The sequence below is a fragment of the Burkholderia cepacia complex sp. TUM26381 genome (assembly GCF_057439935.1).
In genome coordinates this window covers 3012002-3067184 of the sequence record NZ_CM172007.1, presented here as the reverse complement: position 1 = coordinate 3067184, position 55183 = coordinate 3012002, and the positions used below count along the sequence as shown (strand labels likewise).

56 protein-coding genes (1 of these 56 only partly in view) are annotated in these 55183 nt (G+C 66.9%); 32 read left to right on the top strand and 24 right to left on the bottom strand.

What is annotated here, in order from left to right; translation table 11 throughout:
- Positions 1-153, top strand: the 3' portion of a protein-coding gene (locus ACWMMN_RS30545) for a type II toxin-antitoxin system ParD family antitoxin (protein WP_059237817.1). It extends 105 nt beyond the left edge of the window; 153 of the gene's 258 nt are visible here — the last part of the coding sequence; the start codon falls outside the window, past its left edge; its stop codon occupies positions 151-153.
- A 2-nt stretch (positions 154-155) separates the two neighbouring features.
- Positions 156-449, top strand: a complete 294-nt coding sequence (locus ACWMMN_RS30540; RefSeq protein WP_081051958.1) for a type II toxin-antitoxin system RelE/ParE family toxin — start codon at positions 156-158, stop codon at positions 447-449.
- 157 nt (positions 450-606) lie between these two features.
- Here ACWMMN_RS30540 and ACWMMN_RS30535 read toward each other — a convergent pair whose 3' ends face one another.
- The 4 genes from ACWMMN_RS30535 to fae all read right to left on the bottom strand — a co-directional run bounded on the left by ACWMMN_RS30535 (position 607) and on the right by fae (position 5188).
- Positions 607-1941, bottom strand: a complete 1335-nt coding sequence (locus ACWMMN_RS30535) for an MFS transporter (RefSeq protein ID WP_226196186.1) — start codon at positions 1939-1941, stop codon at positions 607-609.
- A gap of 168 nt (positions 1942-2109) precedes the next feature.
- On the bottom strand, positions 2110-3561 hold the full coding sequence (locus ACWMMN_RS30530) for an NAD-dependent succinate-semialdehyde dehydrogenase (protein WP_059240836.1): 1452 nt from the start codon (positions 3559-3561) through the stop codon (positions 2110-2112).
- 38 nt (positions 3562-3599) lie between these two features.
- Positions 3600-4622: an aldo/keto reductase gene (locus tag ACWMMN_RS30525; protein WP_059237815.1), complete on the bottom strand. Its 1023-nt coding sequence runs from the start codon at positions 4620-4622 to the stop codon at positions 3600-3602.
- Between the two features lie 41 nt (positions 4623-4663).
- A complete protein-coding gene (gene fae / locus ACWMMN_RS30520) occupies positions 4664-5188 on the bottom strand; it encodes a formaldehyde-activating enzyme (RefSeq protein WP_031397394.1) in 525 nt (174 codons plus the stop codon).
- Between the two features lie 326 nt (positions 5189-5514).
- Between fae and ACWMMN_RS30515 the strand changes: the two genes are divergently transcribed.
- The 3 genes from ACWMMN_RS30515 to ACWMMN_RS30505 all read left to right on the top strand — a co-directional run bounded on the left by ACWMMN_RS30515 (position 5515) and on the right by ACWMMN_RS30505 (position 7682).
- Complete coding sequence (locus tag ACWMMN_RS30515; protein ID WP_044848054.1) at positions 5515-6432, top strand: LysR family transcriptional regulator; 918 nt, start codon at positions 5515-5517, stop codon at positions 6430-6432.
- Between the two features lie 196 nt (positions 6433-6628).
- Positions 6629-6979, top strand: coding sequence for a hypothetical protein (locus tag ACWMMN_RS30510; RefSeq protein WP_256086862.1), 351 nt, complete (start codon positions 6629-6631; stop codon positions 6977-6979).
- A gap of 142 nt (positions 6980-7121) precedes the next feature.
- Complete coding sequence (locus ACWMMN_RS30505) at positions 7122-7682, top strand: hypothetical protein (RefSeq protein WP_486423573.1); 561 nt, start codon at positions 7122-7124, stop codon at positions 7680-7682.
- Here ACWMMN_RS30505 and ACWMMN_RS30500 read toward each other — a convergent pair whose 3' ends face one another.
- The gene (locus ACWMMN_RS30500) at positions 7683-8558 is read right to left on the bottom strand and encodes a LysR family transcriptional regulator (protein ID WP_059237812.1); all 876 of its coding nucleotides are present in this window, start codon (positions 8556-8558) and stop codon (positions 7683-7685) included.
- 163 nt (positions 8559-8721) lie between these two features.
- Here ACWMMN_RS30500 and ACWMMN_RS30495 point away from each other — a divergent pair, with 163 nt between their 5' ends.
- Both ACWMMN_RS30495 and ACWMMN_RS30490 read left to right on the top strand, forming a co-directional pair.
- Positions 8722-10041 (top strand): DUF3422 family protein, encoded by a 1320-nt coding sequence (locus ACWMMN_RS30495; RefSeq protein ID WP_486423572.1) that lies wholly within the window; start codon positions 8722-8724, stop codon positions 10039-10041.
- 34 nt (positions 10042-10075) lie between these two features.
- Complete coding sequence (locus tag ACWMMN_RS30490; RefSeq protein WP_059237810.1) at positions 10076-10279, top strand: hypothetical protein; 204 nt, start codon at positions 10076-10078, stop codon at positions 10277-10279.
- A gap of 42 nt (positions 10280-10321) precedes the next feature.
- Here ACWMMN_RS30490 and cynR read toward each other — a convergent pair whose 3' ends face one another.
- Positions 10322-11251 (bottom strand): transcriptional regulator CynR, encoded by a 930-nt coding sequence (gene cynR / locus ACWMMN_RS30485; RefSeq protein WP_486423571.1) that lies wholly within the window; start codon positions 11249-11251, stop codon positions 10322-10324.
- Between the two features lie 113 nt (positions 11252-11364).
- Here cynR and ACWMMN_RS30480 point away from each other — a divergent pair, with 113 nt between their 5' ends.
- The 8 genes from ACWMMN_RS30480 (at position 11365) to ACWMMN_RS30445 (ending at position 17130) form a co-directional block, all read left to right on the top strand.
- Positions 11365-12024, top strand: coding sequence for a carbonic anhydrase (locus ACWMMN_RS30480; protein ID WP_059237808.1), 660 nt, complete (start codon positions 11365-11367; stop codon positions 12022-12024).
- A 36-nt stretch (positions 12025-12060) separates the two neighbouring features.
- Positions 12061-12531, top strand: coding sequence for a cyanase (gene cynS, locus ACWMMN_RS30475; RefSeq protein WP_486423570.1), 471 nt, complete (start codon positions 12061-12063; stop codon positions 12529-12531).
- Between the two features lie 106 nt (positions 12532-12637).
- The gene (locus ACWMMN_RS30470; RefSeq protein ID WP_486423569.1) at positions 12638-13105 is read left to right on the top strand and encodes a nucleoside deaminase; all 468 of its coding nucleotides are present in this window, start codon (positions 12638-12640) and stop codon (positions 13103-13105) included.
- Between the two features lie 254 nt (positions 13106-13359).
- Positions 13360-13539, top strand: coding sequence for a hypothetical protein (locus tag ACWMMN_RS30465; protein WP_155627233.1), 180 nt, complete (start codon positions 13360-13362; stop codon positions 13537-13539).
- Between the two features lie 37 nt (positions 13540-13576).
- Complete coding sequence (locus ACWMMN_RS30460) at positions 13577-14731, top strand: polyamine ABC transporter ATP-binding protein (RefSeq protein ID WP_155627232.1); 1155 nt, start codon at positions 13577-13579, stop codon at positions 14729-14731.
- A gap of 10 nt (positions 14732-14741) precedes the next feature.
- The gene (locus ACWMMN_RS30455; RefSeq protein ID WP_059237804.1) at positions 14742-15728 is read left to right on the top strand and encodes an ABC transporter permease subunit; all 987 of its coding nucleotides are present in this window, start codon (positions 14742-14744) and stop codon (positions 15726-15728) included.
- Positions 15725-16564 (top strand): ABC transporter permease subunit, encoded by an 840-nt coding sequence (locus ACWMMN_RS30450; protein WP_059232999.1) that lies wholly within the window; start codon positions 15725-15727, stop codon positions 16562-16564. Before ACWMMN_RS30455 ends, ACWMMN_RS30450 begins: the two co-directional genes overlap by 4 nt.
- A gap of 131 nt (positions 16565-16695) precedes the next feature.
- Positions 16696-17130, top strand: a complete 435-nt coding sequence (locus tag ACWMMN_RS30445) for a GNAT family N-acetyltransferase (protein ID WP_059237803.1) — start codon at positions 16696-16698, stop codon at positions 17128-17130.
- 310 nt (positions 17131-17440) lie between these two features.
- Here ACWMMN_RS30445 and ACWMMN_RS30440 read toward each other — a convergent pair whose 3' ends face one another.
- Complete coding sequence (locus tag ACWMMN_RS30440; protein ID WP_486423568.1) at positions 17441-18724, bottom strand: cystathionine gamma-synthase family protein; 1284 nt, start codon at positions 18722-18724, stop codon at positions 17441-17443.
- A gap of 139 nt (positions 18725-18863) precedes the next feature.
- On the bottom strand, positions 18864-19760 hold the full coding sequence (locus tag ACWMMN_RS30435) for a LysR family transcriptional regulator (protein ID WP_256086854.1): 897 nt from the start codon (positions 19758-19760) through the stop codon (positions 18864-18866).
- Positions 19761-19898: 138 nt separating this feature from the next.
- Between ACWMMN_RS30435 and tam the strand changes: the two genes are divergently transcribed.
- Positions 19899-20684: a trans-aconitate 2-methyltransferase gene (gene tam, locus ACWMMN_RS30430; RefSeq protein WP_486423567.1), complete on the top strand. Its 786-nt coding sequence runs from the start codon at positions 19899-19901 to the stop codon at positions 20682-20684.
- A 33-nt stretch (positions 20685-20717) separates the two neighbouring features.
- Here the strand turns inward: tam and ACWMMN_RS30425 are convergent, their stop codons facing one another.
- Complete coding sequence (locus ACWMMN_RS30425) at positions 20718-21308, bottom strand: GNAT family N-acetyltransferase (RefSeq protein WP_174993308.1); 591 nt, start codon at positions 21306-21308, stop codon at positions 20718-20720.
- An 85-nt stretch (positions 21309-21393) separates the two neighbouring features.
- On the opposite strand from ACWMMN_RS30425, the gene ACWMMN_RS30420 reads away from it, so the two are divergent.
- From ACWMMN_RS30420 to ACWMMN_RS30410, 3 genes are all read left to right on the top strand, one after another.
- The gene (locus ACWMMN_RS30420; RefSeq protein WP_486423566.1) at positions 21394-21657 is read left to right on the top strand and encodes a hypothetical protein; all 264 of its coding nucleotides are present in this window, start codon (positions 21394-21396) and stop codon (positions 21655-21657) included.
- A 406-nt stretch (positions 21658-22063) separates the two neighbouring features.
- Complete coding sequence (locus ACWMMN_RS30415; RefSeq protein ID WP_256086853.1) at positions 22064-23227, top strand: porin; 1164 nt, start codon at positions 22064-22066, stop codon at positions 23225-23227.
- Between the two features lie 160 nt (positions 23228-23387).
- Positions 23388-24047, top strand: coding sequence for a M24 family metallopeptidase (locus ACWMMN_RS30410; RefSeq protein ID WP_486423565.1), 660 nt, complete (start codon positions 23388-23390; stop codon positions 24045-24047).
- A gap of 75 nt (positions 24048-24122) precedes the next feature.
- Here the strand turns inward: ACWMMN_RS30410 and ACWMMN_RS30405 are convergent, their stop codons facing one another.
- The 3 genes from ACWMMN_RS30405 to ACWMMN_RS30395 all read right to left on the bottom strand — a co-directional run bounded on the left by ACWMMN_RS30405 (position 24123) and on the right by ACWMMN_RS30395 (position 28563).
- Entirely contained in the window at positions 24123-26570 is a 2448-nt protein-coding gene (locus tag ACWMMN_RS30405; protein WP_486423564.1) for a phosphocholine-specific phospholipase C, read from the bottom strand.
- 344 nt (positions 26571-26914) lie between these two features.
- Positions 26915-27595: an HAD family hydrolase gene (locus tag ACWMMN_RS30400; RefSeq protein WP_059237795.1), complete on the bottom strand. Its 681-nt coding sequence runs from the start codon at positions 27593-27595 to the stop codon at positions 26915-26917.
- A gap of 23 nt (positions 27596-27618) precedes the next feature.
- Entirely contained in the window at positions 27619-28563 is a 945-nt protein-coding gene (locus tag ACWMMN_RS30395; protein ID WP_059237794.1) for a choline ABC transporter substrate-binding protein, read from the bottom strand.
- Between the two features lie 261 nt (positions 28564-28824).
- On the opposite strand from ACWMMN_RS30395, the gene ACWMMN_RS30390 reads away from it, so the two are divergent.
- The 4 genes from ACWMMN_RS30390 (at position 28825) to ACWMMN_RS30375 (ending at position 31393) form a co-directional block, all read left to right on the top strand.
- Positions 28825-29505, top strand: coding sequence for an MgtC/SapB family protein (locus ACWMMN_RS30390; protein WP_059237793.1), 681 nt, complete (start codon positions 28825-28827; stop codon positions 29503-29505).
- Positions 29506-29549: 44 nt separating this feature from the next.
- Positions 29550-30317, top strand: coding sequence for a DeoR/GlpR family DNA-binding transcription regulator (locus ACWMMN_RS30385; RefSeq protein WP_059237792.1), 768 nt, complete (start codon positions 29550-29552; stop codon positions 30315-30317).
- A gap of 140 nt (positions 30318-30457) precedes the next feature.
- The gene (locus ACWMMN_RS30380) at positions 30458-30949 is read left to right on the top strand and encodes a molybdopterin-dependent oxidoreductase (RefSeq protein WP_059237791.1); all 492 of its coding nucleotides are present in this window, start codon (positions 30458-30460) and stop codon (positions 30947-30949) included.
- Positions 30950-31069: 120 nt separating this feature from the next.
- On the top strand, positions 31070-31393 hold the full coding sequence (locus tag ACWMMN_RS30375; protein WP_047901809.1) for a winged helix-turn-helix domain-containing protein: 324 nt from the start codon (positions 31070-31072) through the stop codon (positions 31391-31393).
- A 29-nt stretch (positions 31394-31422) separates the two neighbouring features.
- Here ACWMMN_RS30375 and ACWMMN_RS30370 read toward each other — a convergent pair whose 3' ends face one another.
- The 4 genes from ACWMMN_RS30370 to motA form a co-directional block, all read right to left on the bottom strand.
- Positions 31423-32769 (bottom strand): DUF2325 domain-containing protein, encoded by a 1347-nt coding sequence (locus ACWMMN_RS30370; protein WP_342705660.1) that lies wholly within the window; start codon positions 32767-32769, stop codon positions 31423-31425.
- Positions 32770-32889: 120 nt separating this feature from the next.
- The gene (locus tag ACWMMN_RS30365) at positions 32890-33429 is read right to left on the bottom strand and encodes a hypothetical protein (protein WP_486423563.1); all 540 of its coding nucleotides are present in this window, start codon (positions 33427-33429) and stop codon (positions 32890-32892) included.
- Positions 33430-33548: 119 nt separating this feature from the next.
- On the bottom strand, positions 33549-34520 hold the full coding sequence (motB, locus tag ACWMMN_RS30360) for a flagellar motor protein MotB (protein WP_059237788.1): 972 nt from the start codon (positions 34518-34520) through the stop codon (positions 33549-33551).
- Positions 34521-34547: 27 nt separating this feature from the next.
- Positions 34548-35417, bottom strand: a complete 870-nt coding sequence (motA, locus tag ACWMMN_RS30355; protein WP_059237787.1) for a flagellar motor stator protein MotA — start codon at positions 35415-35417, stop codon at positions 34548-34550.
- A gap of 482 nt (positions 35418-35899) precedes the next feature.
- Here motA and ACWMMN_RS30350 point away from each other — a divergent pair, with 482 nt between their 5' ends.
- Positions 35900-36826, top strand: coding sequence for a patatin-like phospholipase family protein (locus ACWMMN_RS30350; protein WP_420874394.1), 927 nt, complete (start codon positions 35900-35902; stop codon positions 36824-36826).
- 147 nt (positions 36827-36973) lie between these two features.
- Here ACWMMN_RS30350 and ACWMMN_RS30345 read toward each other — a convergent pair whose 3' ends face one another.
- The 3 genes from ACWMMN_RS30345 to ACWMMN_RS30335 form a co-directional block, all read right to left on the bottom strand.
- Positions 36974-38455 (bottom strand): aldehyde dehydrogenase family protein, encoded by a 1482-nt coding sequence (locus ACWMMN_RS30345; RefSeq protein ID WP_256086847.1) that lies wholly within the window; start codon positions 38453-38455, stop codon positions 36974-36976.
- Between the two features lie 22 nt (positions 38456-38477).
- On the bottom strand, positions 38478-39428 hold the full coding sequence (gene speB, locus ACWMMN_RS30340) for an agmatinase (RefSeq protein WP_256086846.1): 951 nt from the start codon (positions 39426-39428) through the stop codon (positions 38478-38480).
- A 168-nt stretch (positions 39429-39596) separates the two neighbouring features.
- The gene (locus ACWMMN_RS30335) at positions 39597-40481 is read right to left on the bottom strand and encodes a helix-turn-helix transcriptional regulator (RefSeq protein WP_059237784.1); all 885 of its coding nucleotides are present in this window, start codon (positions 40479-40481) and stop codon (positions 39597-39599) included.
- Positions 40482-40677: 196 nt separating this feature from the next.
- Here ACWMMN_RS30335 and ACWMMN_RS30330 point away from each other — a divergent pair, with 196 nt between their 5' ends.
- From ACWMMN_RS30330 to ACWMMN_RS30315, 4 genes are all read left to right on the top strand, one after another.
- Positions 40678-41022, top strand: coding sequence for a cupin domain-containing protein (locus ACWMMN_RS30330; RefSeq protein WP_048249140.1), 345 nt, complete (start codon positions 40678-40680; stop codon positions 41020-41022).
- 84 nt (positions 41023-41106) lie between these two features.
- Positions 41107-42567: an NAD(P)/FAD-dependent oxidoreductase gene (locus ACWMMN_RS30325; RefSeq protein WP_059237783.1), complete on the top strand. Its 1461-nt coding sequence runs from the start codon at positions 41107-41109 to the stop codon at positions 42565-42567.
- A gap of 87 nt (positions 42568-42654) precedes the next feature.
- On the top strand, positions 42655-43845 hold the full coding sequence (locus tag ACWMMN_RS30320) for an MFS transporter (RefSeq protein ID WP_059237782.1): 1191 nt from the start codon (positions 42655-42657) through the stop codon (positions 43843-43845).
- Positions 43846-43976: 131 nt separating this feature from the next.
- Positions 43977-44897, top strand: a complete 921-nt coding sequence (locus ACWMMN_RS30315) for a LysR family transcriptional regulator (protein ID WP_059237781.1) — start codon at positions 43977-43979, stop codon at positions 44895-44897.
- 17 nt (positions 44898-44914) lie between these two features.
- Here ACWMMN_RS30315 and ACWMMN_RS30310 read toward each other — a convergent pair whose 3' ends face one another.
- Positions 44915-45745 carry a helix-turn-helix transcriptional regulator gene (locus ACWMMN_RS30310; RefSeq protein WP_059237780.1) on the bottom strand — a complete coding sequence of 277 codons (831 nt, stop codon included), beginning with the start codon at positions 45743-45745 and terminating at the stop codon, positions 44915-44917.
- 238 nt (positions 45746-45983) lie between these two features.
- Between ACWMMN_RS30310 and ACWMMN_RS30305 the strand changes: the two genes are divergently transcribed.
- From ACWMMN_RS30305 to ACWMMN_RS30290, 4 genes are all read left to right on the top strand, one after another.
- The gene (locus ACWMMN_RS30305) at positions 45984-47708 is read left to right on the top strand and encodes an amidohydrolase (protein ID WP_486423562.1); all 1725 of its coding nucleotides are present in this window, start codon (positions 45984-45986) and stop codon (positions 47706-47708) included.
- A 212-nt stretch (positions 47709-47920) separates the two neighbouring features.
- Entirely contained in the window at positions 47921-49036 is a 1116-nt protein-coding gene (locus ACWMMN_RS30300) for a polyamine ABC transporter substrate-binding protein (protein ID WP_059237778.1), read from the top strand.
- Positions 49037-49133: 97 nt separating this feature from the next.
- Positions 49134-50714, top strand: a complete 1581-nt coding sequence (locus ACWMMN_RS30295; RefSeq protein ID WP_486423561.1) for a DUF3138 family protein — start codon at positions 49134-49136, stop codon at positions 50712-50714.
- A gap of 85 nt (positions 50715-50799) precedes the next feature.
- A complete protein-coding gene (locus tag ACWMMN_RS30290) occupies positions 50800-51876 on the top strand; it encodes a C45 family autoproteolytic acyltransferase/hydrolase (RefSeq protein ID WP_486423560.1) in 1077 nt (358 codons plus the stop codon).
- A gap of 57 nt (positions 51877-51933) precedes the next feature.
- Here ACWMMN_RS30290 and ACWMMN_RS30285 read toward each other — a convergent pair whose 3' ends face one another.
- The 4 genes from ACWMMN_RS30285 to ACWMMN_RS30270 form a co-directional block, all read right to left on the bottom strand.
- The gene (locus tag ACWMMN_RS30285) at positions 51934-53313 is read right to left on the bottom strand and encodes an MFS transporter (protein ID WP_256086844.1); all 1380 of its coding nucleotides are present in this window, start codon (positions 53311-53313) and stop codon (positions 51934-51936) included.
- Positions 53314-53494: 181 nt separating this feature from the next.
- Positions 53495-54358 (bottom strand): XAC2610-related protein, encoded by an 864-nt coding sequence (locus ACWMMN_RS30280; RefSeq protein WP_256086843.1) that lies wholly within the window; start codon positions 54356-54358, stop codon positions 53495-53497.
- A gap of 14 nt (positions 54359-54372) precedes the next feature.
- The gene (locus tag ACWMMN_RS30275; RefSeq protein ID WP_059237774.1) at positions 54373-54741 is read right to left on the bottom strand and encodes a hypothetical protein; all 369 of its coding nucleotides are present in this window, start codon (positions 54739-54741) and stop codon (positions 54373-54375) included.
- 23 nt (positions 54742-54764) lie between these two features.
- Complete coding sequence (locus tag ACWMMN_RS30270; protein ID WP_059237773.1) at positions 54765-55160, bottom strand: winged helix-turn-helix transcriptional regulator; 396 nt, start codon at positions 55158-55160, stop codon at positions 54765-54767.
- Positions 55161-55183 lie beyond the last annotated feature (23 nt).

Sequence of the window (55183 nt, the reverse complement as noted above, 5' to 3'; positions counted from 1 at the left end):
CTGATCCAGGATCGCGAGGCGCAACTGAATGCGCTGGACGCGGTGATCGCGCGCAGCGTGGCCGATGCGGAAGCAGGGCGCAGCGCCGAGGCGGCGGAAGTCTTCGATCGTCTCGAGGCGAAGTATCGGGATCAGGCGGATCGTCAGGCCTGACCGTGCGCCTGTCCGATTTTGCGATTGCCGAACTCGAAGCAATCGCCGATGACATCGCACGCGACAACCCGCAACGCGCCGTGACGTTCGTGCGGGAAATCCGCGACAAGTGTCTGGGCCTAGCCGCGATGCCGCTGGCGTTTCCGCTGGTGCCGCGCCTCGAGCGTGACGGCGTGCGGCACCGAGTGTACGGCAACTACCAGATCTTCTACCGGGTCGTCGGCGATCCGCCGACGCGGATCGACATTCTTCACGTCCTGCACGGCGCGCGGGACTACGCGTCGATTCTGTTCTGAGCGGACGCGCGCATCTCATCGTGTCCGGAATGAACGAACCCGGCCACGACCGGGTTCGACCGCATCGCGTTCGGCATCGCCGCGGCACATCAGCGGCGTGCCGATGCGAAAGCCTCAGGCGCGATGAAGCAGGCGGGCACGCAACCCGCCTCCATCGTCAATGCCCCGACGCCTCCTCCAGTGTGAGATGCTTCGTCTCCGGCGCCCACGCGATCGACACGATCATCCCCGCCAGCAACACGCCCGCGAGCGCGAACATCGTCGCGTGAAAGCCGAGCGTCGCGATGCCGGCCGGCAGCAGGAACGTGCCGATCGCCGATCCGAGCCGGCTGCACGCGATCGCGAGGCCCACGCCGCTCGCGCGCACTTCGGTCGGGAAGCACTCGGGCGGGAACACGCCGACGAGGTTGCTGAACGCCGACATCGTCAGCGTGAAGATTGCGAACGCGACGATCATCGCGAGGGCCGCCGACGACGGCAGCACCGCGAGCGCGACGAGCGACGCGCACGTCACCGCGAACGAGCCGATCAGGAAGCCGCGTCGCGACAGCCGGATCGTCAGCCAGATGCCGATCAGCGCGCCCAGCACGAGAAACGCGTTCAGCAGCAGGTCCGCACCGAACCCTTCGGCGAGGCCGATCGTCTTCAGGATCGTCGGCAGGAACGTGTAGATCGCGAAATACGGAATCACGAGGCACACGAAGAACGCGCAGTTGAAAAGCGTGCGGCGGACCAGGTCACGCTGGAACAGTCGCGCGAAACCGGCATTCGCATGCGGTTCGGCCGAACCGTCGAGCATCACGTGCGGCCCGAAATGCTTCGCGACGATCGCGCGCGCTTCCTGCACGCGGCCCTTGCCGAGCAGCCAGCGCGGCGATTCGGGCGTGCCGATCCGCAGCACCAGCACGATCAGCGCAGGCAGCGCAGCTGACGCGAGCAGCCAGCGCCATGCGTCGGGCGCGGCGTCGCCGTACGCGAGGCCGAGCACGTTCGCGGCGACATAGCCGATCGTCCAGATCACGCTGAACGAGCCGAGCAGCGCGCCGCGATGCTTGCGCGGCGAGAATTCGGCGAGGATCGCATGGCCGACGGTGAAGTCGCCGCCCATCCCGAAGCCGATCAGCACGCGCAGCGCGCACAGTTCGAGCGGCGACGTGACGAAGCACTGCGCGAACGCGGCCGCCGTGATGATCACGAAGCTCGTCAGGAAGATCTTCTGCCGGCCCATCCGGTCCGACAGCCAGCCGAACACGAGGCTGCCGAAGAAGATGCCGATCAGCGCCGAGCTGCCGATCATCCCCATCCAGAACGCGTCGATCGGCATCTGCCTGCCGAGCGCGGCCAGCGCGTAGCCGATCGTACCGAGCGTGTAGCCTTCGGTGAAATGCGCGCCGAACGTGAGGCCGGCGATCTTCACGTGGAAACGGTTGAGCGGCACGTCGTCGAGCGCGACGGGGCGGTGCGGCGCATCGGCGCCGCGCGACAGCGGCAACGCGCGCGCGGTGCCGGATTGAACGTTGGCTTGGGTCAAGCTGCCTCCTGGATTGTTATCTGGCGCGCAATGGCGCGCGCAGGCGGCGCGCCGCCGCGAGCGTCGTGCAAGGCGTGGTGCGGCCGCGCGCCCGGGCGGCACGCGGCGCGGGTCGACCGCGGGGAGCGGTCAGCGGCCGAGGCCGGCCATCAGCGTGTACTTGAGTTCCACGTATTCGTCGAGGCCGTACTTCGAGCCTTCTCGGCCGAGCCCCGATTGCTTGACGCCGCCGAACGGTGCGACCTCGGTCGAGATGATCCCGTCGTTGACGCCGACCATGCCGCTCTCCAGCGCACCCGACACGCGCCACGCGCGGCCGAGGTCGCGCGTGTAGAAGTACGCGGACAGCCCGAATGGCGTGTCGTTGGCCGCGGCGACGGCCTCTTCCTCGGTCGTGAAGCGGAAGCAGCCGGCGACGGGGCCGAAGGTTTCCTCTTCGGCGATCAGCATGTCGGCCGTCATGCCGGTCAGCACGGTCGGCTCGTAGAACGTGCCGCCGAGCCCATGACGCTTGCCGCCGGTGAGCGCGTGCGCGCCCTTCGCGGTCGCATCGGCCACGTGCCGCTCGACCTTGCCGAGCGCCGCCTCGTTGATCAGCGGCCCCTGGTCGACTTCGTCGACGAGCGCATTGCCGACGCGCAGCGTGCGCACGGCGTCCGCCAGCTTGCGCGTGAACGCGTCGTACACGCCGTCCTGCACGAGAAAGCGGTTCACGCACACGCAGGTCTGGCCCGTGTTGCGAAACTTCGACGCGATCGCGCCCGTGACCGCCGCATCGAGATCGGCATCGTCGAACACGATGAACGGCGCGTTGCCGCCGAGTTCGAGCGACAGCTTCTTCAGCGTGTCGGCCGACTGCTTCGCGAGCAGCTTGCCGACGCGCGTCGAGCCCGTGAACGACAGCTTGCGCACGACGGAAGAACTCGTCAGCGTCTCGCCGATCGCGACCGCGTCGCCCGACACCACGTTGAACACGCCGGCCGGCACGCCCGCACGCTCGGCGAGCACCGCGAGCGCGAACGCCGACAGCGGCGTTTCCTCGGACGGCTTCAGCACCATCGTGCAGCCGGCCGCGAGTGCGGGGCCGGCCTTGCGCGTGATCATCGCGAGCGGGAAATTCCACGGCGTGATCGCGGCGACGACACCGACCGGCTCGCGCGTGACGACGATCTGCGCATCCGGCTTCGGGCTCGGGATCACGTCGCCGTACATGCGCTTCGCTTCTTCCGCGAACCATTCGAGAAAGCTCGCCGCGTACGCGACTTCGCCGCGCGCTTCCGCGAGCGGCTTGCCTTGCTCGCGCGTCAGCAGTTCGGCGAGCGCGTCGCGGTGTTCGAGCATCAGCTCGCCCCAGCGCTTCACACGCGCGCCGCGCGCCTTCGCGGTCAGTGCGCGCCACGCGGGAAACGCGTGCGCGGCCGCGTCGATGGCGCGCTGTGTGTCGTCGGCGCCGCCTTTCGCGACTTTCGCGATCGTCTCGCCGGTCGCGGGGTTCAGCACCGGATAGGTCGCATCGCTCGCGCCATGCGATTCGTGCCATTCGCCGCCGATGTAATGGCCGGTCCTCAGAAATTCGTTCATTGTGTGTTGTTCCTTCAGTGCCTCGGAGCCTCGGCCCATCAGTCCGTCGCGAAACTGCCCTGCGCCGGACGCGACGCGCGCGCGATGCGCTTGCCGGCCGTGTAGTCGTTGATCAGGTCGCACGGCGTGTAGTTGCGTTCCAGCTCGTGCAGTTCTTCTTCGGCGAGTTGCGTTTCGAGCGCGCCGAGCGCGCTGTCGAACTGCGCGACGGAATCCGCGCCGACCAGCATGCTCGCGATGCCGGGGCGGCTCAGCACCCACGCCTGCGCGATCTGCGCGGGCGGTACGCCGCGGCGCTTCGCGACCTTCGCGACCGATTCCGCGATCGCAAGCGATGAAGCATCGCCGTACATCTGCGCGGTGAAGAAGTCGGTCTGGTTACGCGTCGATTGCGGCTCGCAGGTCAGCAGGCCGCGCGCGAGCGGGCTGAACACCGACACGCCGACGCCCTGGTCGATGCAGTACGGCACCATCTCGCGCTCTTCCTCGCGATACGCGAGGTTCAACTGCAGCTGCATGTTGATCGGCTTGTCCCAGCCGTTTCGTTCGCAGGCCTGCATGATCTTCGCGAACTGCCACGTATACATCGTCGATACGCCGATATAGCGCGCCTTGCCCGCGCGCACGATGTCGTGCAGCGCGCTCATCGTTTCCTCGACGGGCGTGTTCACGTCGAAGAAGTGCAGCATGAAGATGTCGACGTAATCCATCCCGAGCCGCTTCAGCGAAGCGTCGATTCCGTCGAGCACGTGCTTGCGCGAATGGCCGCCCGCGTTCGGATAGCTGCCCATGTCGTAGCCGACCTTGGTCGTCACGACGAGCTCCTCGCGGCGCGCGTTGCGCTTCAGGATGCGGCCGACCACTTCCTCGCCGACGCCCGTCGAATAGAAATCCGCGAGATCGATGAAGTTGACGCCGGCGTCGAGCGCACGGCGCACGATCGGCTCGCTCTGCGCTTCGTCGAAGATCCAGGGCTTCCATTCGGGGGTGCCCATGTTCATCGTGCCGAGACACAGGCGGGACACCTTCAGGCCGGACTGGCCGAGGCGGACGTATTCCATGTTTCCTCCAGGTGCGGCCTTGTGTCGGCCGCTTGTCGTCGTCAGTTTTTCTTCGGGGTATAGAACGGGTTCGACACGTCGCGCGCGGCGGCGAATACCGCGTCGCGATGCGGCAGCCCTTCCATCGCGGCGACGATCGCGTTGCGGCACGCACGATAGTTGTTCTCGAACACGGCATCGAGATCGTCGGTCTGCGGGTTCACCCAGTTCGCCGACACGACGACCCAGTCGTTCTCCGCTTCGGGCGGCAGCGTGCCGTTCTCGAGCGCTTCGGCCACGGCCTTCGCGATGCCGGCCTGCGACGCGCCCCACGTGGCGTTGCCGTGGAAATCGCCGGCGATCTGCGCCTTGTTGACGTACAGCGTGAGCGGCTTGGTCGGCACGCCCGGCTGCGCGATCACGACGAACGGCGCATGGCCGGCCGACGGCGTCGCGAGGGCCGTGGCGAACGCCTGGCCCGCCGGGCCGTTGCGCGGGCCGACCAGCACGTTGATGTGCGCGAGGTTGACGCCGGGGCCTTCGAAGCCTTCGCCGATGTAAAGCTGCCTGGGTTGAGATGCGGTCATTGCGGTGTCTCGTCGATGAGGTTGGGTGTGAGGCGATTGTGGTGGGCCGCGGCGCGGCCGGTGAATCGATGTTTTCTGATCGGGCTATGAGTTTTCGTCGTCTCCGGGAATGCCCTGAGGCCGGCACGCGGACGCCCGCCGGGCGGGCCTCGGCCGGTGTCGTGACGGCGGGCGGGGCGGGCTCGGCGGGCAGGCATTCGCGAACCGGCTCCGGGTTTGTCATACCCGGGCAGGGGTTGGAGGGCCGGGCGCATCCGGACAACAATCGGCGTACTCCGAGCCCTATCTTTCGTCTTCCCTTCTTTTTTCGAAAGCGAGTAATTCCGATGGCTGCCATTCAAAGGCCCGATTGGTCGAAGCTCAGTTCGCTCGATCCGGAACTGATCCGCGCATTCGTCGCCGTGGTCGAGAGCGGCGGCTTCACCGCGGCGGCCCGGCAACTGCATCGCACGCAATCGACGATCAGCCTGCGCATCCGCACGCTCGAGGAGCGGCTCGACACGCACCTGTTCATGCGCAACAGCCGGCGGCTCGAACTGTCACGCGACGGCGAGAATTTCCTGATCCATGCGCGCCGCATCATCCAGGTGCAGAACGACGCGATCCTCGCGCTGAAGCAGGCGAGCAGCGATCGCGGCGTCGTGCGCTTCGGGCTGCCCGAGGACTATGCGGAGCTGTGGCTGCCCGATCTGTTGAAGTCGTTCTATGCGATGCGGCCGGGCGCGCGCTTTCACGTGCATTGCCGCACGTCGCTCGAACTGCTCGAACGGCTGCAGGCCGGCGAGCTCGACGTCGCGCTCGTCGTGCGCCACGGGCCGAACGCGGGCGGACGGCTGCTCGGCCGTCACGAGGTCGTGTGGGCCGCGCACCGGGATTTCGCGCTCGGCCCGCAGGCGTCGGTGCCGCTCGCGCTGTTTCCGGAGACGTGCTGCTACCGGCAGCGCGGGCTGCAGGCGCTCGCGACGGCCGAGCGGCCGTATCACGTCGTCTATACGAGCCAGAGCCCGACCGGCATCAAGATCGCGGTGAACCACGGCGCGGCCGTGACGATGATCGACCGCTGCACGCTGCCCGAGAACTGGCGCGTGCTCGACGAGACGGACGGGCTGCCGCCGCTGCCGGCGGCCGATCTCGAACTGCATCGCTCGCCGGGCATCTGCGATCCGCTGACCGACGATCTGGTGTCGCTGATCGAATCGATGGTCGACGAGCGGCGGCGCGCGTCGCTCGAAGCGTTCGCGTAGTGCGGCGACCGACGCGCAGGCAAGGCTGACGCGAACCGTGGCGCGCGGCTGCGGCGCGCACATGACGGCCGCACGGTGACGTGTCGCGTCTCCGTGCCGTTTTTTGCGCCGGCGCCCCGTTTTTTTGCACGACGTTTATGCGGTCTCTTCTAAGCTGGGGATGTGTCGAACAGCCGAGACGGCCTCCGTCCGCTCCATGACCTTCATTCATCCCGTTCCCGCCTACGACGTCGCCGGCCGCCAGTTGCGCGCCGGCGCACGCAACAACGTCATTCCGTTCCCGCCGCCGCGCCCGCGCCTGCAGTTGCCCGTCACCTTGACGGCCGATTCCGGCGAACACGCGCACGCGCGGCTCGCGGCGCTGCTGCATTCCCCGCTCGGCGTGTATGTCGTCAGCGCGCGTGCCGTGCGCGACGTGATCCACGTGCACTTCGACATCGCGCCTGAAGACCTGGATTTCACGCTGCACATGCTGATCGCGCAGCAGGCCGATGCGGTGATCGGGCCGGTCGCGCGCTGGTTGCGCGTCGGGCCGAAGGCACGGTGAAGCGGGGAGCGGTTGTTGCCCGTTCCTCGATGGCTTATCCGATCCGCTGCCCGACCGCCGGGTTGCCGCGCTATCCGCCCGCAGGCGGCGGACAGGCGCGCGACACCGCGTGCGCGGCGCCGATCCTGAATACGGAGGGGTCATGGACCTCATGGAAGCAGTGCAGGTCGCGCGGCCGGCAAGCCGTCGCGTACGGACGGCGTCGCTGCCGTCGGGCCAGCAACTCGCGCGTCAGCTCGTGACGACGGTGCGCGTGGCCGAAGTGCTGCTGCATCAGGCGATCGTCGTGCCCGACGGGCATCAGTGGTCGGTCGACACCGAGCGGGTCGACGCGATCGGCGGGCCGCTAGAGGCCTGGGAGACCTGCGTGGCCTGGCGGATCGGCAAGGTGTTCGGGGCGGCGGTCAGCCCGGCCGCACGCGTCAACGATCCCGGCCAGGTGGCGGTCGAGATCCGGCTCTGCCTGCCCGAGCAGGCATATGTGGCCGAGCGGCGCGTGAGCATCTTCGGCCGCCGCCACGGCCACCGGTTCGGCGCGACGCTGTCGGTCGCGTCGGGCGCGCAATCGGGCTGGCAACGTACCGAACACGTGGTGCCGGAATGTCGGCACGTGCGCGCCGATACGCTCGAGGCACTCGTCGATGCGGTTGCCGCGCACGTCAACGCGGCGCTGGGCGCGGCCGGGTTCGGCGCGACGCGCTGACTATGCGTCGCCGGCCTGCCCGGTCTGCCGCTGCAGGTCTTCCATCAGCTGTTCCGCGAGAAAGTCGCACGGCGGCCGCTTCGATTTCGTGCTGCGTGCGAGGATCAGTTCGAGCGGCGGCAGGTCGGGCAACCCGTGCGAGCGGCCCAGCATCGACAGTTGCGCGGGAATCGCGCAGCGCGCGAGCGGCGCGACCGCAAGGCCGGCCTCGACCATGCTCAGCAGCCCGAGCAGGCTCGGGCTTTCATATGAGGTGCGGTATGGCACCTTGGCGCGCTCGAGGCTGCGGATCGCATTCTCGCGCGCGACGCTGCCCGGCATGAACACCGCGATCGGCAGCGGCCGTTCTTCCCAGACGCGCGGCCCGTTCGTCATCGCGGCCCACGCCATCGGCTCGTGGCGGATGAAATCGCCGGTCAGCCCCTTGATGCGCGTGCCGCACACGAGATCGACGGTGCCGTCCTTGATCAACGGCGCGAGCGCGCTACTCGGCAGCCCGATCACCTGGATCTCGACCTTCGGGTAGGTCGCCGAAAACTTCTTCAGGACGGAAGGCAGCAGCGACGACGCATAGTCGTCCGGCACGCCGATCACGACCTTGCCGGTCACTTCCGGCCGTACCACGGCCGCCCATGCCTCGTCGCGCAGCGCCAGCATTCGTCTGGCGAATCCCAGCAGCACCTCGCCCTCGCGCGTCAGCACGATGCTGCGCGGCTTGCGCACGAACAAGGGCCGGCCGATCGCGTCTTCCAGGCTCTTGATCTGCATGCTCACGGCCGACTGCGAGCGGTTCACGGCCTCGGCGGCGCGCGTCATGTTGCCGGTCTCCGCGACGGCGACGACGGTGGTCAGCACGTCGTGATCGAGCATCTTCATCGGTATCAGGAAAACTGAACGTAACGATCAGCATTATGCGTTTTTATTGTTGCTGTGTGTCTGCCATAGTGCGATCACGCTGGCGTTTCCCCCCCGAGGGTGGCGCGGCGAACGGGCCGGCCGAGCCGGCGTGCAGGACTGAACAAGGAAGCGTGGTGTATCGATGATGGACCATCCGTTGCGCGCCGCCCTGGCCGCGGAATTGCATGCCCGGCCGTTCCTGCGGCTCGCCGAAGCCGTGTCGCTCACGCATTACGCGATCTACGCGGACGGCCAGCCCGACATCCACGAAACGCTGCTGCACGCGCTGTGCCGCGATACCGGCATTGCCGCGCCGCACGACGGCGCGACGCACTACGCGGTGCAGTCGCCGAGCGGCTGGCACCTGAAGTGGGAGCGCCACACCGAATTCTCGACCTTCACGTTCGTCGCGCCGCGTTGCGACACCGGCTATTTCGACGATCTCGCGATCGAAGGCATTCCGGCCGCGTGGTTCGCGCGGCTCGCCGGCATCCGTTTCGTCGCGGTGCGCATGGAGCTGCTGACGGGCGACGCCGCGCGGCTCGTCTGCGGCGACCTGCGCCGCTGGATCGACGGGCCCGCGCTCGTCGGCAGCAGCGTGCTCGGCGGCGGCAAGGTGTTCTGCGACTGGCATGTGCGCGACGACGGCTTCATGCGCTTTCTCGTCGTCGACGAGGATTTCCGCGAGGAGCAGGGCGGCCGCCTGCTGCAGCGCCTGTATGAAATCGAAACGTACCGGATGATGGCGCTGCTGGCGTTGCCCGTTGCGCGCCGGATGAGCCGCGAGCTCGACGAGATCCACGCGGCGCTGCACGCATTGATGCAGCGGATGGACGCGAGCGGTGCCGACGGCGACGACACGGCGCTGCTCGTCAAGCTCACGCATCTCGCGGTACGGGTCGAATCGCTGTCGGGATCGGGCGCGCGCTTCAGTGCGTCGCGTGCGTACGAAAAGCTCGTGCTGGCGCGCATCCACGAGTTGCGCGAGGAACGCATCGAAGGGATGCCGACGATCGCCGAATTCATGGAGCGGCGCTTCGCGCCGGCGATGGAAACCTGTCGCAGCGTATGGGCGCGCCACGAACAGATCGCCGCACGGATCGCGCGGGCGGTCGACCTGCTGCGCACGCGCGTGAACCTCGCGCAGGAAAAGGACGTGACACGCCTGCTGGCGGGCATGGAGCGCACCGCGCGTAACCAGCTGCATCTGCAACATGCGGTCGAGGGGCTGTCGGTGGCCGCCATTTCGTACTACGTGCTGTCGCTTGCCACGGCAGCGTTCAAGGCGCTGCACGTGATGAACCTGCCGGTCGACCCCGAACTGGCGGAAGGCCTGTTGATCGCACCAGTCGTGTTCGCGGTGATTCACATCACGCGGCGAACGCGTGCGCAGCTGGCGCGATCGGAGGCGGCGCACGACGGCACGACAGTGCATGCGGCAGCGTTGAAGCAGGTCGGTTAGAACATCTAAAACATGATCAGGTAAAGGAGTGGAGATGACTTTTTCGCAGAATCAAGCAGGGTTTCATAGCGGTTTCGATGCCGCGTTCGACGAACCGGCATCGGACGATGCCGGCGTGCCGGAAGCGGCGCGCGTGACGTCGTATCAGGCCGTGCTGCAGGAACCGATGACGTCGCTCGTCGGGAATACGCTCGATCGGCCGGACGTCGCGGCGGTGGCGATTCTCGGCTACAACTGACGCGGTTTGCCGCGCCGGTTCGATCCGGCGCCGCGGCGTGCATTACCCGGCTGCCTTCCGGCTCGCCGGGCGTGAATCGCCTTCCGGTTTTTCCTTTCCCTTTCCCAGTGCCAGCGCCAGCTCGACGAACGCGCGCGCGGCCGCGCTGCGGTACGCGCCCTTGCGCTGCAGCAGCACGGCCGTGCGCTTCAGGACGGCCGGATCGAGCGCGACGGCGACGAGATCGTCGTGCCCCGTCGCGATCGTCGCGGGCAGCAGCGTCGCGAGGTTCGTGCGGCGCACGATCTCGATCACCGCACCCAGCGAATTCGCTTCCATCAGCACGCGCGGCTGCACGTCGTGCTCGCGGAAATAGTGATCGATCTGCGTGCGTGTCGCGAACTCGGCCGTGAGCAACACGAGCGGCGCATCGTGCAGCGCGCGCAGGCCGGCCTTGCGCTTTCCCGCGAGCGCGTGCCGACGGTTCACGACGAGCGCGAGCGTTTCGACCAGCAACGTCTCCACTTCGATATCCGCCGACTGCACGTCCTCGAATGCGATGCCGACATCGAGCTCGTCGTCGACGAGCAGCGTCTCGATACGCTCCTGCGACATCTCGCGTACCGACAGCGTCACGTCCGGATAACGCCCGTAAAACGCGTCGACGAGCGGCCCGACGAGATAGCTCGTGAAAGTCGGCGTGACCGCGATCCGCAGCGAGCCGCGGCTCAGATCCTGCACGTCGTGAATGGCGCGCCGGCCTTCCGCGAGATCGTGCAGCGCCTGCCGCGCATAGCGGAAATACACGTCGCCGGCGTCCGTCAGCCGCGTGACGCGCCCGGTGCGGTCGAACAGTTGCGCGCCGAGCGTCTCCTCGAGCTGCCGGATCTGCTGCGACAGCGCGGGCTGCGACACATGCAGCGCGGTGGCCGCACGCGTGAAGCTGCGGTGTTCGGCGACGGCCAGGAAGTAGTGGATATGGCGCAGCAGCATGGCGGTTCCTATAAGTCGTGCTTATCGGGTGGATCATAAATCAGTCTTTTACGTTATTGGAAGTCCGGCGTAACCTGCCCTTCATCGATTCCACCCGACCCGGAGAACACGCGATGAAGGACATCATCGAAGGCTTCCTGAAGTTCCAGCGCGACGCCTATCCGGAACGCGCCGCATTGTTCCGCGATCTCGCCCGCAGCCAGCACCCGCGTGCGCTGTTCATCTCGTGCTCGGACAGCCGGCTCGTGCCGGAACTCGTCACGCAGCGCGAACCGGGCGACCTGTTCGTGATCCGCAACGCCGGCAACATCGTGCCGTCGTACGGCCCCGAGCCGGGCGGCGTGTCGGCGTCCGTCGAATATGCGGTCGCCGCGCTACGCGTGACCGATGTCGTGATCTGCGGCCATTCCGACTGCGGCGCGATGACCGCGATCGCGACGTGCCAGTGCATGGACCACATGCCGGCCGTCGGCCACTGGCTGCGCTACGCCGATTCGGCGCGCGTCGTGAACGAGGCGCGCACGCACCGCAGCGAACGCGAGCGGATCGACTCGATGGTGCGCGAGAACGTCGTCGCGCAACTCGCCAACCTGAAGACGCACCCTGCCGTGCGGCTCGCGCTCGAAGAAGGGCGTCTCGCGCTGCACGGCTGGGTCTACGACATCGAATCGGGCTGTATCGACGCCTATGACGGCGCGACCGGCCGGTTCGTGTCCCTCGCGGACCACCCTGGTGTCCGCGCGACTCCCGCGACGCTCGCCGTCGCGGCCTGAATCCGAATTGCTCCCACCCCATCACGAGGAATTGCCATGATCCAGTCCCAGCACAGCCAGACTGCCCGCCACGCGCTTGCGGAAACCGTCGTCCTCGCGAAGGCGCGCAAGAACCTGTCGTTCGCTCAGCTCATCGAAGGCACGGGCCTGAGCGAAGCGTTCGTTACCGCCGCGCTGCTCGGCCAGCATGCGCTGCCGGCCGATGCGGCGCGCGTCGTCGCCGGCAAGCTCGGCCTCGACGACGATGCGGTCCTGCTGCTGCAGACGATCCCGCTGCGCGGCAGCATCGACGATCGCGTGCCAACCGATCCGACGATCTACCGCTTCTACGAAATGCTGCAGGTGTACGGCACGACGCTGAAGGCGCTCGTCCACGAGAAGTTCGGCGACGGCATCATCAGCGCGATCAATTTCCGGCTCGACGTGAAGAAGGTCGACGATCCCGAAGGCGGTTCGCGCGCGGTGATCACGCTCGACGGCAAGTACCTGCCGACCAAGCCGTTCTGACGCCCGCACGGCGCCGCGGCAGCAGCGCCGTACAGGTTCCGCCCGACGTGCGCCGGCTGCCGGCCGGCGCGCGTTCCCGCGATTCCGTTGCAACGAGGCCACCGCCATGGATTTTGTGAAACGCACGATCGATCTCGCGATGAAGAACGTGGAAGAGGGCGGCCGCCCGTTCGCGACGGTGATCGTCCGCGACGGCGAGATCGTCGCGGAGAGCCCGAACCTCGTCGCGCAGACCCGCGACCCGACCGCGCACGCCGAGATCCTCGCGGTGCGCGACGCGTGCCGCAAGCTCGGCACCGAGCACCCGACCGACTGCGAGATCTACATCCTCGCGAGCCCGTGCCCGATGTGCCTCGGCTCGCTGTACTACTGCAGCCCGAAGCGCGTGATCTACATCACGACGCGCGAGGATTACGCGCCGTTCTACCGCGACGACCGCAAGTACTTCGAGCTCGACACGTTCTATGCCGAATATGCGAAGCCGATCGAGGCACGCCGGTTGCCGATGGTGCAGCAAAAGCACAGCGGTGCGATCGACGTGTACCGGCGCTGGCAGGAACTGAACGCGAAGTGACGTCACCCGCGCGGCGCACCGGCCGCGCGTGGCAGCCGCCCCGGCTGCTCGTTTTCCCCACCCTCCGTTTCGCCCGGCGGCGCCCGATCTGCCGGGTGCCCGCGCCGCTGCACGGGCGCCGTGTCGCGCCCCGTTTTCCCGCCTCCCCAAACATCGATCCCGTTCAATGTCCGGAACGGAAATCCGCGATCCAAAAGGTTTTTGACACGTTTAAAAATTCGCCCTGGAGACGACAGAAACGTGCGGAAAGCCCGATGAAAACCAATGAAATGTTCATGACAGCCAGCGCGCCGGCCGATGCCGGCCGACGCGAGTGGCTGCCGATCGCCGTGCCTTTCCCCCAGCCCTGTTTCGTTGCGCCATTCGTTCCGGACGGGGAGTCGTTCTATTCCGCTCCACCGACACCGCGCGCGCGTCCGTCCGGTCGCGCCTGACGCCCGAGATTCGCTTACCTGCCCAACACGGACCATCATGAAACGGGATTCATTCAGTACACCTGATGCAGTGCTTCGCGCGACGATCGATCCGCTCAAGCCGAACGACGCGTTCGTGCGCATCGAAAACGTCGTGAAGAAATTCGGCGACAGCACGGCCGTCGACAACGTGAACCTGACGATCGCGAAGAACGAACTGTTCGCGCTGCTCGGCAGCTCCGGCTGCGGCAAGTCCACGCTGCTGCGCATGCTCGCCGGGCTCGAAACGGCGACCTCCGGCAAGATCTTCGTCGACGGCGAGGACCTCGCGTCGCTGCCGCCGTACCGCCGCCCGGTGAACATGATGTTCCAGTCGTACGCGCTGTTCCCGCACATGACGGTCGAATCGAACGTCGCGTTCGGCCTGAAGCAGGAAGGCACGCCGAAGCACGAAATCAAGGAGCGCGTGGCCGATGCGCTCGCGCTCGTGCAGATGAGCAAGTACGCGCAGCGCAAGCCGCATCAGCTGTCCGGCGGCCAGCAGCAGCGCGTCGCGCTGGCCCGCTCGCTGGTCAAGCGCCCGAAGCTGCTGCTGCTCGACGAGCCGATGTCCGCGCTCGACAAGAAGATCCGCCAGAAGACCCAGCTCGAACTCGTGAACATCATCGAGAAGGTCGACGTGACCTGCGTGATGGTCACGCACGACCAGGAAGAGGCGATGACGATGGCCAGCCGCCTCGCGGTGATGAGCGAAGGCAAGATCGTGCAGATCGGCGCGCCGGGCGAGGTGTACGAGTTTCCGAACAGCCGCTTCTCGGCCGAATTCATCGGCTCGACCAACCTGTTCGAAGGCCGCGTCGTCGAGGACGAGCCCGACCACATCTTCGTCGAGAGCGACGACCTCGAAGCGCGCATGGTCGTGAGCCACGGCGTCACCGGCCCGCTCGGGATGCCGGTCGGCATCTCGGTGCGCCCGGAACGCGTGCACGTATCGCGCGAGAAGCCGGGTTCGAAGCACAACTGGGCGCGCGGCGTCGTGACCGACATCGCGTACATGGGCAGCTACTCGCTGTACCACGTGCGGCTGCCGAGCGGCAAGACGGTCGTGTCGAACCTGTCGAGCTCGCACCTGATGAGCGACAACGCACCGGCGTGGAACGACGACGTGTTCGTGTCGTGGTCGCCGGCCAGCGGCGTCGTGCTGACGCAGTGAGGACGACACGATGAGAACCTCTGCTTCCACGCCTTCCGCGCCGGTGTCGACCGGCGCCGCGAGTACGGGCGCCGGCCGCGCCCGCCCGGGCCGCTTCGCCGCGCTGTCGCGCTTCCTGCCGTCGGGCCGCAGCGTCGCGATCGGCGTGCCGTTCCTGTGGCTTGCCGTGTTCTTCGCGCTGCCGTTCGTGCTGGTGCTGAAGATCAGCTTCGCCGACCAGGTGATGGGCATTCCGCCGTACACGTCGCTCGTCGAGATCAAGGACGGCGTCGTGCACTTCGCGCTGCAGCTGTCGCACTACGCGTTCCTGCTGCAGGACGACCTGTACATCGCGACCTACCTCAGCTCGCTGAAGATGGCCGCCGTGTCGACGGTGCTGTGCCTGCTGATCGGTTACCCGATGGCGTACTACATCGCGCGCTCGGAACCGAACCGACGCAACGTGCTGATGATGGCCGTGATGCTGCCGTTCTGGACCTCATTCCTGATTCGCGTGTACGCATGGATCGGCATCCTGAAGGACGACGGCCTGCTGAACCACACGCTGATCGCGCTCGGCATCATCCACACGCCGCTGCGGCTGTACCACAGCGATGCGGGCGTCTACATCGGGATGGTCTATTCGTACCTGCCGTTCATGGTGATGCCGCTGTACGCGCACCTCGTGAAGATGGACCTGACGCTGCTCGAGGCCGCGTACGACCTGGGCGCGAAGCCGTGGGTCGCGTTCACGCGGATCACGCTGCCGCTGTCGAAGAACGGGATCATCGCCGGCAGCCTGCTGGTGTTCATCCCGGCGGTGGGCGAGTACGTGATTCCGGAGCTGCTCGGCGGCGCCGACACGCTGATGATCGGCCGGGTGATGTGGGATGAATTCTTCAACAACATGGACTGGCCGATGGCGTCCGCGGTGACGGTCGCGATGGTGCTGCTGTTGCTGGTGCCGATGGCGCTGTTCCAGTACTACCAGGTCAAGGAACTGGAGGAAGCGAAATGATCAAGCCGAGCAAACCGCTGTCGACGGGCGTTCTCGCCTTCGGCTTCCTGTTCCTGTACATCCCGATCATCAGCCTGATCGTGTACTCGTTCAACGAGTCGAAGCTGGTGACGGTGTGGTCGGGCTTCTCGCTGAAGTGGTACGCGGCGCTGCTGGAGGACGACGAGCTGCTGACGGCCGCGTGGCTGTCGCTGAAGATCGGCCTGCTGACGGCGACCGCGTCGGTCGTGATCGGCACGTGGGCGGGCTTCGTGCTCGCGCGCTTCGGCCGCTTCAAGGGCTTCACGCTGTACACGGGGATGATCAACGCGCCGCTGGTGATTCCGGAAGTGATCCAGGGCATCTCGCTGCTGCTGCTGTTCGTGGCGCTGGAGCAGATGTTCGGCTGGCCGAAGGGTCGCGGGATGGTGACGATCTGGATCGGTCACGTGATGCTGTGCGTGTCGTACGTGGCGATCATCGTGCAGTCGCGCGTGAAGGAGATGAACAAGTCGCTGGAGGAGGCCGCGCTGGATCTGGGTGCGACACCGTTGAAGGTGTTCTTCGTGGTGACGCTGCCGCTGATCTCGCAGGCGCTGCTGTCGGGGTGGCTGCTGTCGTTCACGCTGTCGATCGACGATCTGGTGCTGTCGGCGTTCCTGTCGGGGCCGGGGTCGACGACGTTGCCGCTGGTTGTGTTCTCGCGCGTGCGGCTGGGGCTGAACCCGGAGATGAACGCGCTGGCGACGCTGTTCATCACGGCCGTGACGATCGGCGTGATCGTCGTGAACCGGATGATGATCGCGCGCGAGCGGCGCCGCATGGCCGACCTGAAGGCGGCGTTCGCGGCGGCGTGAGCGTGTGGCGGGGCGCGATGTCGCACGGCAATGGCGCGGTCGCCACGTCGCGTGGCGACGCGCTATAGTCGTGCGATGCCCGCCGCGGTTGCTGCATGCCCGGCGGCCCCTTTCACGCACGCATTCGCCCGATGACCGCCCATCCCGACGTCACCCTCCGACTGACCGACACCGAGCAGCCGGCCGCCCGAGACTTCATCAGCCGCCGGCTCGGCGAATTCAACCATGCGATGACGGGGCGCTCGGACGCGGCCGCGCTCGACGTTTACGTAACCGATCCCGCGACCGGCGAGGTTCTGGGCGGCCTCACCGGCCGCACATCGCTCGGCCTGTTCTTCATCGACCTGTTCTATTTGCCCGAATCGCTGCGCGGCGGCGGCTTCGGCAGCCGGCTGCTGCGCGAGGCCGAAGCGGAAGCGAAGCGGCGCGGTTGTGCGCGCGCGGTGCTGTACACGATCTCGTTCCAGGCGCCGGACTTCTACCGGAAGCAGGGTTACGAGACGTTCGGCGAAGTGCCGTGCGAGCCGGAAGGGACATCGCGCGTATTCATGGTGAAGGTACTGTGAATCGCTGCCACCGGCTCGCTTCTCGCGGCCGGATTTTCGCGGCGATCGCCTTCCGGACCTAGCCGGGAAGACGGACCGGATCGACGAACCGGCCCCGGAAGATGCGCGATCGTCGTCGTCGCGAACAACGCGTCTTGACGATCCGTGACCCGGTATCGATGCCGCGTGGTGTTCATGGTGCGATGCCTTGTGCCAACGCGACGCTGCCGCTCGAACGCCGGCATGCCGGCGCAGCAGGCGTTGCAGATTGCCTGCCGCACCGACCGGCGCGCCTTCCGTGCGAACCGCTATCGAGCACCGGCCGCCTGCGTCAGCAATGCTCCAGCGCGTACGACAGATCGGCAATCAGGTCATCCGGATGTTCGAGCCCGACCGACACGCGAATCAACCCTTCCGATACGCCCGCCGCGGCACGCGCATCGGCCGGCACGCCCGAATGCGTCGTCGACGCCGGATGGCAGATCAGCGATTCCGTACCGCCGAGACTGACCGCCGACTTGAAGAGCGTCAGGTGGTTGATGAACCGGAACGCCTGCTCGCGGCCGCCGTCGAGGATGAAGGCGAACGTCGAGCCGGGCCCGCTGCACTGGCGCTGATAGACGGCCTGGTAGGCCAGATCGTCGATCAGCTCGGGGTGCAGCACGCGCACCGGCCGATGCGGATTGCCGGCGAGCCAGCGGGCGACGGCGCTGCCGCTGCGTGCGGCCTGCTGCATGCGCAGCACGAGCGTTTCCATCGAGCGCGTGATCATCCACGACGAATGCGGGTCGAGCTGCGAGCCGAGCGTACTGCGGACCGAACGGATTTTCGTGATCAGGTCGCGGGCGCCCGTGACGCCGCCGGCGACGAGGTCGCTATGCCCGCCGATGTATTTCGTCAGCGAGTACACGCTCAGGTCGATGCCTTGCCGCGATGGTTTCTGGTACAGCGGCCCGAGCAGCGTGTTGTCGCAGACCGACAGCGGGCGATAGCCGTGGCGCGCCTCGAACGCGTCGATTTCGCGGTGCAGCCCTTCGAGATCGAACAGCGCGTTGGTCGGGTTGGCGGGCGTCTCGATGTAGCACATCCGCACGTTGCCCTTTTGCGCGGCCGCTTCGAGCGCGGCGCGGATCGCGCTGGTGGACAGCCCGTCGGCGATCGCCTCGGAGCGAATGCCCCACTCGGGCAGGAACTTCGAGATCAATGTCTCGGTACCGCCGTACAGCGGCACGGACTGGACGACACAGTCGCCCGGCCGCAGGAACGTCAGCAGGATCGCGGCGATTGCGGACATGCCGCTCGACGTGACGACGGCGGCTTCGGAATCGTCGAGCAGCGCGAGGCGGTCCTCGACGATCTCCAGGTTCGGGTGATTGAAGCGGCTGTAGACGAGGCCCGCGCCTTCGCCTTCCGGTGACGGCTTGCGCCCGGCCACGACGTCGAAGAACTCGGCGCCATCCTCGGCCGTGCGGAACGCGAACGTGGACGTGAGGAACACGGGCGGCTTCACCGATCCTTCCGACAGGAACGGATCGTAGCCGTAGGACATCATCTGGGTTTCGGGATGGAGTTCCCGGTCTGCAATCTTGCGCTTGTGGTAGTTGCGATAGGCCATGCAGTGCTCCGTGCAGAGGGGTGAGGAACGGCCGTTGCAGCGGCGGCATCACGCGTGCGGCACCGGGTAGGCGCCGTTCGTGGCAGCCGCATGTGCCGATACTAACCCTAAGGCGCTGCTTCGTGACGCGCTACTGACACTATGGACAGGGTGTCGCACGCGCGACGATCATGTCGTAAAGCGCGCACGCCGCGGGCGACAGTTGCGCGTTCTTGCGCGTGACGAGCACGAGCGTGCGCGACACCGACGGCTCGACGAGCTCGATCGTGCGGATCATCGGATACGCATTCTTCTGGATCGCGAGCTTCGGCACGACGGCCGCGCCGAGCCCTTCCGCGACGAGCCCGAGCGCCGTCGAGCTGCGCTGTACCTCGTAGAACGAATGCAACGACACGCCGCTCGTCTTCAGCGCGCCTTCGAGCAGCCCGCGATTGCCGCTCACTTCGCCGGCGAAGATCAGCGGATGCGGCTGCAATGCCGCCCAGCGGATGCGCCGCCGCTTCGCGAGCGGATGATCGTCGCGGCACACGAGCACATAGGGATCGTGCGTGAGCGGCACGCTGACGAGTTCGGGGTGCTGGTCGCCGGCGATGCTGATGCCGAATTCGGCCTCGCGCCGCAGCACGGCCTGCAGCACCGACGCCGACGCGTGATCGAGGATCTTCACGCGATCGTGCGGACGGTGCCCGGAGAACGCGCGCAGGATGCGCGGCAGATACTGCACGCCGACCGTCGGCACGCATGCAATCGTGACGTCGCCGCGCTGGCTCAGGCCCGTCTCGCGGATTTCGGTCAGCGCGTCGGACAGCTCGTTCAGCAGCCGGCGCGCCTGCGGCAGGAAACGCCGGCCGATCTCGGTCAGCGTGGTGCGGCGCGTCGTGCGCTCGACCAGTGCGACGCCGAGATACGATTCGAGCTTGCGCAGCCGCTGCGTGATCGCCGTTTGCGTGACGTGCAGCGTATCGGCTGCCTGCCGGAAGCTGCCGCCGTCGGCGATTGCGACGAAGGCCTGGACACCGAGCGTATCGATCTTCATCAGAATCTTGAATCAATCACGATATTAAATTCATTTTACTGAAGGTTGGCGGCAGTCGCAGAATGCGCTGCATCGGCGGCCCCATGCATCCCGTACCCGGATGCGCCGCGGCCGCCCAAGCCGACCAGGAGAAATAGCGTGACGACCCCACTCGATCAATACGCGAACCAGTATGTACAGTTCGAAGACGAACGCACGCGGCCGGTGCGCGATTTGCTGGCCGCCGTGCCGAAGACGCCGATCCATACCGCGATCGATATCGGCTGCGGGCCCGGCAACTCGACGGAAGCGCTGATTGCCCGTGCGCCCGACGCGACGATCCACGGGATCGATGCGTCGGCGGACATGATCGCGGCCGCACGCAAGCGTCTGCCCGCATTGCGTTTCGATGTCGCCGACGTGGCCACGTGGGACGATCCGGGCGGCTATGACCTGATCCTGTCGAACGCGGTGCTGCAATGGGTGCCCGCGCACGACACGCTGTTCCCGGCGCTCGTCGGCCGGCTTGCGCCGGGCGGCCATCTGGCGGTGCAGATGCCCGACAACCTCGACGAACCGGCGCACCGGCTGATGCGCGAGGTCGCCGCGGTCGGGCCGTGGGCCGACCGGCTGAAAGGTGCGGCGCGTACCGAGCGGTTCGATGCGCGGTACTACTACGCGCTGCTGTCGCCGCTGTGTTCGCGCGTGGACGTGTGGCGCACGACCTATTACCACGCGCTGCGCGGTGGCGCCGATGCGATTGTCGAATGGTTCAAGGGCAGCGCGTTGCGGCCGTATCTCGCGGCGCTCGACGACGCCGGACAGCGCGCATTCCTAGCGCGCTATCGCGACGCGCTCGCCGGGCCGGGCGGTTATCCGGTGCAGGACGACGGCACCGTGCTGCTGCCGTTTCCGCGCCTGTTCATCGTGGCGACGCGGAAGTAACGCGGCAACGACGTGACGGGTGGCGGCGGTGCGTCAACGCACCGGCGGCACCGATGCCGGATCGACCGTGCGGCTCCGTGCCGTCTGCCCGTCGCGCAGGTCCTTGTACCAGAAGAGGGCGACTTCCCCGGCATTCTCGCCATCGGCATACAGGAAGCGGTCGTGGCCGCCGAGCGCGAAGCCGGCACGCGCATACGTCGAGCAGGCCGCGACGTTGTTCGCCTGCGTTTCCAGCCGGATGAAGCCGAACCCGTGATTGCGCGCCCAGGCTTCCGCTGCCGCCAGCAGGAATTGTCCGATACCGAGGCGTCGATGATCCCGGTCGACGGCCAGCTCCGCGATCTCGGCCATCCCGTTCCAGCTCTCCTCGATCGCGACGAACCCGGCGAGCCGCTCGCCGGCCGTCGCGCGAAAGAGCGCCGTTTTGCCCGACGCCTCGTCCGCCCAGCCGGCCGGATCGAAGCCGTAGTCCTTGCGTCGCACCGGCAGCGCGCGAAGATCGAGCAAGTCCTGATACGGCGCGTTCAATTCCCATGCGATGTCGAACGAGAAATCGCATCCGTCCAGTTCGTCTGCGGCAAGCGCGAGCGCCGGTTCGATGCTGATGTGTTCGGCTCGGTCCATATGTCGGTGTCCTGTCTTCGCGGGAGGGTGTGGTTCTGTCCGTGACGCGATCGCCGGCGCCGTGAGGTATGCCGGATCGCATCGATTGTCTTTCTTCGTGTTCTGCACCTGCACAATTCGCCGCGCGCGAAACCGGCACAGACCGGCGGCGTTTCCGGCGGTCGAAGGCACGCGAGCCGTGAACCCGACGACCGCGCACACGTTTGCGGCATACGTGCGCGGGCTGGGGTGCGCGATCAAACGCCTGATTATGCTGGAATTCGGCGCCGGCCCGGTGCGACGCGATGCGATGACGGCCGCCGCGCAGCCCGTCGCCGCTTCCGGTTCGCCCGCGGTCGCCTGTGGATGAAAGACGACAGGAACCCGAATAATTGTTTACCGTTTGGTGACAACTCGATATATTCCGAAAAATATATCGAAGGTCGTGATGCCGTCAGGCGTCACGTCGTCCACCCGCTCCACGAAAGCCGGAAGAGATTCTGACCTGCATCGCCGGAGCAACGCGTCGTCACGGCACGCGCAACCGGTGCGCACGCTTCCCGACGCTGCAACACGAGCGGCCGCCCTTCGGCATGCCGCTTCCGCAAGCCCACACTGGCATCGAATCGGAACATCGTGCGCACGCATGAGGCATGGGCGCGTCCGGCGTTCCGTCGGTGAGCGGGCTTGCGTTCGTCCGTCATACGGTTTTTCGTCAAGACGCCGCGCGTTTCGCTGCGACGCAGGCGCGTGCGTCCACAACAAAAGGAAGCAACATGAAGAAGACCATCGTGGCCGCGGCCGCACTCGGGATGTTCGGCACGGCCGCGCATGCGCAAAGCAGCGTCACGCTCTACGGGTTGATCGATGCGGGTATCACGTATTCGAACAAGGTCGCGACGACGGGCGGGCACGACAAGCTCGTCAAGTACGGCGACGGCGTGGCATCGGGCAGCCGCTGGGGCATCCGCGGCACCGAGGATCTCGGTGGCGGGCTGAAGGCGCTGTTCGTGCTGGAGAACGGCTTCAGCAGCGGCGACGGCACGATCGGCCAGGGCGGCGCACTGTTCGGCCGGCAGGCGTTCGTCGGCCTGTCGAAGAACGGGATCGGGTCGCTGACGTTCGGCCGCCAGTACTCGTTCTCGACCGACTACATCGGTGCGAACTACACGATGGGCAGCCAGACGCCGGCCGGCAACTACGCGTATCACATCAACGATCTCGACCAGCTCACGTCGAGCCGCATCAACAACGCGGTGAAGTTCCAGAGCGCGAACTTCGCGGGCCTCACGTTCGGCGCGATGTACGGTTTCTCGAACTCGACGCAGTTCGCGGGCACGCCGACCACGACCGGCGCGAACGGTTCGCAGGGTTCGTCGAGCGCGTACAGCTTCGGCGCGAACTACGCGCAAGGGCCGTTCGGCATCGGCGCCGCGTACACGAACATCCGCTTTCCGAACGGCGCGACGCCCGCGTTCGGCGTGAGCATCGCGAACATCAACACGCTCGGGCTGCGCGATCTCGAGACGGTCGGTGTCGGCGCGCGCTATGCGATCGCGGCGGCGCTCGTGTGGGCGAACTGGACGCATACGAAGTTCACGCCGCTGTCGGGCGAGTCGTCGAAGCTGAACAATTATGAAATCGGTGGCCGCTATGCGTTCACGCCGGCCCTGAGCGGCGGTCTCGGCTACACGTTCTCGAAGCTCGACGGCCGCTTTGACGGCAAGTGGCACCAGGTCAACGCCGCGGTCGACTACGCGCTGTCGAAGCGCACGGACGTGTACGTGAGCGCGGCCTACCAGAAGGCGTCGGGCAGCAACACGATCAACGGCCGCGCGGTGCCGGTCCAGGCAGAGATCGGCTCGTCGGGGTCGTTCATCGGCAACGCGGGTGCGAACACGCAGTTCGTCACGCGCATCGGCCTGCGTCACAAGTTCTGATCGACGCATGACCCACGGGCGGGCGCTCTCTCGGGAGCGCCCGTATTGCTGTAGCGCGCGACGAAACGCGACACGGCACCGGTTCGAAAATCGATATATTCTCCTGTGCATATCGAGGCGACACTCGATCCGCCCACATTCATTGCCCGGGAGCACGCTCTTGAATTCGACGCAACGCGAAGCCGTCGGCGAAGCCTTTTCGCTCGACGCGATGCAGCATGCAAGAACCATGACATGGCAGGCCGTCGATGCGATCGCCAAGGGCGTCCGGCCCGGCATGCGCGAATCGGAGGCCAACGCGCTGGGGCTGAGCGTGCTGAAGGAACTCGGCATGGACCGGATCTGGCATCCGGTCCTCGTCCGCTTCGGCGAGAACACGTTGCGCACGTTCAAGGAGCGCTCGGTGGCGGACCCCGTCCTTGCCACGGACGACATCTTCTTCATCGACCTCGGCGCCGTCTGGGCGAAGCACGAGGGCGATGCGGGCGCGACGTTCGTGTGTGGCGACGATCCGGACATGCATGCCTGTGCGCGTGCGGCAGGCGTGATCTACGGTGAAGTCGAGCATCACTGGCGAACCACCGGCTGCGCGGGCATCGCGCTGTACGAGTTCGCGGCGCAACGCGCCGACGCGCACGGCTTCCGGTTGAACGTCGACATCAAGGGCCATCGCGTCAGCGATTTCCCGCACGCGATCTACAAGGCCGGCAACCTCGGCGATTTCGACGCCGCGCCGGCCGCCGGGCTGTGGATCCTCGAAATCCAGATCGCCCACCCGACGCGTGCGTTCGGCGCATTCTACGAAGACCTGCTCGTCTAGGCGCGGCGCCCGGCCGGCGCGCGTCACGGGTGCGCATCGGCCGGGTCCTGAAACGACGACGGAGCCGCCGCGACCTCAGATGCTGATCGCGATCGGGCCTGCAAGCGGCGTGTAGCCGTCGTCGAACAGCAGCCACGCATCGTACTGGCCCGATGCAAGCGTGCTGTTCGCGGTCGACGAGAACAGCAGCGAGCCGGTGCTCTTGGGCAGGTACGCCCACGACTTGTAGCCGCCCTTGGCCGGCTGCGCGCCGCGCGGATAGATGCCGACCCAGTTCTTCGGGCTGTGGCGCCACGGCGGCACGACGTAGTCGAACCGCAGCGTGCCGTACGACGACCCCTGCGACGCCAGCGTGGGGACGAACTTCCCGCTCGTGTTACCGATTGCCGAATCCGTCAGCAACGTGCCCGATTGCGTCTGGACACAGCCGGCGATACGGCGCAGGAAGTTCGGGTCGTTCGCGTCGCGGATGCTCGCGTCGTACCAGCCGGCGTCGCCGTACCACGTGACGGCCTGCGTCGCGCCGGCCGGCACACTGACCGATTGCGCGCTATTCATCCCGTACGCGTTGTCGACGAGCTGGAACGTCGTCGCGCTCGAGCCGGCCGAGTTGTCGAGCGTGATCTGCACGTTGCCGTTCTGCACGTCGTAGCAGAGGCTGACTTCGGCGGTCGAACCCGCGTTTCCCGATGCGCCGATGTTGCCGCGCAGCGTCTGCAGGAACCCGTTCGGTCCGTAGATCGAATAGTCGTAACCGCCCCCCGAATTCAGCGCGAGCGAATCCGTGAGACACGTCCCCGTGCCGGCACCGATCGTGTACTGCCGCGGTGTCGTGCTCGTGCCGTCGACCCAGGCCTGCAGATGCACGCCGGCTGCGCCGGTGTTGGTTATCGTCAACCCGAGCGTCTTGCCGGACCGGTTGACCCGGCCCTGGACGAAGAACTCGTACGGCAGCCGGCACGCCGTGTTGCGGCCAGCCGTTTGCGCGGGGACCGCCGTGGTGGTCGCCGCGGGAATCGGGACCGTCGAGCCGTTCGGATTCATGTTGCTGGCCGCTGCCGGAATCGCCGGAATCGTCTGGTCGGGATTCGCGAAGTCGAACGCCGACGTCAGGTCGCCGCAGACTGCGCGACGCCACGGGGTGATGTTGGTCTCCTGCAACCCGAAGCGCGCTTCCAGAAAGCGGATCACCGACGTGTGATCGAAGACCTGCGAGTTGACCTTGCCCCCCTTCGACCACGGCGAAATCACGAACATCGGCACGCGCGGGCCGAGCCCGATCGGCACGTCGCCGCTTGCCGAGCCGTCCGATGCGGCACCGCTGCCGGCGACGAATTCGGCGGCCGTCGAGATCGTCGACCGGCCGGTGCCGGCGGCGGCACTCGCCGGAACGGCCGGCGGCATGTGGTCGAACAGGCCGTCGTTTTCGTCGTACATCACGAGCAGCACCGTGCTGGCCCATACCGCCGGATTCGACGTCAGCGCATTGAGCACGTTGCTCACATACCATTCGCCGCCGCTCGCGGCCCACGACGGATGCTCGCAATACGCATAAGGCGCGGCGATCCACGACACCTGCGGCAGCGTGCCGTTCGCGACGTCGGCCCGCAGCTGGCTGAACAGATTCGTGTCGTATTCGGTGCCGCCGCCGGTCGGGTCGACCTGCGTGCCGTTGAGCGCCGGTGCGAGCGGATCATTGGCGCCGAGATTCTGGTACTGCTTGAAGTTCAGGATGACGTTGTCGCCGTAGTTGCCGTTCCACCAGAGATCGCTGCTGGAGCCGTTGTATTCGCCATAGCCATGCCCGGCGTCCAGCCCGTTGCCCTTGTCCTGGTAAAACTTCCACGTGACGCCGGCCGTGTTCAGGCGTTCCGGCATCGTGGTCCAGCCGGTGCCGGTCATCGTGTTGGTCGTATACGGCGAATAGCCGGCGACGTTGCCGCAGCAGCCGGTCCACAGATACAGGCGGTTCGGGTCCGTCGGGCCGAGCATCGAGCAGTGGTAGTCGTCGCACACGGTGAATGCGCTCGCCAGCGCGTAGTAGAACGGGATGTCGTTCTGCGTGAAGTAGTACATCGTGCCGCTGGTCTTCGCCGCGACCCAGTTGTCGTAGCGGCCGTTGTTCCACGCGCTGTGCGTGCCGCTCCAGGTGTGATCCAGGTCGTTGTAGTACGTGTCGCCGTTCGCGACGCCGGAAACGGGCGGCGACGGGTTGAACGGAAACACGTAGGACAGCGCCGACGGCTGGCGCCAGACCGGATAGCCGCTGGAGATCACGACCGGCCGGGGATCGCCGAAGCCGCGTGCGCCGCGCAGCGTGCCGAGATAATGGTCGAACGACCGGTTCTCCTGCATCAGGATGACGACGTGCTGCACATCCTGGAGGGTGCCGGTGACGGTCGCCGCCGGGATCGACTGTGCGCGCAGGATGCTTTCGGGAAGCATGCCGGTGACAGCGGTGGCGCCTGCGAGCTTCAGCGCATCGGTGAGGAACTGACGTCGTGTCGTGGGTTTGTTTTGCATGATCGCTTTTCCTGGGTGGCGGGTTGGGCTTGCGCCGGTCAGTGACACTCGCTGGCGCAGTGAATGACCGGCGCGGATGCCGGCCCCGATGCCGGCGCGCGCGCGGCGGCGACGGTGCCCGCGGCGCCCGGGTCGCCGTCGCCGCAAGCGGCCAGCGTGCACAGGAGCGCGATCATGAAAACGCCGCGCCAGGGCGGCATATGGCTTGCCGCACGGCGAGGCGGGACGACATGCTTCCGATTCGATTCGAATCGGATTCCTGATTGATCGGGGTGAATACTGCGTGCTCCGTCTTTCATTTCTCCTCCAGACATGAAAATGGACAGCAGAGAGTAGCGCCCGAATCAGAACAACTTCATGACAGGCCAGCCGCGTTTGCCGGCCACCTGAGAGAGCCTCGAGTCGGGATTGGTCGCGACCGGATGCGTGACGTAGTCGAGCAGCGGCACGTCGTTGATCGAATCGCTGTAGAAGTAGGTTCGTTCGAAATCGGAGGGTATGTAACCCAGCGATCTCAGCCATGCAGCCGTGCGCACGATCTTGCCTTCGCGGAAGCTCGGCACGCCGACACTGCGCCCGGTGAACTGCCCGGCCGGCGTGCCGTCGTCGGTATCGAGCTCGATGCCGAGCAGATGCTCGATCCCGAACTCGGCCGCGATCGGCCGCGTGACGAACACGTTGGTCGCCGTCACGATGCAGCACAGGTCGCCGCTCTCGCGATGCCGGTCGACCAGCGCGCGTGCTTCCGCCGTAATCGCCGGCCGGATCACCTCGTCCATGAACTGCGCATGCCAGCGTTCGAGTTGCTCGCGCGAGTAGCGCGTGAGCGGCGCGAGCGTCACGGCGAGATACGCGTCCATGTCGAGCGTGCCGGCCGCATAGTGGCCGTAGTGCTCGTCGATCAGTGCCGTATGCGCGTCGTCCTCCTGCCAGCCGACCCGCGTGATGAAGCGGCTCCAGGCCTGGTCGCTGTCGAGTGGCAGCAGCGTGTGATCGAGATCGAACAGCGCGAGATTCTTGTGCATGGGTTATTCCTTGTATTGCGGATTTACGCGCCGATGAGCTTTTCGATCGCGTCCTTCGCGTTCTTCCCGTCGATGGTCGTGACGCCGTCGAGCCACTTCGACAGCACGCCGGGGTTCTTCTTCACCCACTCCTTCGCGACCGCGACTGGATCTGCATGATTCATGATCGGCACCATCAGCTGGTTCTCTTCGTTGGTCGTGAATTTCAGGTTGGTCAGCAGGTGGCCGACGTTCGGGCAGCGTTCGAGATAGCCGGGCGTGACGAGCGTGTAGACCTTTGCCGAGCCGTAATTCGGGCCGAACACGGTGTCGCCGCCGTCGAGATACGCGATCTTGAAGTTGATGTTCATCGGATGCGGCTCCCACGCCAGGAACACGATCATCCGGTGTTCCTGCACCGCGCGCGTGACCTGCACGAGCATCCCGGCTTCGCTCGATTCGACCAGCTTGAAGCCGCCGAGCCCGAATTCGTTCTTGTCGATCATTCGCTGGACCAGCGCATTGCCGTTGTTGCCGGCGCCGATCCCGTAGATCTTGCCGTCGAGCTGGTCGCGGAATCGGGCGATGTCGGCAAAGCTCTTGAGGCCCTGGTCGGCCGCGTATTGCGGCACGGCCAGCGTGTAGCGCGCGCCGACCAGGTTCGGCTGCGGCAACTGGTGAACGGCGCCGGCATCGACGAACGGCTTCACCGTCGGCGTCATGCTCGGATCCCAGTAGCCGAGGAATGCATCGATCTGGGCCTTCTTCACGCCGGCCAGCACGATCGGCGGCGACGCGATCGTCTTGGTCGCCTCGTAGCCGAGACCGTCCAGCAGCATCATCGCGACGCCGGTGGTCGCCGCGATGTCGCTCCAGCCGACATCGCCGAGCGTCACCTTCTTGCAGACGTCGCTTTCCGACGCGTGAACGGGGGCCGTTGCCAATGCCGCCAGCAGGGTTGCAGCGAGCATCCATACCTTCTTGATCATGTTGGTCTCCTAAGCAAGTGTTTCGGATCGTGTTGCCTGATTGGTCTGACGATTGATCGTGTGGATCAGATGAAACAAACGAACTTGGGTCTGGCTTTGTCGTTTTGCGTACCGTATATTAGAACGCACAAAATCGCAAGATCGCACAAAAATACAACTCGCCGCTCGCCGGATGCGACGGCGGCGGGATGAAGTCCGGACAAGCCGGGGCGGCCGGGACGGGCGCCTCATCAAGCAGATCGACAGAAAGAGGAGACCTCGATGATCAGTCAAATGGAAATCATTTCCCGCCTGTTGCTGGCGGCCTTGCTCGGCAGCATCGTCGGCATCGAGCGCGAGCGGTTGTCGTGGGCGGCCGGGTTGCGCACGCACATGCTGGTCGCCGTGGGCGCCGCGCTCGTGATGATCGTGTCGGCGTTCGGCTTCGCGGATATCCAGGATGCGAAGAACGTGTCGCTGGACCCGTCGCGCGTCGCTGCGCAGGTCGTGTCGGGCATCGGCTTTCTCGGTGCAGGGTCGATCATGCTGCGCGGCGAGATCATCCGCGGGCTGACGACGGCGGCGAGCCTGTGGGTGGTCGCGGCGGTCGGGCTGGCCGTGGGCGGTGGGATGTACGTGGCCTCGATCGCCGCGACGGCGATCGTGCTGGCGATCCTGGCCGGGCTGAAGCCGATCGAGAAGCGCTTTTTCGTCGCGCGGCAGCGCTGGGGCGTGCGCATCCTCGCGAGTCGCGGCGCCGTGAAACTGACGTCGTTGCAGGCGATGCCGGGCATCGACCAGGCGCGGATCGTCCAGTTCATCATCGAGCAGGACGACGCGGCGCCCGACGACGACCGCATCCACGTGGTGTTTTCGAAGATGACGAGCAGCGAGTTCCAGGTGGTCCGTCAATCCCTGCAGACCCTCGTCGGCATCAAAAAGATGGAGGAAAGCGCTGGGTAGACGGTCGTTCGAATAAGATTGACAGACATTTCCGAGGATATTTCATGTGGCAAGAAGAGCGATACCAGAGGATCCGGCTTCTGTTATCGAAGATGCAGCGCGTTTCCACCGACCGGATCATGGCCGATCTGAACGTCTCGCGGGAAACCGTGCGCCGCGACCTCGTCGACCTCGAGGCGCTCGGTGAACTGAAGCGCGTGCATGGCGGCGCGGTGCAGGTGGGCGACGAAGCGCCGATCGCCGAGCGCGCGCAGACGCACGTGAAGGCGAAGCTGTCGATCGCGCGCGCGGCGGCACGGCTCGTCACGGGCTCGCAGACGCTGTTCATCGACGCGGGGACCACCACCACGCTGCTGGCCGAGGAACTGGCGAAGCTGTCGGGCCTCACGATCATCACGAATTCGATCGACGTCGCGCTGAAGATGCGGTCGAGCGACCCGGAGCAAGGGAAGAACGAAACGATCCTGCTCGGCGGGATGATCGGCAGCCGCGCGGCCGCAACGGTCGGTGACGGCACGGTTGCCGAAATCTTCCGCTACCGCGCCGATCTCGCGCTGCTGTCGCCGGTCGGCGTCGACCATGTTCGCGGTGCGACGAACTACGACCGGATGGAAACCGAGGTGGCGCGCGCAATGGTCAGCAACGCGGCGGAGGTCGCGATCCTGGCCGATTTCAGCAAGCTCGGCACGAACAGCCGGATCGGCTTCTGCGAGCCGGCACGGATCGGCACGCTGGTGACCGACCAGAAGGCGGAGTCGGTCGACAGCTACAAGAGCATCAGGAAGGCGATCCGGAACATCGTGCTTTCATAGCGCCTGCAGGCGCGGGGCACGACCGGCTGCCGTATACCGCTCATGCGGCGCGCCTTCTGCCAGCCGGCCTTTTCGCGGCGTAATATATCCGCCGATACAACGCAGGCCCGCCACCCGGCGGGCCGTCACGGAGGCGGGCGATGGAGATGGCAGGGACGGCGGCGCCTTCGGCGCATCAGGCGGCGGCAGGTTCGATTGCGCTGACGGGCGCATTCGTGCGGCCGATGACGGTGACGCTCGACGATCTGCGCCGGCACGCGAGCGCGATGGCCGAGCCGTTCGACCTGCGCTGCTTCACGACGAACCGCTTCATCCGCTCGGTCGCGCCGTATCGCGGCGCGCGGCTGAAGGACCTGCTCGACGCGGCCGGGCTGCGCAACGACGAGCCCGGCGACTTCAAGCGAATGGTATTCATCGCGCATGCGCACGACGGCTATGCGGTCACGTTCTCGTGGCACGAGCTGTTCAATACACCCGTCGGCGAACACGTGATCGTTGCGTTCGAATGCGGCGATGCGCCGCTGTCGATCGAGGACGGTGCGCCGCTGCTGTTCTCGGGCGCCGACCTGCTGCCCGCGCCGCGCCACGTGAAGCGGCTGGCCGGCATCGTCGCGCGCGTGCTCGAGATCTGATCGCGACGCGCGCGCTGCCGGCGTTCGCGGCGGCGGCCATCGTGTATGCTTGCCCGCATCGATCTAACGGCGGACAAGATGAAGACTTCGGCACACCCCAAGCCTGAGGTGCGGTTCAGGATGCGTATCCAGCAGGCCGATACGATCGCGCTCGGCCCGGGCAAGGTCGCGCTGCTCGAAGCGGTGCGCGAGCACGGCTCGATTTCGGCGGCGGCGCGCAGTCTGAAGATGTCGTACCGGCGTGCGTGGCTGCTGATGGACGAGCTGAACCGCTCGCTGAAATCGCCGGCGACGGTGTCCGAGCATGGCGGGCAGAGCGGCGGCGGCAGCGTGCTGACGCCGGTTGGCGAAGAGATCATCCGCCTCTATCGCGGGATCGAGGAACGCGCGTATGCGGCCTGCGCGGACGAGATCGCCGCGCTCACGAAAATGGTGCGCCGCTGAAAGACGCATCGTACCGAGGCTGGCGCCGGCTACCCGTGTCGCAGGCAGAAGCGTGACGTGTCGCCCGCGGGGGTATCCGTCGCGATGACGTCGCGCGCCTGGGCATCGAGCCGCCCGATCAGTTCGACGAAGCTCGCGACGCTGGCGGTCCGCAGCGGGTAGTACGCGATGTGGTGACGCTCGCAGATGCGCTTGAGCAGGTTCATCGAATCGTGGTCGATGCAGTCGACCGGGAACACGACCATCTGCGCGCCCGGCAGCGCCGCGGCCAGCAGGCCTTTGCGATCCTCGATGCCGCCGTCGTGCAGCGTCACTTCGCCGCCCGCCGTTTCGACGATCCGCCGGATCGCCCGGTTCGAGCCGGGCCGCCCGCCCACGTAGACGAGGCGCCTGCCCTGAAGCATCGACAGCGAATCCGTTGCCGGGTCGGCCGGATCGCCGGTTGACGCCTGCACCGCCTGTTCGATCGCGCTCGCTTCGGCGCGCAGCGTCTTCACCATCGCCATCAGGTCGTCGAGCCGCGCGCGCATCGCGCGGGCGCTCGCCTGTTCCGCGGCGATCCGCTGCTCGGCCGCCTCGCGGCGGCTCGTGTGCAGCGCGAGCCGCTCGTCTCGTGCGGCCAGCGCTTCGCGCAGCTCATGCACTTCGTCGCGCAACACGCTTTCGGCGGCCAGCGGCTGCGCATGCTGGCGTGCGTGGAGCGCATCCCGCTCCTGCAGCGCCGCGTCGCGCTGCGTGCTCATTTCGTGCAGGCGCGCCTGCTGCCGCTCGATCTTCGCGTGCAGTTCCGCATTCTCTTCCTCCAGCGCGACCAGCCGCCGGATATCGGCGCGATTGGCCGCGCCGACCAGGTGCGACAGCATGTGCAGGTCGCCGAACGCGGCCTGACGCACGCCCATCGTCGTGCGCGGATGCGTCATCAGCGCCCAGTAGGCAGGCGGAACGTCGCCGCTCTTGAGCGCTTCCTTCCAGCGCGCGAGGAGTTCGTCCGCGTCCTTCGCGGCGTCGAACGCACGGATTGCACCCGCATAGCGTTCGTCGAGCGCCTTGTGCAACGCCTTGGCGCCGGCCGTGCCGCCGATCGCGAGCTCGACGGCCGCGTGGTGGATCTCCAGATCGGTCGCGTGCTGGCGATCGAGATCGGCGAACTTCGGTACGAGCTTGCGCAGTTCGTGCGTGGTCAGGCAGGTGCCGATGATCGAGCAATGCAGGTTGGCATCGAGTTCGGACAGGCGCGCGCGGCGCTTCAGCTCGACCTGTTGCGAGCGGGACGGCGCGCAGCAGGCGTCGATCCGCGCGCCGGCGGCTGCGCGGGGCGTGCCGCCCGGCGACGAGAGATCCGCCGTGCGGGCCAGGCGAAAGGGCGGAGCGTGCATGTTGACCTCTATCCGGCAGGTTCGGACCGGAGACGGATGCGCGAAAGATTCGCGAAATATACCATGGAATATAACGGGGGAAATGCCGGGGAAACCACCGGGCCACGCGGGGGAGCGCGGTCAGCAGAGCGCGGTCGAACGGCCGGTGTGCGGCAGGGCGGCCGGTGCCGCGGGTGAAACGGGGAGCGATGCCTGCGCATGGCGCGCCATCACGGATTCGACGCACAGCCCGACGAACAGCACGTCGACGCGCTCCAGCGCGGCAACCGTATCGCGCATCGCGGCCGGATCGTTGCTGAACGAGTCGGAAAACACGTCGTCGCGCGTGCGTTCGAGGCGGCGCGCGTGGCCGATCGCACGTTCGAGATCGGGCAGCCGCGTGAAGCGCGCGGTACGGGCTTCGTGTTCGAGCGTCGCCAGCAGTTCGCGAAAGCTCATGGCCGACAGCCTGTCGTCCGGCATGGCGCCGGCGGGCGCGGCCCGGAACATCCGGATGAAACGCGCGACGCTGCCGCGCAGGCGCCGGAACGCATCGACGACATCGGTGACCTGCTGCGCGCGCGCATCGCTCGACAACGGCTTGAGTGCGCTGATCCTGCGCGCAATCGGCTGTTCCCGGGCGGTGTGCAGCGGGAGGCGATCCGTCGACGGGCGGGCCATGGTGTTTCTCCGGGTAGGCAGGTATCGATATATTCTACGGAATATATCGAGTTCGCAAAAAAACGGCGACGCCGTGTCGCGAGACGCGGTGTCGCCAACGGCCCGAACGGCCGCGCCCGTCAGTCGATGGCAACCGGATGCCGTCGCGTGACCGCCACCGGCAGGGCGGCGGGCCGGATGCCGGGCGTCTCGTCGACGGTCGTCCGGCCGCCGTCGCGAAAGAACGCCTGTTCGGCGGCATTGTTCATCACGAGGATGCTGATGCGGCGATTGGTCGGCTCGTCGGCGACGTTCCTGTCGAGCGGCAGCACATCCGCGAGCCCGCGCACCTGAAGCAGCTTTTCTTCCCGCAACCCGCCGACGACCAGCGCGCGCCGCGCGGCGTTCGCCCGATCGCTGGATAGCTCCCAGTTCGAATAGCCGGTCGGGCCATCGGGATAGGGCGTCGAGTCGGTATGCCCCGCGATCGACACGCGGTTTTCGACATCGTCGAGCGCCGAGCCGATCTGCGTGAGGATCGCGGTGGCATAGCTTTCCGGTTGCGCGCTGCCCGTCGCGAACATCGGACGCTTGAGCGAATCGACGATCTCGATGCGCAAGCCTTCGTTAGTGATCGCGATCCGGATCTGGTCCTGGTACGCGCGCAACGCCGGACTGCGGGCAATTGCCGCGGTCAGCTTCGCCTTCAGGCGCTCGAGTTTTTGCGTATCCGCGGTGCTGGCGAGCGCCGCGGGCGAGTCGGCGGGCGATGGCGGCGTCCTTTTGCCGATCGCCGGCGCCGGGTCCGACAGGTCGCGGCCGCCGCCCTGCACGACGCTCGGGCGCGGGGCGTCCGCGTCCTTCCCGCCGGACAGGAGCGTCGACAACGGCGTGTTGAAGTAGTCCTCGATCCCCTGCTTGTCGTACTTGGAGACCGAGCCAAGCAGCCACATCAGCAGGAAGAACGCCATCATCGCCGTGACGAAATCGGCGTACGCGATTTTCCAGGCGCCGCCGTGGTGGGCGTCATGGTCGCCGCCTTTCTTGCGACGCACGACGACGAGCGATGGCGATGCGGACTGCTTCGACGAACTGGAGCGGCGGTCGGTCATGGCGTGTTCCGTTTCCTTGCGTATCCGTTACGCCGCCTTGGGCGACTTGGTCGCGCGGACGGCATCGTCGAGTTCCTTGAAGCTCGGGCGATCGGCGGTGAACAGCACCTTGCGGCCGAACTCCACCGCCACCGCCGGCGCGTAGCCGCTCATCGACGCGAGCAGCACGGCCTTCACGCACTGGAACGGCTTGGCCGCGGCGCGGCCCTTCGCGTTGAGCAGATCCGCGAGCGGGCCGACGAAACCATACGCGAGCAGGATGCCGAGGAACGTGCCGACGAGCGCGCCGGCGATCATCTTGCCGAGCACGGCGGGCGGCGCGCCGACCGAGCCCATCGTGTGCACGACGCCCATCACCGCGGCGACGATGCCGAACGCCGGCAGGCCGTCCGCCATCTTCTGGATCGCATTGGCCGCGACCGACGCTTCCGCGTGATGCGTATGCAGTTCCTCGTCCATCAGGTCCTGCATCTCCAGCACGTTCACGTTGCCGCTCGACATCATCCGCAGGTAATCGACGATGAAGTCGAGCAGGTGATGGTCTTCGAGCACATGCGAATACTTCTGGAACAGCGGGCTTTGCTCGGGCGCATCGACGTCGGCCTCGAGCGCCATCATGCCGTCCTTGCGTGCCTTCTGCAGCAGCTCGTACAGCAGTGCGATCAGTTCGACGTACTGCTGCTTCGTGTAGCCGCCGCCCTTGAAGCAGGTCGGCAGGGTCTTGATGGTTTTCTTCAGCGTCGTGACCGGATTGCTGACGACGAACGCGCCCAGCGCGGCGCCGAAAATGCACAGCAGCTCGAACGGTTGCAGCAAGGCCGGCAAATGGCCGCCGACGCCGACGAAACTGCCGATCACCGACCCGATCACGACGATCCATCCGATGGCTACAAACATGATTACCTCGTCCGCGACTTGCGCTGATGCACGTGTTGTCGAAAAGCGAGCGGGATGTCCGGCCATCTCGCTCGATGCCCGCGACGGCGCCGGATCGTTGCGTGTCGAATGCGATCCGGGCGGTCGTCCCGATGCGTCGCAGCGCGATGCCAGTCGGCGGGTGTTGATGCAATAACGGCGATCGTCCGGACGACTGAACCCGTGATTCCACGTATCCCGCGCGATTCGCGCCCGGCACACGTTTGCGGGCGCCGAGGTGCGCGATTTTCTTGATCGAGGTCAAAAAGTGCGCAGCGATCGCGCGAACGGCCGTATCGATGCGACCCTGAAACAGGGCGGCAAATGACGTATCCCTTCCCGGGAGAAGGTTCATCGCGGGATTCCGGCGAGCGCGGCGTGCGACGCGCATCGTCGGCCGAGCGGCGCGGTCCGCGTGCCGGCAGGGTTTTCATCAGGACATCCGGGGCGCCGCACGATCCATCATGGAGCAGGCACTGTCGCAGCCAACCGCAGGAGGGCGCACCGTGACTTCCGATCCCACTCCCTCGACCGCCTTCGTGTTTGCCGGCGGCGGCAGTCTTGGCGCGATCGAGGTCGGCATGCTCCGCGAGCTGGTCGCGAGCGGCGAACGGCCCGATTGCGTCGTCGGCGCGTCGGCGGGGGCGATCAATGCCGCGTATTTCGCCGGCCGGCCGGACGCGGACGGCGTCGCGATGCTCGCCGCGCTGTGGTGCCGAATCCGCCGCCAGGACGTCATGCCGTTCTCGATGCGCAGCGTCGTCGCGATGCTGCTGCGCAACCGGCCGCATCTGGTCGAGGCCGACGCGCTGCGCCTGTTGCTGGAAAGGAACCTGCCATACCGGCGGATCGAGCAGGCCGCGTTGCCGCTTCACATCGTCGCGACCGACGTGCTGAACGGCCGCGAAGTCGTGCTGTCCGCCGGCTCGGTCGTGGATGCCGTGCAGGCCAGCGCGGCGATTCCCGGTGTGTTTCCGTCGGTCTGCATCGACGGCGTGGAACTCGTCGACGGCGGCGTCGCGAACAACACGCCGATCTCCGTTGCAATCGCGCTTGGCGTCAAGCGGATCGTCGTGCTGCCGGCCGGGTTCGCCTGTGCGTTGCGCGTCCCGCCGCGCAGCGCGATCGCGCATGCGACGCACGCGCTGACACTCGTGATCGCGCGGCAACTGGTGCGCGATCTGGAGCTGTACGCGGCACGCGCGCACATCCATGTCGTGCCGCCGCTCTGTCCGCTCGACGTGTCGTCATACGATTACTCGAAGTGTGCGCAACTGATCGACGCGGCCGCGGAACGTACGCGCGCGTGGATCGACGCGGGCGGGCTTGCGCAGTGTGCGATTCCCGGCCAGTTGCGCGAGCACGATCATGCCGCGGAGCAGTCGCATTAGCGGTGGCTCTCGCACCGTACCGACGCATGACGGACGCATGCCGATCGCCGGACTGCCGGGCCGCTCCGCAGAAATCTTCGAGGAATAAAAAAAGCGGCGCCGTGCCACCCGCCACGGCGCCGCCAACGGCCTGAACGGCCGCACTGGTCAGTCGATTGCGCGCATGGCGTGGCGCAGTTCCTGATAGCTGCGCAGCCCGGTGACGCCGAGTTCGCGGCCGATCCCGCTGAGCCCGAAGCCGCCCCAGCACACGTGCGGGTAGATCAGCTGCGGCGCATTGATCCACACGAGCCCTGCGCGCACGCGCTGCTGGAATTGCCTGGCGATGTCGGCATCGCGCGTGACGACGGTTGCGACGAGCCCGTAGCGTGTGTCGTTCGCGAGCGCGATCGCTTCGTCGTCGGTACGGAACGACTTCACGCACGCGACGGGGCCGAACACTTCGTCGGTCCACAGCGGGTTGTCGGCGGCCGGTTCGGCGATCACGACGGGCGCCATGAAGAAGCCTTCGCCGCCGGCATCCGTCACGCGGCCGCGGAACGCGACGCGTGCACCCGCATCGATGCCGTGCTGGAGCATCGCCTCGACGCGCGCTCGCTGCGCGGCCGAGATCAGCGGCCCCATCGCAACCTGTTCGGCGGCCGGCGGCGCGACGACGAGCGCACGTACGGCCGTCTCGAACGCGGCCATGAAGCTGCGGTAGAGGCTGTCGTGCACGAGGATGCGCGCGGTGGCCGAGCACATCTGGCCCGCGTTCGTGAACGCGCCCGCGACCGCGAGCGATACCGCGACGTCGAGATCGGCGTCCTCGCGCACGATCAGCGACGACTTGCCGCCGAGTTCGAGCGTCACGCGCTTCATGTCGACGGCAGCGGCCTGCATCACCTTGCGGCCGGCCGCCGTGCTGCCGGTAAACGAGATCTTGTCGATCAGCGGATGCGCGGTCAGCGCCGCGCCGATCTCGGCGCCGCCGTTCACGACGTTGACGACGCCGGCCGGCACGCCGGCTTCGACGATGATGTCGAGCAGCGCATGCTCGGCCGGCGACGTGAGTTCGGACGGCTTCAGCACGACCGCGCAGCCGGCCGCGAGTGCCGGCGCGAGCTTCCACGCGGTCGTGACCATCGGGAAGTTCCACGGCATGACCAGTGCGGCGACGCCGACCGCATCGTAAAAGCGTTCGGCCGTGACGGCGTCGCTCGGCAGCGTGACGGGTTCGGCCGCGAACAGCGCCGGGTCTTCGCACAGCTTCGCGTAGTACGCGAACGTCGCGACGACATCGCCGACATCGGCTTCGGCTTCGAACGGCGGCTTGCCGCTCACCTGCATCTGCAAGGCGGCCAGGCGGTCGCGCGCGGCTTCGACGCGCTCGGCGATCGTTGCGAGCAGGCGCCCGCGCCCGGCGGGCGGCGTGTCGCGCCAGCCCGCGAACGCGTCGCGCGCGGCGCGAACCGCGGCGTCGACGTGCGCGGGCGTCGCGAATTCCTGCCAGCCGATCGTGTCGCCGGTCGACGCATTGAAGATCGGCGCGCCGGCCGTGTCGGAATGCGTGCGCACCGGCTGGCCGGCGATGCGCGCGGCGGGCAGTACGAAGGTGGTCGTGGCGCGGGAAAGCTCGGCGGTGGACATGAGGGGCATCCTGTCGATCGGGTTAGCGGTAGGCGACGCCCGGCATCACGCAGAGCATCTCGAATGCGAGGTTCGCGCCGGTGAGCGCGGTCGTGCCGGTCGGGTCGTACGGCGGCGACACTTCGACGAGGTCCGCGCCGACGATGTTCAGGCCCTGCATCCCGCGGATGATTTCCAGTCCCTGCTGCACGGTGAGGCCGCCGATTTCCGGCGTGCCGGTGCCGGGCGCGAACGACGGGTCGAGGCCGTCGATGTCGAAGCTCAGGTAGACCGGGGTATCGCCGACGCGTTCGCGCACCTGCGACATCAGCGGCACGAGCGACTTGTTCCAGCATGCTTCCGCCTGCACGACGGTGAAGCCCTGCTGGCGGCACCAGTCGAAATCGTCCGCGTGGTAGCCGGTGCCGCGCAGGCCGATCTGCGTGACCTTGTCGCATTGCAGCAGCCCGTCTTCCACCGCGCGGCGGAACGGCGTGCCGTGCGCGATCTTCTCGCCGAACATCGTGTCGTTCACGTCCGCATGTGCGTCGATGTGCACGACGGCGACCTTGCCGTACTTTTTATGCAGCGCGCGCAGGATCGGCCACGCGATCGTGTGATCGCCGCCGAGCGTGATCGGCCGGCAGCCGTTCGCGACGATCTCGTCGTAGGCTTCCTCGATGCGGCGCACCGAGTCTTTCAGGTCGTACGGATTGGTCGCGACGTCGCCGATGTCGGCCACCTGCAGCGAATCGAACGGCGCGGCGCGCGTGGCCATGTTGTACGGGCGCAGCAGCACGGATTCGGTGCGGATCTGGCGCGGGCCGAAGCGCGAGCCCGAGCGGTTCGAAGTGCCGAGGTCGAGCGGCACGCCGACGAAACACACGTCGAGGCCGTCGGTCGTCGCGGCCTGCGGCAGCCGCATCATCGTGGCGATGCCGCCAAAGCGCGGCATGTCGTTGCCGCCCATCGGTTGATTGAGTTCGCGGGGCATGGGGCCGTCTCCTTTTTCTGAGGTAAAGCGATCGGCCGATGGTAGAGGAGAACGCCTGCGCGAAGATTTTGAAGTCGCAACGTTTACATCGACGGGTCTCGATGCGAGTGGCGCCGCCGCATCGACGCGGCGCAACCGAAGGCGGCCGTGCGGCCGGTCCCGGCCGGGTCAGCCGGAGATGACCGGCGGCGTGGCGCCGTCGTGCGATCCGGCGCAAGGAAACGCGGTGGCGGCCGAACCCCACGCGGCGAGTTCGCGTTTGGTCCGCACGCCGAGCTTCGCGAACGCGCGCTTCACGTACGACTCGGCCGATGCGACGCGCACGCCGAGAATCCCGGCGGTTTCCGGCACGGTCTTGCCGGAGATCAGGTGCTTGCAGGTTTCGTATTCGCGTTTCGACAGCTTCACGCCGTCGGCTGCGATGCGCGCGTCGAACTGCGCGAGCGGATGGACTTCCGGTGTCGGATGTGCGACGCGTCGCACGGCGGTGGTCGACGCGTGCAGTTCGAGCAGCGGGAACAGCACGTCGCTGATGCTGCGGAAGCGGTTCATCTCGGCGAGCGTGAACGGCGGCCGGTCGCGGCCGCGTTCCAGCGCGATCGAATGCTGCGAATAGCGCGTGCCGCGCGCGAGCACGCATTCATGGCCGATATGGACGTCGTCGAACAGTCGCTGGCGGAATTCGCCGGGCGGGATCGCCGCGATGTCGCGCACGACGAGCATCGTGCCCGTCTTGCCGCGCAGCCCCGCGAACAGCGGATCGCTGTCGAGAAAGCGCTCGTAGTAGAGCGTCATCACGTCGGAGATTTCGGTGGATTCGGTGCCGATGCCGCTGCTGCCGATCCATTCGCAGCGGTAGCCGGTAGGCATCGTGCCGTCGACGCGCGAGCGTTCGACGTGCGCGACGTCGAGCGGCACGACGTCGTTCAGCAGTTGCGTGAGGCGCGGCACGAAGTGCGGCGTGCCGACCGTCTCGATCAGCTCGCCCAGCGCCTTGAACGACACGTTGAAGCGGTCGTTGTCGCGATGGAAGGGGTTCACGTTGAGCAGCATGCGGTTCCCCGGTGAAAAGCGGCGCGATTGTAGCGTTCGAGGCCGGAAACGTCATTAGGGGGAAACACCGTCGGTTGTCCTGCCGACCCGTTTGCCCTGCAAAACATCGCTTGTCCCCCCTGGAGGGGGGCATACCGGGGCAGTGTAAATGAGTAACTTTGTCTCTGCTTTTTCAATCAAGAGACGAACGATTCTGATGACCAAACTGATCAAGGACATCCTGCCGCTGGGCGCAGGCGTGGGCGAATTCACGAAGCTCGACTTCGGGATGGACGAAAGCGACTGGCGCGCAGCCGAAGGCAAGAGCGGCAACTACATCATCGGCTGGTGGGAAGGCAAGGTCGGCTCGGTGGAGTTTCCGGAAACGGCGGCCGACGAAGCGGTATGGCTCGTCGAGGGCCGGATCGCGCTGACCGACGTCGAAGGCAACCGCAAGGAATTCACGCCGGGCCAGGGCTACCTGCTGCCGGCCGGATTCGCGGGCCGCTGGGAGACGATCGAGGACGCGAAGAAGTTCTACGTGCTGCTCGAGAAGTCGTGATGTCCGAAGCCGCCGCCGTGGCGTCGTCGTCCGTGTGACGCGAACCCGGCGGCGGTTTCGTTTCCGCGTGTGATGGCTGGGATCATGGAAATGGAAGTCAACGAAGCAAAACAGACCGCGCCGGTGCAGGCGCACGCGCTGCGTGGCGCGCCGGTCGCGCTGGGCGTCGAGGCGGCGCTCGCGAATACGAAGCTGTTCCCGTACTGGCTCGACAACCCGGCCGCGCCGGCCACCGAGCCGGAACTCGTCGGCGACGTGACGGCCGACCTGCTGATCGTCGGCGGCGGCTTCACGGGGCTGTGGTCGGCCGTGCAGGCGAAGGAACAGATGCCGCACCTGAACGTGGTGCTGATCGAGGCCGGCAAGGTCGCGCACGGCGCATCGGGCCGCGCGGGCGGGATCATCTCGACGTCGGTGATGCACGGGCTGCCGAACGCGGTACGCGTGTTCCCGAACGACATCGCGGAGCTCGAGACGTTCGGCCATCACAACCTCGATGGCTTCGAGGAAACGCTGAAGCGTTACGACATCGACGCCGACATCGAATGGAACGGCGAGATGACGGTCGCGGTCGATCCCGAGCACATCGCGCACCTGAAGGGCGACTACGACCTGCATCGCGAGTACGGCCACGACGTCGTGCTGCTGAACCGCGACGAAACGCTCGAACAACTGAATTCGCCGCTGTTCGCGGGCGCGCTGTGGTCGCGCAACCGCAGCGGCATCGTGCATCCGGCGAAGCTCGCGTGGGGGCTGAAGCGCGCGGCGCTGTCGCTCGGCGTGACGCTGTACGAGCACACGCCGCTCACGGCCGTGACCGACGAAGGCAGCACGGTGTTCGTGAAGACGCCGAAGGGCAGCGTGCGCGCGCCGCGCGTCGTGTTCGGCAGCGGCACCGCTAAAGTAGGGATTCCCGATATCAACCGCCGCGTGATGCAGGTGCGCGACCACGTGCTCGCCACCGAGCCGCTGACCGACGAGCAGCTCGCGCGGATCGGCTGGCAGAACCGCCAGGGCGTGTACGACACGCGTACGCAGCTCAACTATTTCCGGCTGACGAAGAACAACAACATCATCTTCGGCGGCCTCGTCAGCTATCACTTCGACGGCGATCCGGAACCGCACCAGGACGGCCGGCGCGAAACCTACTACCGGCTCGCGGAAGCGTTCTACCGCACGTTCCCGCAACTGAGCGACGTGCGCTTCTCGCATGCGTGGGGCGGCCCGATCGACTATTGCTCGCGCGGCTCGGTGTTCGCGAAGCGCTATCTCGGCGACAAGGCCGTATTCGTCGCCGGCTATACGGGCTTCGGCGTCGCGGCGAGCCGGTTCGGCGCGTTCATGGGGCTGAACATCCTGTTCGATCGCGACAGCCCCGAGCGCAAGCTCGACATCGCGAACCAGAGCCCGAGCTACATCCCGCCGGAGCCGATGCGCTGGGTCGCCGCGAAGATCACGTTCCATGCGTTCGACGGCGCGGATGCCGAAGGCGGCTGGAAACGCGCGTGGATCAGCGGCCTCAAGGCGATGGGCTTCCCGATGTAAGCGACACGGCGGCCCGGGCCGGGCCGCCGCCATACCAAGCTCCCCTGAGGAGACGGTCCGCGTTGCGGACACGGAGAGAGACAGCGAATGAACGGTTTGAATCTGCAGGATGAAGCGCGACAGGAAAGCGCGCTATTCGTCGTCGTGATGCTGTTGCTCGGCATTCTCGGGCCGACGGTCTTTCTCGGCCTGCCCGCGATCGTCGGGCAGGTCGAACGCCATTGGGGCTTCGGCGAAGCGGCGCTCGGGCTGTCGAGCTTCATCGAGGTGCTCGGCGAATCGACGGGCACGCTGCTCGTCGCGTTCGTGCTCGGCCGCCAGCCGGTGCGGCTCGTGCTCGCGGGCGCGGTGACGCTCGCCGCCGGCGCGAACCTCGGCACGCTCGCGACGCACGGGCTCGTCGCGTATTCGACGTTGCAGTTCATCGCGGGCGTCGGCTCGGGCGGGCTCAACGGCATCGCGCTGCGCTACCTGTCGTACTCGCGCGCGCCGGAACGCAATCTCGGGATCATGCTGATGGGGCAGGTGATGTGGAGCATGGTGCTGCTCGCCTACATCTTCCCGATGCTGAGCGGCACGTGGGGCGCGCACGGCGTGTTCGGTTTCGTCGCGTGCGTGCTCGGCATGTTCGTGCTCGCGACGCCGCTGTTTCGCCGTGGCGAGACGATGGCCGCGCCGACGCCGGCCGGCGTGGCGGGCAAGATCGACCGCAAGGGCGCGATGCTCGTGCTGTGCGCGCAGCTCGCGCTGTACGGCGGCGTCGGCGTCGTGTGGACCTTCCTCGAAAAGATCGGCACCGATGCGGGCCTGAGCGGCAAGTCGGTGTCGCTCGTGCTCGGCATCGCGAACATCGCGAGCCTCGTGATTTGCGCGGCGATGCCGAAGCTCGGCGCGGGCGCGGGATTGCGCCGCTGGACGCTCGTGAACCTCGGCGGCTGCGCCGTTGCGGCGGTGCTGCTCGCGATGCCGGCATCGGTCGCGACGTTCACGCTCGGCGCGATCGTGTTCATCGGCTGCTGGACCGGCGGCGCGCTGCTGATCTACGCGACGATTCCGCAGTACGACCTGATCGGCAAGTCGGCCGCGCTGTCGCCGGGCTGCGTCGCGCTCGGCTATGGCGTGGGGTCGGTCGCGGGCGGCTCGCTGATCGAAAGCGCGGGCACGCAGTCGGCGCTGATCGCGGCGATCGTGTTGTGCGCGGTGGCGTTCCTTTGCTACGGGCGGCTGCGGCCGGCCGTGTTCGGCATGGAGCGCACGCTCGCGGTGGTATCGGAGTGAAGGGGTTGCGACGCGCGCCGCTGCCGATGGCGGCGCGTGTCCGGTTCGGTTCATCGGCGAAGGCGGCGGGCGGGGCGCGCGAAGCGCGTCGTGCCGGCCGGGCAACGCGCGTACGCGCAGCGGCTTGACGCATGTTTTCGAATACCTCCGATCTCGATCTCCGGCTTATCCGGGTCTTCCTGGCCGTCGTCGACGCACGCGGCATCACGGCCGCCGAGGCATCGCTCGGCGTGCGGCAATCGACGATCAGCACGCAGCTGTCGGCGCTCGAAGCGCGCGTCGGCTTCAAGCTGTGCGATCGCGGGCGCGGCGGGTTTCGCCTGACGTCGAAGGGCGAACGCTTCGCGGCCACCGCACGCACGCTCGTCGCGGCGACGTCCGAATTCGTCGCGCGCGTGCGCGACATCGATCGCAAGCTGGTCGGCACGCTGTCGATCGGATTGATCGGCCAGGCGCCGCTCGTCGAGAACGCGCGCGTGGCCGATGCGATCGGCGCGTTCCGCAAGCGCGACCAGGCCGTCACGTTCTCGATGAAGGTCGCGTCGCCGCAGGAGCTCGAGGAAAGCCTCGTCAACCACCAGCTCGATCTCGCGATCGGCTATTTCTGGCATCGCGTGCCGGGCCTGCTCTACACGCCGCTGTTCACCGAACAGCAGGTGATCTACTGCGGGCGCGGGCATCCGCTGTTTCATGCCTCGCGGCCCGTGACGGCGGACGACCTGCAGCTTCACGACTGGGTGTGGCGCACCTACCCGGTGCCGGAGGAACAGTATCCGCTGCCGGAGCGGCGCGTGACCGCGAGCGCGGACAGCATCGAGGCCGCGACGATCCTGATCCTGTCAGGCGGCCATCTCGGCTACCTGCCCGCGCATTACGCGGAGGCGTTCGAGCAGCGCGGGCTCGTGAAGGCCGTCGGCCGCACGACGTTCAGCTTCGACGTGCCGCTGCATCTCGCGATGAAGCGCAGCACGAGCGACAAGCCGATCGTCGATGCGTTCTGCGAGGACTTGCTGCGCGCGTTCAACATCAAGGCGGCCGCGCTGGCCGCATAAGCACGCAGGCGGCGCGCTCAGCAGTCGACGAGCACCCAGTCGAACAGTTCGCGGCGCGTGCGCACGCCGAGCTTCGCGAACGCGCGCTTCACGTACGACTCGGCCGTCGACAGCTTCACGTCGAGCTGCTGCGCGGCCTCGGGCACCGAGCGCCCGCACAGCATCAGCCGGCAGATCTCGTGCTCGCGGCGCGACAGCTGCACGTCCTGCCGTTCGAGGCGTGCGTCGAAGCTCGCCTGCGATTCGACATTCACCGACACTGCCGCCACGCGCCGCGCCGCACAGGTGCGTGCATGCAGCTCGAACATCGGGAACAGCAGATCGACCATCTGGCGGAAGTGGAACAGCTCGTCGGTCGTGAACGCGGCGCGCCCGACGGTGCGCGCGAGCCCGAGCGCGTACTGCAGGTGCGCATTGCCGTGCACGAGCAGGCATTCCTGCCCGATGCCGGGTTCGTCGAAGATCCGCCGGCGGAACTCGCCTTGCGCGATGCCGTCGACATGGCGCTGCACGAGCAGCGTGCCGGCCTTGCCGCGCAGCGGCGCGACCAGCGGGTCGCTCTGGCAGTAGTCCTGGTAGTAGACATCCATCACACGCAGCGTATCGGCCGCGAAGCGCAGGCTGCCGCTGCCGAGCCATTCGACAACGAAGCCCGACGTGCTGCCCGTGTCCGCGCGCCAGCGTTCGAGGTGCACGGCGTCGGCGTCGATGCTGTCGTTAACGAATTCCGTGACCGCGCCGACGAAATCCGGCGTGCCGACCGCGCGTAACGTCGCGCCGAGCGAGTCGGGGCGCACGCCGATCAGGTAGTGGCCGCGGGCGGCAGGGTCGGGCTGGAGAAGTCGCATGATCGGGCGGGGGCGGTCTGGGGACAGCGCGACGTTACGCGAACGCCGCGCATGCGTCAGCCGGGAATTCACCGGATCCACCCCGCGGATTTCGGCCGTTGTCCCCAAAACGATGACAAGCCGCTGCATGCGGCGGCCAGAAATCGCCGAAGCCCCCTCGGCGGGGGGGCATACCGGTGCGAATCGTCTGCCTATAGTGAAAGCACTTCGAAAACCTGATGACCACAAAGGACAGGCAATGCAGATTCAACCGACGCAGGCCGCCGCGACGCCGGCGGATTTCGTTCTGACCAACGCGAAGGTCTACACCGTCGATCCGCACAAGCCGTGGGCGCAGGCCGTGGCCGTGCGCGACGGCCGGATCGTCCACGTCGGCGATACGGCAGCCGTGCAGGCGTACGTCGGCGCGCAGACGAAGGTCGTCGATGCGGCCGACCGGCTTGTGTTGCCGGGCTTCGTCGAATCGCACTGGCACTTCGAGACGACCGCGTTCGCGTTCCAGGCGTTCGTGAACTACGAGGATCCGCAGAAGGTGCTCGGTGCGCTGCGCGCCTATGTCGAATCGCATCCGGACGAGCCGGCGATCACCGGCATGGGCTGGGTGCAGGCGACGATTCCGCCTGCGATGCTGCGCAAGGAGACGCTCGATGCGATCTGCGCGGATCGCCCGGTGTGCCTGCTGTCGACCGATTTCCATTCGATGTGGGTGAACTCGAAGGCGCTCGAGATTGCGGGTATCGACGCGTCGACGCCGCCGGTGCAGGAAGGCGCGAGCTGGTTCGAGAAGGACGCGGCGACCGGCGAGCCGACCGGCCTGATCGTCGACGGCGCCGCGTATTCGCTGCTGATGCAGCGGATCAGCGCGGCCGGCCTGCTGCCGACCGGCATCGACCTGTACCTGAAATCGATTCCGCCGTGGCAGAAGAAGCTGTGCGCGGCCGGCGTGACGACCGTGTTCGATGCTGGTTTCTTCGACCCGAGCGGCGATCAGTCGCTGCTGTACGAGACGCTGCAGACGATGGAGCGCGCGGGCGACCTGAAGCTGCGCGTGGTCGGCAGCGTCGCGGTGATCGGCGAGATCGACGACCCGGTCGGCACGCTCGTCCGGTATCGCGAGCAGTACGATTCGCCGCTCGTGAAGGCGCGCGCGCTGAAGCTGTTCCTCGACGGCACCGAGGCGAACCACACCGCCTACCTGCTCGAACCGTATGCGGACCGCCCCGACACCTGCGGTGCGCCGACGATGCCGGCCGACACGTTCAACCGCTATCTGGTCGAAGCCGATCGCGCGAACGCGAACGTGATGGTCCATTGCGTCGGCGACGCGGCGGTGCGGATGGCGCTCGACGGCTTCGACGAGGTCAACCGCTCGAACCCGCCGCGCGACCGCCGCCACGTGATCACGCACGCGTTCCTCACGCATCCGGACGACATCCCGCGCTTCCGTCGCGCGGGCGTGATGGCGAACACGCAGCTGCAGTGGGGCGTGGTCGACGCGTATACCGAGCAGCTGCGCGACCACTACGGCCACGAGCGCTGGAGCAACATGTACAAGTTCCGCACGTTCCTCGACGAAGGCGTGACGGTGTCGATCGGCATGGACGGCCTCGCGTGCCAGTGCCGCTGCCAGCACAAGCCGCTCGAACACATCGAGTCGGGCCACACGCGCCAGCTCGCGGGCGAGCCCGACGCGCCGGTGTTCCCGGACATCGCCGAGCGTCTGAGCATTCCGCAGTTGATCGCCGCGTACACGATTCACGGCGCGTACCAGCTCGGGATGGAGCACGAGGTCGGCTCGCTGACGCCGGGCAAGCGCGCGGATCTCGTCGTGCTCGAGCACGACCTGTTCGAGGTCGGCCAGTACGACATCGGCCGCATCGACGTCGGGTTGACGATGATGGGCGGCCGCATCACGCACGTGGGCGACGCGTTCGGTGCGCGCACGGGGATGCAGGCGTCCTGACCGGGCATCGCGGCTGACGAAGCGGTGACGGATGCTTTCGGATTGCTTCCGTTTTCGCGGCACGGCGCATCCGGCCGGAACCGGATGCGCCGATTGTGCGGCGTGTCCCCCTATTGGCAGGGCAGACCGGCCAATTTCCTCTGGCTACATTTTTCCGGACCGAAGCACACCCCGTTCATCGCGAACGGATCATGATATCGACGGAGGAAGACATGGCAGGGGACTGGAAACATCATCTGAGGACGGCATGCGCGGCGCTCGCGCTGGGCGGGTTCGCCTGCGCGGGCACGCCGGTCGCGCACGCGGCAGACGTCGTCAACGTGTACAACTGGGGCAACTCGATCGGCAAGGCGACGATCGCGAACTTCGAGAAGGCGACCGGCATCAAGGTCGTCTACCAGGAGTTCGATTCGAACGAGACGCTGCAGGCGAAGCTGCTGTCGGGCACGTCGGGCTACGACGTCGTCGTGCCGTCCGACATCTTCTGGGCGCGGCAGCTGCAGGCCGGCATCTATCGCAAGATCGACAGGAGCCAGGTGCCGAACTACGGGCTGCTCGATCCGGAAATCATGAAGGTGCTGTCGAAGGACGACCCGGGCAACCAGTTCGGCATTCCGTGGACGTGGGGCACCGACGGGCTCGGGATGAACGTCGAGAAGGTGAAGGCTGCGCTCGGCAGCGACGCACCGCTCGACAGCTGGTCGCTGCTGTTCGATCCGAAGTACGCGAAGAAGCTGAAGAGCTGCGGCGTGTCGGTGCTCGACTCGCCGGTCGATGCGTTCGGGATGGCGTTCGTGTACCTGAAGAAGGATCCGAACACGACGAATCCGGCCGACTACCAGGCCGCCTATGACCTGCTGAAGACGGTGCGGCCGTACATCACGCAGTTCAACTCGAGCAGCTACATCAACGATCTCGCGGGCGGCGACATCTGCCTCGCGCTTGGCTGGTCGGGCGACGTGAACTCCGCGCGGATCGCGGCCGCTGCCGCGAAGAAGTCGTATCACATCAAGTACGTGATCCCGACCGAGGGCAGCGCGATGTGGTTCGACATGATGGCGATCCCGAAGGATGCGCCGCATCCGGACGCCGCGCTGAAGTTCGTGAACTTCGTGCTGTCGGAGAAGGAGAGCGCGAACCTGACCAACGACACGTCGTATCCGTCGGCCGTGCCGTCGTCGAGGCACCTCGTGCGCGCTGAAGTGACGAGTGATCCGGCCGTGTTCCCGCCTGCCGACGTGATCCGCAAGCTCAGCCTCAGCAAGCCGGTTCCGCCCGAGCTGATGCGTCTGCAGAACCGTCTCTGGACGAAGCTGAAGACCGAGTAAGCCGGCCGCCGTTCCCCGCACTCCCGCATACCTTACGCGCGCCCCGCCGCCGATCGCGGCGGGCGGGGGCGCGCTCGTCCCGACGACCACCCAGAACATGAAAATCAAACACATGACAATGCTGTGCCTGCTCGCGTTCGAAGCGGCTTCGGCAGTCGCACATACGCCGCAGGCAACCGATGCGAGCAGGATGAAGGTGCTGCAGGCGCAGGTCACCGCGCTGCAGCAGCAGGTGAACGAGCTTCGCGCGAGCATGCTGGCCACGAAGCCGGCCGGCACCGTAACGACGGCCGATGCCGCATCGGGCAGCGCGAAGATCGGCACGATCAACACGGCAGCGGCCGCCGCGCCGGCAGCCGATGCCGCGCCGGCGTTCACGAACGACGACCTGCAGCAGATGCGCGAGCAGATCGCGAACGCATCGCTGAAGGTCGACTCGCTGCAGGAGGCCGCGACGACCGGCCCGCTCGCGGGCCTGAGCATCACCGGCTACGTCGATCCCGTGTACCTGTTCAACCGCGCGCAGCGCACGTCCGGCTTCCAGTTCCTGAATCACGATCCGGGCGCGTACGACTACTACAACAGCACGATCGGCGACGTCTACCTCGATATCAAGAAGACCTTCGGCGTCGGCCCGATGGCGCCGTCCGCGGAGATCGTGATCCAGCCGAACCGTGGCTTCGGCAACGTGTTCAGCAATTCGCACGGCGGCGTCGGCAACAACATCGTCACGCAGGCGCAGGTGAACGTGCCGCTCAGCACGACGCGTACGTTCGAGATCGGCATGATGCCGAGCCTCGCGGGCTACGAGGTGCAGCCGTCGAACCAGATGCTCACGCTGACGCACGGGCTGCTGTACGACTTCAGCGAGCCGGGCAACCTGATCGGCATCGGGCTGAAGGGCTCCAACGCGGCGATGACGCGCTTCTGGCAGGTCGTGATCGGCAACGAGGTGCTGCGCACGGCCGGCGCGATCGCGAACGCGGCAAACAACACGACCAAGACCAACTGGACGCCGACGATCACCGCGCGTTTCGACAATGCGACGTCGACGGCGTTCGACTTCGGCATCTCCGGGATGCTCGGCCGGCAGTCGCTGTTCTCGCCGTGTGCGGCGGCGGGCGGCTACGGCTACCAGTGCAACGGTTCGTCGCCGACCGGCCTCTACAAGTATGTGGAAGCCGACATGACCTATACGCACGACAAGACCCAGGTCAACGCGCAGGTCGACTACGGCGAGCTGCAGAAGGGCGCCTGGAACGGCGGCACCGCGCGCTGGTACGGAATGTCGCTGCTCGGCCATACGAAGTGGACGACGTCGTGGGTCGGCCGCATGGGCGCGACACTGCGCTTCGACTACCTGAACAACACGTCGAACGGCGGCGGCGGCACGAACATCCAGTACGGGCTCGCGGGCGGCAACCCGTCGGTGAACGGCACGAGCGGCTTCGGCGTCGATCCGTCGTGCTTCCAGGGTTCGGCGACGAATGGCACCGAATGCAAGGGCGCGCAGCGCTATGCGATCACGGCCGACCTGTTGTTCTATCCGACGCAACAGATTACCGTGAAGGTCGAATACCGCCACGACGCGGCGAACCATCCGGTGTTCCTGAAGAACAACGGCACGTACTCGCGCAGCAACGACCTCGCCGGGATGCAGTTCATCTACTCGTTCTGACGACGGGCGCGCCGATTTTTTCGTACCACGAAACATGCTCCGGGCCGCTCGGGCCCGGAGCGCATTCGACACAGGAGGTTTGATCTTGAAGCTGCACACATTCGCGACCGACATCACCGATCCGCGCGAGCGGGGCCGCCTGATCGGCGCGCGCTTCGCGCCGGAGATCCGCGAGACGGTCGCGCTGTATCTCGCGTTCTTTCCGAAGCTCGGCATCGAGCCGCAGCGGGCGCGGGAGATCGGCGAAGCGAGCCTGGCCGCGCTCGACGCATGGTGCCCGCGCCTCGCCGCCGAAGTCGAGGCGATCGCCGATGGCGTCGACCTGCCGCGCTGGCAGCTCGCGTGCCTGAATGCGCGCACCGAGATTCTCGCGACCGCACCGGCGTCGGCCGAAGGCGAATGCTCGACGACCGTCTACGCGCCGGCCGGCCCGGATGCGCCGCGCACGCTGCAGACGTGGGACTGGCACGACAGCCTCGCGCCGCGGGGGTTGCTGATGCAGTTCGTGACGCCGCAGGGCCGCACGGTCAAGCTGTTCACCGAATTCGGGATGCTCGCGAAGCTCGGCGTGAACAGCGCGGGGCTCGGGCTGCATTTCAACATCCTGCACCACGCAAGCGACAACGACAGCGCGGGCGTGCCCGTGCACGCGATCGCGCGGCGCCTGCTCGAGGATGCGACGACGGTGAAGGAGGCGATCGACATCGCGCGCACGGCGCGCGTGAGCGCATCGACGGTGCTGACGGTGTTCACGCGGCACGACGCGAACCCGCGCGCGACGAGCATCGAGCTGAGCCCGTCGGGTGTCGGTGTGGTCGTGCCGCGCCCGGACGGCTGGCTGCTGCATACGAACCACTTCCTCGATCGCGCGTTGAGCGGCGGCGAGTGCATGCCCGACAGCTCGACCACGCGCGAGCGCTTCGCGCACCTGAACGCGGTCGTGACGGGGATGACGAGCGCCGATGTGCGCGAACGCGCGGCGGCGATGTGCGGTGCGGCCGGCGACGCGGCCATCGTGTGTTTCCACCCGGATTTGTCGATGCCCGACACCGAACGCTGGGAAACGCTGCTGACCGTCGGCATCGATACCGATGCGTGTGCGCTCGACTACGCGGCCGGCAATCCGCACGACCTTTCGCGTGACGGGTTCACGCGGTTCTGACGCGGCACGCGGGAAGAGGTAAAGGAGGGCGGCCCATCTGGGCCGCCCTCGTGATGCTTATGCGTCGATGCGCTCGACCTTGCCGACGAGCAACCCGTATGACAGGCTGCCCGCGAGCGCCATCGCGGCGATGTAGGTGATCGCGCGCGAGAAGTCCGCGCCGTCGACCAGCAGCCCGATCACGATCGGCGTCGCGATCGCGGACAGGTTGCCGATCAGGTTGAACACGCCGCCCGTGAGGCCGAGCAGCCGCGCGGGCGCCAGGCCGGACACGAGCGACCACGTGATCGACGCGAAGCCGTTGCCGAAGAACGCGATCGTCATGAACGCGATCACCCAGCCCGTGGACGTCACGTAGTTCGCGCCGATGATGCACGTCGAGATCAGCAACCCCGAGATGATCGGCAGCTTGCGCGCGAAGCCTTGCGAGGCGCCGCGGCGCATCAGCCAGTCCGACAGCACGCCCGAGCACAGGACGCCGACGAACGCGGCGAGAAACGGCAGCGATGCGAGGAAGCCCGACTTGATGAAGTCCATCCCGCGATACTTGACGAGGTAGGTCGGGAACCACGTGAGGAAGAACCACAGCGTCGAGTTCAGCGCGAACTGGCCCAGGTAGATCCCCCACAGCTTGCGCCGGCCGAGCACGACGCCGAGATCGCGCCACGTCGACGGTGCGCGTTCGCTGCGCGCCGCGATGCGGTCCTCGAGATCGACGATGCCGCCGCCGTCGCGGATCAGCGCGATCTCGGCCGCGTTGACGCCGCGAAACGCGCGCGGCTCGCGATACACCGCATACCAGATCGCCGCCCACGCGATGCCGGCGAGGCCCGTCGCGACAAACACCATGTGCCAACCGAGATGGACTTGCAGCCACGCGAGCACCGGCGTGAGGAACGCGAGGCCGACGAACTGGCCCGACGTGTAGCCGCCGATCGCGCTCGCGCGTTCGCGGGTCGGGAACCACGTCGTGACCACGCGGTTGTTGATCGGGTAGGCCGGCGCTTCCAGCGCGCCAACGGCGAGACGCAACACGATCAGCCCGACGAACGAACCCGCGAAACCGAGCAGCAGCGTCGCGGCCGACCACAGCGCGAGTGCGCCCGCATACAGCACGCGCGGCGACACCTTGTCGACGAGCCAGCCGCCCGGAATTTGCATCAGTGCGTAGGTCCAGCCGAACGCGGAGAACACGAGGCCCGCGCGCACCGGATCGATGTTCAGTTCCTTGAACAGCGCGGGCGCGGCGATCGACAGGTTGCTGCGGTCGAGATAGTTGATCACGACCGTGACGAACAGCAGCGCGAGGATCAGCAGGCGCTTGCGGCTGGGCTGAGCGGTTGCGGCTGTGCGGGCGGCGGAATCGGGTGCGGTACCGCCATGCGCGGTCGAGGGCTCCGGCGGGTTCGCATGGGTGCGCGACGCGGATTGGGCCACGGTTGTCTCCTGTGTTCTATGCCCGGCCGGCGCCCGCGAGCGGGGCGGCCGAATCGAATGGCGTTGGGGCGAACGTTAGAGCCGTGGAGTGAAACGCGTCAACATTTGAACAGGTATCCCTATTAATGGGATGTTGGGCGTTCAGTATGTGGGACAGGCGGCGTGCGAGCCGCATCGTGGATCAGTTGGCCATCGCTTCCTTCGCGCTGACCCAGCCCTGCACGGCACCCGCGTGCGGATTGCGATACCGCACCTTCAGCCACTGGAAATCGTCGCTCGCGTCGATCACCTCCACCGTGTCGCCCGCGACGACATAGCGGCGCGTGGGCCCATCGGTCATCGCGTCGTGCAGCGGCAGGCGTGCCGGGCGCACCTTGAACGTGACCTTGCCGGCGTCATAGCCCTGCGGGCGGCGCGCCACGCGCTTGCCGTGCTCGTCGTAGGTGAGCAGCATCGACGACGGGCCCGATTCGCCGTCGAGCAGGTCGCGCAGATCGTCGGGGATCGCTTCGCTGGATTGATACAGGTACATCTTGCCGCCGGCGTCGAAGCGGTACGCATCGGTGTACCAGATCGGCCCGCCGCGGCACGAGCTGTACAGCGTGCGCTCCTTCGGCTTCGCTTCGACGTTGATCAGGTCGTCGCAACTGCCGTGCGGCATGTTCTTCGCGGGCAATTGCAACGGCTCGAACTGCTGGCGCGCGGCGTCGTACAGGTAGATGCCGTAGCTTTCGTTGACCATGCCGAGCAGCGCGTGCACGGCGAGATCGCGGTGGCCGTCGAAGTTGTAGTCGTCGGTGGCGAGGTGATAGTGGCCTTCTTCGTCGGTGGCGGTGACGTCGAGCGTCTGCGTTTTCCCGCTCGGCAGGAAGCGGACCGTGATGTGCGCGCTGTCGGCGTGCTCGACGCGGGCCGTGACGGTGTCGTCGACCTTGAACGTGAGCAGCGGCTTGGCTGCATGGGCAGCGGGGGCGATCAATGCACAGGCTGCCGTCAGCAGTGCGGCGACGCGGAGAAGCGGGCGGAATCGCAGGGAGCGTGTCATGAGCGGGCGGCTGGTCAGCGTTGCGTGCTGTCGTCGCGATACCCGTCCTTGCCGACGAAAATCTCCTTCAGCGCGGCCCGCAGCGTGACCGGATCGTACTGGCCCGGTGCGAGATGGATGACGTAACGCGTTTGACCGTCGAGACGCGCGGCGATGCCCGGTTCGATCTCGACGTCGATCGTATCGTCCGTCAGTCGTACCGACAGATCCTTGACGCGCCAGTTGATCTGGTCGCGCACCATCACTTCGATCAGCGCGTCGTCCGGAAAGCGCGACAGCGCGAAGCAATAGTCCTGCTCCGCATCGTGACAGTAGATGTTGGCGAAGCTTTCGTCGTCGTCGAGGTCGGACGTTGCCGCGCCGACGGTAGCGTGAAGTTCCATGAACGTAGGTTCCTGCGTATGGGTTATCTGGGGTTACCGGGGCAATCGGGTTGCGTTTCGATCGCCGCTTCAGGCGTCGCGCCGGTATCGCAGGTCGCATCGACATCGCGCGCCTTCAGCCACAACCCGAATTCGCGCATGACGTCGACCACCGGCCGCAGCCGGTCGCCGTCCGCGGTCAGATCGTACTCGACACGCACCGGCACTTCCGGATAGACGGTCCGCCGCACGAGCCCGGCGTCCTCCAGCGCGCGCAGGTCGAGCGTCAGCATGCGCTGCGAGATGCCCGGCATGTCGCGGCGCAGGTCGCTGAAGCGCCGCGGCCCGTCGAGCAGGTACGACACCAGCAGCAGCCGCCAGCGGCCGCCGAGCAGGCGCATCGCTTCTTCAACGGAACATCCTGTCGCACTCGTTTTCATCGTGCTGAACCCTGATCGGTAAA

Bases quoted from the DNA above. Each gene is read 5' to 3' on its own strand.
- ACWMMN_RS30530 (WP_059240836.1), bottom strand. From the start codon at position 3,561: ATGAACGAATTTCTGAGGACCGGCCATTACATCGGCGGCGAATGGCAC.
- ACWMMN_RS30525 (WP_059237815.1), bottom strand. From the start codon at position 4,622: ATGGAATACGTCCGCCTCGGCCAGTCCGGCCTGAAGGTGTCCCGCCTG.
- fae (WP_031397394.1), bottom strand. From the start codon at position 5,188: ATGACCGCATCTCAACCCAGGCAGCTTTACATCGGCGAAGGCTTCGAA.
- ACWMMN_RS30515 (WP_044848054.1), top strand. From the start codon at position 5,515: ATGGCTGCCATTCAAAGGCCCGATTGGTCGAAGCTCAGTTCGCTCGAT.
- ACWMMN_RS30510 (WP_256086862.1), top strand. From the start codon at position 6,629: ATGACCTTCATTCATCCCGTTCCCGCCTACGACGTCGCCGGCCGCCAG.
- ACWMMN_RS30505 (WP_486423573.1), top strand. From the start codon at position 7,122: ATGGACCTCATGGAAGCAGTGCAGGTCGCGCGGCCGGCAAGCCGTCGC.
- ACWMMN_RS30500 (WP_059237812.1), bottom strand. From the start codon at position 8,558: ATGAAGATGCTCGATCACGACGTGCTGACCACCGTCGTCGCCGTCGCG.
- ACWMMN_RS30495 (WP_486423572.1), top strand. From the start codon at position 8,722: ATGATGGACCATCCGTTGCGCGCCGCCCTGGCCGCGGAATTGCATGCC.
- ACWMMN_RS30490 (WP_059237810.1), top strand. From the start codon at position 10,076: ATGACTTTTTCGCAGAATCAAGCAGGGTTTCATAGCGGTTTCGATGCC.
- cynR (WP_486423571.1), bottom strand. From the start codon at position 11,251: ATGCTGCTGCGCCATATCCACTACTTCCTGGCCGTCGCCGAACACCGC.
- ACWMMN_RS30480 (WP_059237808.1), top strand. From the start codon at position 11,365: ATGAAGGACATCATCGAAGGCTTCCTGAAGTTCCAGCGCGACGCCTAT.
- cynS (WP_486423570.1), top strand. From the start codon at position 12,061: ATGATCCAGTCCCAGCACAGCCAGACTGCCCGCCACGCGCTTGCGGAA.
- ACWMMN_RS30470 (WP_486423569.1), top strand. From the start codon at position 12,638: ATGGATTTTGTGAAACGCACGATCGATCTCGCGATGAAGAACGTGGAA.
- ACWMMN_RS30465 (WP_155627233.1), top strand. From the start codon at position 13,360: ATGAAAACCAATGAAATGTTCATGACAGCCAGCGCGCCGGCCGATGCC.
- ACWMMN_RS30460 (WP_155627232.1), top strand. From the start codon at position 13,577: ATGAAACGGGATTCATTCAGTACACCTGATGCAGTGCTTCGCGCGACG.
- ACWMMN_RS30455 (WP_059237804.1), top strand. From the start codon at position 14,742: ATGAGAACCTCTGCTTCCACGCCTTCCGCGCCGGTGTCGACCGGCGCC.
- ACWMMN_RS30450 (WP_059232999.1), top strand. From the start codon at position 15,725: ATGATCAAGCCGAGCAAACCGCTGTCGACGGGCGTTCTCGCCTTCGGC.
- ACWMMN_RS30445 (WP_059237803.1), top strand. From the start codon at position 16,696: ATGACCGCCCATCCCGACGTCACCCTCCGACTGACCGACACCGAGCAG.
- ACWMMN_RS30440 (WP_486423568.1), bottom strand. From the start codon at position 18,724: ATGGCCTATCGCAACTACCACAAGCGCAAGATTGCAGACCGGGAACTC.
- ACWMMN_RS30435 (WP_256086854.1), bottom strand. From the start codon at position 19,760: ATGAAGATCGATACGCTCGGTGTCCAGGCCTTCGTCGCAATCGCCGAC.
- ACWMMN_RS30425 (WP_174993308.1), bottom strand. From the start codon at position 21,308: ATGGACCGAGCCGAACACATCAGCATCGAACCGGCGCTCGCGCTTGCC.
- ACWMMN_RS30415 (WP_256086853.1), top strand. From the start codon at position 22,064: ATGAAGAAGACCATCGTGGCCGCGGCCGCACTCGGGATGTTCGGCACG.
- ACWMMN_RS30405 (WP_486423564.1), bottom strand. From the start codon at position 26,570: ATGCAAAACAAACCCACGACACGACGTCAGTTCCTCACCGATGCGCTG.
- ACWMMN_RS30400 (WP_059237795.1), bottom strand. From the start codon at position 27,595: ATGCACAAGAATCTCGCGCTGTTCGATCTCGATCACACGCTGCTGCCA.
- ACWMMN_RS30395 (WP_059237794.1), bottom strand. From the start codon at position 28,563: ATGATCAAGAAGGTATGGATGCTCGCTGCAACCCTGCTGGCGGCATTG.
- ACWMMN_RS30390 (WP_059237793.1), top strand. From the start codon at position 28,825: ATGATCAGTCAAATGGAAATCATTTCCCGCCTGTTGCTGGCGGCCTTG.
- ACWMMN_RS30385 (WP_059237792.1), top strand. From the start codon at position 29,550: ATGTGGCAAGAAGAGCGATACCAGAGGATCCGGCTTCTGTTATCGAAG.
- ACWMMN_RS30380 (WP_059237791.1), top strand. From the start codon at position 30,458: ATGGAGATGGCAGGGACGGCGGCGCCTTCGGCGCATCAGGCGGCGGCA.
- ACWMMN_RS30375 (WP_047901809.1), top strand. From the start codon at position 31,070: ATGCGTATCCAGCAGGCCGATACGATCGCGCTCGGCCCGGGCAAGGTC.
- ACWMMN_RS30370 (WP_342705660.1), bottom strand. From the start codon at position 32,769: ATGCACGCTCCGCCCTTTCGCCTGGCCCGCACGGCGGATCTCTCGTCG.
- ACWMMN_RS30365 (WP_486423563.1), bottom strand. From the start codon at position 33,429: ATGGCCCGCCCGTCGACGGATCGCCTCCCGCTGCACACCGCCCGGGAA.
- motB (WP_059237788.1), bottom strand. From the start codon at position 34,520: ATGACCGACCGCCGCTCCAGTTCGTCGAAGCAGTCCGCATCGCCATCG.
- motA (WP_059237787.1), bottom strand. From the start codon at position 35,417: ATGTTTGTAGCCATCGGATGGATCGTCGTGATCGGGTCGGTGATCGGC.
- ACWMMN_RS30350 (WP_420874394.1), top strand. From the start codon at position 35,900: ATGGAGCAGGCACTGTCGCAGCCAACCGCAGGAGGGCGCACCGTGACT.
- ACWMMN_RS30345 (WP_256086847.1), bottom strand. From the start codon at position 38,455: ATGTCCACCGCCGAGCTTTCCCGCGCCACGACCACCTTCGTACTGCCC.
- speB (WP_256086846.1), bottom strand. From the start codon at position 39,428: ATGCCCCGCGAACTCAATCAACCGATGGGCGGCAACGACATGCCGCGC.
- ACWMMN_RS30335 (WP_059237784.1), bottom strand. From the start codon at position 40,481: ATGCTGCTCAACGTGAACCCCTTCCATCGCGACAACGACCGCTTCAAC.
- ACWMMN_RS30330 (WP_048249140.1), top strand. From the start codon at position 40,678: ATGACCAAACTGATCAAGGACATCCTGCCGCTGGGCGCAGGCGTGGGC.
- ACWMMN_RS30325 (WP_059237783.1), top strand. From the start codon at position 41,107: ATGGAAATGGAAGTCAACGAAGCAAAACAGACCGCGCCGGTGCAGGCG.
- ACWMMN_RS30320 (WP_059237782.1), top strand. From the start codon at position 42,655: ATGAACGGTTTGAATCTGCAGGATGAAGCGCGACAGGAAAGCGCGCTA.
- ACWMMN_RS30315 (WP_059237781.1), top strand. From the start codon at position 43,977: ATGTTTTCGAATACCTCCGATCTCGATCTCCGGCTTATCCGGGTCTTC.
- ACWMMN_RS30310 (WP_059237780.1), bottom strand. From the start codon at position 45,745: ATGCGACTTCTCCAGCCCGACCCTGCCGCCCGCGGCCACTACCTGATC.
- ACWMMN_RS30305 (WP_486423562.1), top strand. From the start codon at position 45,984: ATGCAGATTCAACCGACGCAGGCCGCCGCGACGCCGGCGGATTTCGTT.
- ACWMMN_RS30300 (WP_059237778.1), top strand. From the start codon at position 47,921: ATGGCAGGGGACTGGAAACATCATCTGAGGACGGCATGCGCGGCGCTC.
- ACWMMN_RS30295 (WP_486423561.1), top strand. From the start codon at position 49,134: ATGAAAATCAAACACATGACAATGCTGTGCCTGCTCGCGTTCGAAGCG.
- ACWMMN_RS30280 (WP_256086843.1), bottom strand. From the start codon at position 54,358: ATGACACGCTCCCTGCGATTCCGCCCGCTTCTCCGCGTCGCCGCACTG.
- ACWMMN_RS30275 (WP_059237774.1), bottom strand. From the start codon at position 54,741: ATGGAACTTCACGCTACCGTCGGCGCGGCAACGTCCGACCTCGACGAC.
- ACWMMN_RS30270 (WP_059237773.1), bottom strand. From the start codon at position 55,160: ATGAAAACGAGTGCGACAGGATGTTCCGTTGAAGAAGCGATGCGCCTG.